This is a genomic window from Mycobacterium sp., assembly GCF_049608025.1.
Taxonomy (GTDB): domain Bacteria; phylum Actinomycetota; class Actinomycetes; order Mycobacteriales; family Mycobacteriaceae; genus Mycobacterium.
Genome location: NZ_JBMYXC010000021.1, coordinates 1 through 53410 on the forward strand (window position 1 = coordinate 1; position 53410 = coordinate 53410).

The 53410-nt window shown below is 65.3% G+C and carries 37 protein-coding genes; 21 read left to right on the forward strand and 16 right to left on the reverse strand.

The genetic code is table 11. The features are described from left to right. A partial coding sequence (locus ACPGXI_RS09350; protein WP_526652097.1) for a hypothetical protein occupies positions 1-1243 on the reverse strand: 1243 nt, incomplete at its 3' end. 544 nt (positions 1244-1787) lie between these two features. Between ACPGXI_RS09350 and ACPGXI_RS09355 the strand changes: the two genes are divergently transcribed. Then, complete coding sequence (locus ACPGXI_RS09355; protein ID WP_526652099.1) at positions 1788-2582, forward strand: PIG-L family deacetylase; 795 nt, start codon at positions 1788-1790, stop codon at positions 2580-2582. A gap of 23 nt (positions 2583-2605) precedes the next feature. On the opposite strand, the gene ACPGXI_RS09360 is transcribed toward ACPGXI_RS09355, so the two are convergent. Beyond that, the gene (locus ACPGXI_RS09360) at positions 2606-2881 is read right to left on the reverse strand and encodes a fibronectin-binding protein (protein ID WP_526652101.1); all 276 of its coding nucleotides are present in this window, start codon (positions 2879-2881) and stop codon (positions 2606-2608) included. A gap of 150 nt (positions 2882-3031) precedes the next feature. On the opposite strand from ACPGXI_RS09360, the gene ACPGXI_RS09365 reads away from it, so the two are divergent. After that, positions 3032-4279, forward strand: coding sequence for a thiolase family protein (locus ACPGXI_RS09365; RefSeq protein WP_526652103.1), 1248 nt, complete (start codon positions 3032-3034; stop codon positions 4277-4279). On the opposite strand, the gene ACPGXI_RS09370 is transcribed toward ACPGXI_RS09365, so the two are convergent. Then, a complete protein-coding gene (locus ACPGXI_RS09370; RefSeq protein ID WP_526652105.1) occupies positions 4276-7092 on the reverse strand; it encodes an FAD-binding and (Fe-S)-binding domain-containing protein in 2817 nt (938 codons plus the stop codon). The genes ACPGXI_RS09365 and ACPGXI_RS09370 overlap by 4 nt on opposite strands. A gap of 149 nt (positions 7093-7241) precedes the next feature. Further along, positions 7242-8819 carry a DUF389 domain-containing protein gene (locus ACPGXI_RS09375; RefSeq protein WP_526652107.1) on the reverse strand — a complete coding sequence of 526 codons (1578 nt, stop codon included), beginning with the start codon at positions 8817-8819 and terminating at the stop codon, positions 7242-7244. A gap of 73 nt (positions 8820-8892) precedes the next feature. Between ACPGXI_RS09375 and ACPGXI_RS09380 the strand changes: the two genes are divergently transcribed. Then, positions 8893-9108 carry a hypothetical protein gene (locus ACPGXI_RS09380; RefSeq protein ID WP_526652109.1) on the forward strand — a complete coding sequence of 72 codons (216 nt, stop codon included), beginning with the start codon at positions 8893-8895 and terminating at the stop codon, positions 9106-9108. On the opposite strand, the gene ACPGXI_RS09385 is transcribed toward ACPGXI_RS09380, so the two are convergent. Further along, positions 9099-10439 carry a hydroxyacid-oxoacid transhydrogenase gene (locus tag ACPGXI_RS09385; RefSeq protein ID WP_526652111.1) on the reverse strand — a complete coding sequence of 447 codons (1341 nt, stop codon included), beginning with the start codon at positions 10437-10439 and terminating at the stop codon, positions 9099-9101. The genes ACPGXI_RS09380 and ACPGXI_RS09385 overlap by 10 nt on opposite strands. Before the next feature lie 104 nt (positions 10440-10543). Here ACPGXI_RS09385 and ACPGXI_RS09390 point away from each other — a divergent pair, with 104 nt between their 5' ends. The 8 genes from ACPGXI_RS09390 to ACPGXI_RS09425 all read left to right on the forward strand — a co-directional run bounded on the left by ACPGXI_RS09390 (position 10544) and on the right by ACPGXI_RS09425 (position 17236). Next, a complete protein-coding gene (locus ACPGXI_RS09390) occupies positions 10544-11068 on the forward strand; it encodes a hypothetical protein (RefSeq protein ID WP_526652112.1) in 525 nt (174 codons plus the stop codon). A 73-nt stretch (positions 11069-11141) separates the two neighbouring features. After that, a complete protein-coding gene (locus ACPGXI_RS09395; protein WP_526652114.1) occupies positions 11142-11834 on the forward strand; it encodes a queuosine precursor transporter in 693 nt (230 codons plus the stop codon). Between the two features lie 33 nt (positions 11835-11867). Continuing rightward, positions 11868-12518, forward strand: a complete 651-nt coding sequence (locus ACPGXI_RS09400; protein ID WP_526652116.1) for a 5-oxoprolinase subunit B family protein — start codon at positions 11868-11870, stop codon at positions 12516-12518. 29 nt (positions 12519-12547) lie between these two features. After that, positions 12548-13453 carry a 5-oxoprolinase subunit C family protein gene (locus tag ACPGXI_RS09405; RefSeq protein WP_526652163.1) on the forward strand — a complete coding sequence of 302 codons (906 nt, stop codon included), beginning with the start codon at positions 12548-12550 and terminating at the stop codon, positions 13451-13453. A gap of 111 nt (positions 13454-13564) precedes the next feature. Beyond that, positions 13565-14077 (forward strand): GNAT family N-acetyltransferase, encoded by a 513-nt coding sequence (locus ACPGXI_RS09410; protein ID WP_526652165.1) that lies wholly within the window; start codon positions 13565-13567, stop codon positions 14075-14077. Between the two features lie 133 nt (positions 14078-14210). Further along, positions 14211-15353: a uroporphyrinogen-III synthase gene (locus ACPGXI_RS09415; protein WP_526652118.1), complete on the forward strand. Its 1143-nt coding sequence runs from the start codon at positions 14211-14213 to the stop codon at positions 15351-15353. Beyond that, entirely contained in the window at positions 15350-16090 is a 741-nt protein-coding gene (locus tag ACPGXI_RS09420) for a sirohydrochlorin chelatase (RefSeq protein ID WP_526652120.1), read from the forward strand. The genes ACPGXI_RS09415 and ACPGXI_RS09420 overlap by 4 nt, the downstream gene beginning before the upstream one ends. Positions 16091-16168: 78 nt before the next feature. Further along, complete coding sequence (locus ACPGXI_RS09425; RefSeq protein ID WP_526652122.1) at positions 16169-17236, forward strand: serine hydrolase domain-containing protein; 1068 nt, start codon at positions 16169-16171, stop codon at positions 17234-17236. A 69-nt stretch (positions 17237-17305) separates the two neighbouring features. Here the strand turns inward: ACPGXI_RS09425 and fdxA are convergent, their stop codons facing one another. The 4 genes from fdxA to ACPGXI_RS09445 form a co-directional block, all read right to left on the reverse strand. Further along, complete coding sequence (gene fdxA / locus ACPGXI_RS09430; RefSeq protein WP_526652124.1) at positions 17306-17659, reverse strand: ferredoxin; 354 nt, start codon at positions 17657-17659, stop codon at positions 17306-17308. Between the two features lie 141 nt (positions 17660-17800). After that, positions 17801-18178 (reverse strand): nitrite reductase small subunit NirD, encoded by a 378-nt coding sequence (gene nirD, locus ACPGXI_RS09435; protein WP_526652126.1) that lies wholly within the window; start codon positions 18176-18178, stop codon positions 17801-17803. Positions 18179-18181: 3 nt separating this feature from the next. Beyond that, the gene (gene nirB, locus ACPGXI_RS09440; protein ID WP_526652128.1) at positions 18182-20737 is read right to left on the reverse strand and encodes a nitrite reductase large subunit NirB; all 2556 of its coding nucleotides are present in this window, start codon (positions 20735-20737) and stop codon (positions 18182-18184) included. 238 nt (positions 20738-20975) lie between these two features. Further along, positions 20976-21638 (reverse strand): peroxiredoxin, encoded by a 663-nt coding sequence (locus ACPGXI_RS09445; RefSeq protein ID WP_526652130.1) that lies wholly within the window; start codon positions 21636-21638, stop codon positions 20976-20978. A 443-nt stretch (positions 21639-22081) separates the two neighbouring features. Between ACPGXI_RS09445 and ACPGXI_RS09450 the strand changes: the two genes are divergently transcribed. The 7 genes from ACPGXI_RS09450 (at position 22082) to ACPGXI_RS09480 (ending at position 28533) form a co-directional block, all read left to right on the forward strand. After that, positions 22082-22378 carry an Rv0250c family protein gene (locus ACPGXI_RS09450; RefSeq protein WP_526652132.1) on the forward strand — a complete coding sequence of 99 codons (297 nt, stop codon included), beginning with the start codon at positions 22082-22084 and terminating at the stop codon, positions 22376-22378. A gap of 66 nt (positions 22379-22444) precedes the next feature. Beyond that, positions 22445-23284, forward strand: coding sequence for a succinate dehydrogenase subunit SdhC (gene sdhC / locus ACPGXI_RS09455; RefSeq protein WP_526652134.1), 840 nt, complete (start codon positions 22445-22447; stop codon positions 23282-23284). A gap of 49 nt (positions 23285-23333) precedes the next feature. Beyond that, positions 23334-25265 carry a fumarate reductase/succinate dehydrogenase flavoprotein subunit gene (locus ACPGXI_RS09460; protein WP_526652136.1) on the forward strand — a complete coding sequence of 644 codons (1932 nt, stop codon included), beginning with the start codon at positions 23334-23336 and terminating at the stop codon, positions 25263-25265. Positions 25266-25267: 2 nt separating this feature from the next. Then, a complete protein-coding gene (locus tag ACPGXI_RS09465; RefSeq protein WP_526652138.1) occupies positions 25268-26035 on the forward strand; it encodes a succinate dehydrogenase/fumarate reductase iron-sulfur subunit in 768 nt (255 codons plus the stop codon). 5 nt (positions 26036-26040) lie between these two features. Next, complete coding sequence (locus tag ACPGXI_RS09470) at positions 26041-26454, forward strand: hypothetical protein (protein ID WP_526652140.1); 414 nt, start codon at positions 26041-26043, stop codon at positions 26452-26454. 89 nt (positions 26455-26543) lie between these two features. Beyond that, a complete protein-coding gene (locus ACPGXI_RS09475) occupies positions 26544-28310 on the forward strand; it encodes an acyl-CoA dehydrogenase family protein (RefSeq protein ID WP_526652142.1) in 1767 nt (588 codons plus the stop codon). 61 nt (positions 28311-28371) lie between these two features. Next, a complete protein-coding gene (locus ACPGXI_RS09480) occupies positions 28372-28533 on the forward strand; it encodes a hypothetical protein (protein WP_526652144.1) in 162 nt (53 codons plus the stop codon). A gap of 22 nt (positions 28534-28555) precedes the next feature. Here the strand turns inward: ACPGXI_RS09480 and ACPGXI_RS09485 are convergent, their stop codons facing one another. Beyond that, a complete protein-coding gene (locus ACPGXI_RS09485; protein WP_526652167.1) occupies positions 28556-29044 on the reverse strand; it encodes a flavin reductase family protein in 489 nt (162 codons plus the stop codon). Between the two features lie 148 nt (positions 29045-29192). On the opposite strand from ACPGXI_RS09485, the gene ACPGXI_RS09490 reads away from it, so the two are divergent. After that, the gene (locus ACPGXI_RS09490) at positions 29193-29858 is read left to right on the forward strand and encodes a GAP family protein (protein WP_526652145.1); all 666 of its coding nucleotides are present in this window, start codon (positions 29193-29195) and stop codon (positions 29856-29858) included. A 36-nt stretch (positions 29859-29894) separates the two neighbouring features. Here ACPGXI_RS09490 and ACPGXI_RS09495 read toward each other — a convergent pair whose 3' ends face one another. Continuing rightward, entirely contained in the window at positions 29895-30866 is a 972-nt protein-coding gene (locus ACPGXI_RS09495; RefSeq protein ID WP_526652147.1) for a diguanylate cyclase domain-containing protein, read from the reverse strand. Positions 30867-31007: 141 nt separating this feature from the next. Between ACPGXI_RS09495 and ACPGXI_RS09500 the strand changes: the two genes are divergently transcribed. After that, complete coding sequence (locus ACPGXI_RS09500; protein ID WP_526652149.1) at positions 31008-32576, forward strand: EAL domain-containing protein; 1569 nt, start codon at positions 31008-31010, stop codon at positions 32574-32576. A gap of 21 nt (positions 32577-32597) precedes the next feature. Here the strand turns inward: ACPGXI_RS09500 and pe (ACPGXI_RS09505) are convergent, their stop codons facing one another. The 5 genes from pe (ACPGXI_RS09505) to ACPGXI_RS09525 form a co-directional block, all read right to left on the reverse strand. Then, positions 32598-33734 (reverse strand): acyltransferase PE, encoded by a 1137-nt coding sequence (pe, locus tag ACPGXI_RS09505; protein ID WP_526652151.1) that lies wholly within the window; start codon positions 33732-33734, stop codon positions 32598-32600. Positions 33735-33861: 127 nt separating this feature from the next. Continuing rightward, complete coding sequence (pe, locus tag ACPGXI_RS09510) at positions 33862-34995, reverse strand: acyltransferase PE (RefSeq protein WP_526652153.1); 1134 nt, start codon at positions 34993-34995, stop codon at positions 33862-33864. A 92-nt stretch (positions 34996-35087) separates the two neighbouring features. Further along, positions 35088-36848, reverse strand: a complete 1761-nt coding sequence (locus tag ACPGXI_RS09515) for a fatty-acid--AMP ligase (protein ID WP_526652155.1) — start codon at positions 36846-36848, stop codon at positions 35088-35090. Between the two features lie 153 nt (positions 36849-37001). Continuing rightward, the gene (locus tag ACPGXI_RS09520; RefSeq protein ID WP_526652157.1) at positions 37002-40058 is read right to left on the reverse strand and encodes an MMPL/RND family transporter; all 3057 of its coding nucleotides are present in this window, start codon (positions 40056-40058) and stop codon (positions 37002-37004) included. 78 nt (positions 40059-40136) lie between these two features. Further along, the gene (locus ACPGXI_RS09525; protein WP_526652159.1) at positions 40137-41558 is read right to left on the reverse strand and encodes a condensation domain-containing protein; all 1422 of its coding nucleotides are present in this window, start codon (positions 41556-41558) and stop codon (positions 40137-40139) included. Between the two features lie 203 nt (positions 41559-41761). On the opposite strand from ACPGXI_RS09525, the gene ACPGXI_RS09530 reads away from it, so the two are divergent. After that, complete coding sequence (locus ACPGXI_RS09530) at positions 41762-53173, forward strand: SDR family NAD(P)-dependent oxidoreductase (RefSeq protein WP_526652161.1); 11412 nt, start codon at positions 41762-41764, stop codon at positions 53171-53173. Positions 53174-53410 lie beyond the last annotated feature (237 nt).

Sequence of the window (53410 nt, forward strand, 5' to 3'; positions counted from 1 at the left end):
CCTCGGCAACGTCGGCGTCGGCATCACCCTCGGCAACGTCGGCGTCGGCATCACCCTCGGCAACGTCGGCGTCGGCATCACCTTCGGCAACGTCGGCGTCGGCATCACCCTCGGCAACGTCGGCGTCGGCATCACCCTCGGCAACGTCGGCGTCGGCATCACCCTCGGCAACGTCGGCGTCGGCATCACCTTCGGCGACATCCCCCTCGGCGACGTCAGCGTCCACGTCGACGGTCACGGCGGTTAATTCGGCATCTAGGGCTCCAGCCGGCACCGTGTCAGCTGCGGCCAAGGCTGCTGGGGCCTCTTCCTCTGCCTCTTCTTCCGCCTCTTCCCCGTCGGTCAGTAGGGCCGCCAGGGGGTTACCCTCGCCGCTCCAGCCGATGGCCTCGGCCGAGGATTGATTGGCCGCGAACCAGGAACCGAGGAGTCCGGCCTTTACGCCGGGCACGGTGATCTTCGGTAAGCCCGTCAGCTTCACGACCGCGTTCAGTGAGTTGAAAATCGAACCGGCGGGGCTGAACAGCCCGCCCATCGCTATGCCGAGCTCTTCGACGTCCGTGCCGGGAGGCACGGGGAGAATCCCCGCCAGGAAGGTGAGGTCGAGTATCCCGTGGCCGTTGAAGAATCCGTCGGTCATCGCCGCAGGAATGTTGATCAGGGCGTTTATCGCATTGCCGAATTCACCGGCACCGAGTTCGGTGGCGAACTCGGAGAGCTGATCGCCGAGCGCCAGCAATGGGCTGACCACCAGGCCCAGCGCGCCAATGACCATTCCGCTGTTGTAGTTGGTCGTGTAATCAATCAGCGGCTTGAGGCTCGCCGGAATCTCGGCTTCCACCACGCTGAATATGAGCTGGTGGAGCGCATCGAGGTTGTCTACTTGTGGTGCAATCTGATTCTCGACCAGCGCATTGGCGTTCTCAACGATGTCCTCGAAGATCGGTCCGATGTCGGGCAACATCTGGACGTAGTTGTACCAATTCGCAACGACCTGCTGCACCACCGGGAACGGGGCTTCGAGGTACTGCTCGGAAAGGGCTGCGAAGTTGACCGAAGTGTTGTTGAAGACCTCCACCCAGGCCAAGAACGGGTCAGCGGTGGTGGTGAGTTGCACCGCGGGCGAGGCCAACCTCAGGGCCCTGTCAGGAAGCGATTCCGATGGAACCGGAGCAACCGCAACTGCGCCAGCCACGGCGAGGGCCGCGCCGGCCGCGGCATACGAACGAATATTTTGGGCCATGAGAACACTCCTATGTTCGCGATGTTTACACCTAGCCCGCCCCCGAGTAGATGCTCACCTCAAACCGTAGCTGATAAAACCCTGATAAATGCCCAAAAAATCAAAAAGAACTCCTGCTCGATTGTCCGGTACAGCTTGACCGTTCCGCACCCTGTTGCCGGCGCCGGGGACCCCCGAATGCGCCGCGCCGATGCGCGCCAATCCCCCAGCCGAGCCGGCCCGGACCAAACTTGTGAGATCTCCATGGCCGCAGCCGAATTCGGGGGCACCGTCAACCGCAGAGCTAATCCCGTCAAGACGAAAGGGAACCAACCCGATGCACCGCGGCAGGCCGTCGAGGCGGTGCGGCAATGGTGCGACGATGGAAGTTCAGATGGCCTCGCCGCTGACGACGATCGCGGGCACACCCACGCGTGTCGGGCTCACCTTCCTAATTCAACTACGGTGTGCTGGTGAGGCTATGGACCTACGACGCCGCTGAACTGCACGTCGTTACTAACTTGAGGGAATCCCGGACGCTGACGGCTAATTCAGAGGCGCTTTGATGGCGACGATCGTGTTCTTTCACGCCCATCCTGACGACGAGTCCATCGCCACGGGCGGGACCATGGCCCGAGCGGCCGCCGAAGGTCACCGCACTGTGCTCGTCTTCGCCACCAGAGGCGAGGTGGGTGAGGTCGACGACGGCGTGCTCGCCGCCGATGAACCACTCGCGTGGCGCCGGGAGCAGGAGTCCCACCGGTCCGCCGAGATCCTGGGTGCGGCCCGGGTCGAGTTCTTGGGCTACCGCGACAGCGGAATGATGGGTGAGGCCTCGAACGACGCTGAAGGTAGCTTCTGGCGAGCCGACCCCGACGTTGCGGCCGGCGCTTTGTCGGCAATCCTGACTGACGTGGGCGCCGACGTGCTGACCATCTACGACAGCCATGGCGGGTACGGCCACCCGGACCATATCCAGGTGCACCGGGTGGGGGTCCTGGCCGCCGAACGGGCGGCGGTGGACCGAGTGTTCGAGGCCACCATGAACCGCGACCATTTCGCACGCCTGACCGAATACGCCGGGGAGTTCGGCATCGACACCGACACCATCCCCGATGTGGGCACGGACCCGGACTTCGGCTCCCCTGAGTCGGCAATCACCACCGCGGTGGACTGTTCGCGTTATTTGGAGCAGAAGCGGATGTCCATGTCAGCGCACGCAAGTCAGATCGGACCGGATCACTTCATGCTGGCCATGCCTCCGGCAGCATTCGCCATGGCGATGGGGACCGAGTGGTTCATCGAGCGGGGCGCGCCTCGCTCAGCGGAGGCGCCGATGCGAGACCGACTGCTGCCTTGACCGGGACGCCTGTTCGAGACTCGTCAGATGCAGCCGTTCGCGCAGACGTCGGCGGGGGGCCCGTAGACGGCGTCCGGCCCGCTGGGCATCTGGGGAACCGGCTGGCCGGCTATGAAGCCCGCGTCCTGCGTGAGGTCTATGTTGCGATCGAGGTCTGGTGCGATCGGCACGAAGTTACACAGGAAGCTGACTGCGAGCGGGCACGGATCCCCCGGGTTGGCGCCTGCCGGCGCAGCTACTCCCAGCGACAGGGCGCCAGCGCCGATAGCGAGGACCACCGCCTTCGTCACCGTAAACATCGCGCCCTCCGATCCGACGTGCTCCCCCTCACAACGCCACAAGAGTAGACCACCGACCGACACACCCAAGGCGATCCGCCCAACAAAGTGACAGCAGGGCGGGCGATGATCAATGGACAGCCTCGATTCGGACGAAGGAGCATGAAACTGATGAGCGGAAACAAAGCGTTCGTGATCGGTGTCGGGATGACGAAGTTCGAGAAACCGGGGCGTAGGAGCGAAGCCGGCGAAGCGACCCCGGCCCCCGACGAGGGCTGGGACTATCCGGCCATGGCCAAGGAGTCGGGGACGAGAGCCCTCGAAGACGCCGGCATACCGTTCGAGTCGATCGAGCAGGCGCACGTGGGCTATGTATACGGCGACTCGACCTGCGGACAGCGAGCAGTCTACGAACTCGGCATGACCGGAATCCCGATCACCAACGTCAACAACAATTGTTCCACCGGATCCACCGCGCTGTTCCTGGCTACGCAGTCGGTGCGCGGTGGACTCGCCGACTGCGCGCTGGCACTCGGCTTCGAGAAGATGCAACCCGGCTCGCTGCAAGGCGGGCTCAGCGACCGTGAGCAGCCGTTGGGACGTCACATCCGGGCCGAGGCGGAGCTGTTCGAGTTCGCCTTTCCTGTTGCGCCTTGGATGTTCGGCGCGGCGGGGGTGGAGCACATGCAGCGTTACGGCACCACCACCGACCAGTTCGCCAAGATCGGCGAGAAGAACCACAGGCATTCGGTCAACAATCCATACGCGCAATTCCAGGTTGAATACACCCTCGACGAGGTCAAGGCCGCGAAGATGATCTATCCGCCGGCCGAACTCACCAGGCTGCAGTGTTCGCCGACGTCCGACGGGTCTGGGGCGGTCATCGTGGCCAGTGAGGCATTCGTCGACAAACACGGTCTGGCCGCCCAGGCTGTGGAGATCGTCGGACAGGCAATGGTTACCGATCTCGAGTCGACGTTTGCCGACAAGAGCGCAATCACCATCGTCGGTGCCGACATGACGCGCCGGGCCGCGCGAAAGGTATACGAACAAGCGGAGATCGGCCCCGACGACATCGACGTGATCGAACTTCACGACTGCTTCTCGGTGAATGAGCTGCTCACCTATGAAGCGCTCGGACTCTGCGCAGAGGGCGACGGCGGCAAGCTCATCGACAACAACGACACCACCTACGGCGGCACCTGGGTCGTCAACCCGTCCGGCGGTCTCATCTCCAAAGGCCACCCCCTCGGCGCGACCGGCCTCGCCCAAGCCAGCGAGCTCACCTGGCAGCTCCGGGGAACCGCCGGCAAGAGGCAGGTGAAGGGCGCCGGCATGAAAGCCGGAGTTGCACTGCAGCACAACATCGGGCTCGGCGGCGCCGTCGTGGTGACCGCCTATCGCCCCGCCGAGCGCTAGCCCGGCGGCTGGGCCAGCAGTTCTGCCAGGTGGACCCCTGAGCGCCCGGTCAGATCGAGAAGCTGGGTGCGGCAGGAGAAGCCGTCGGTCAGCACCGGCGAGTTCCCGTCGTCCTGCCGGACGGCGGGCAACAAATCGTTCTCCGCGACGGCAACGCTGACGTCGTAGTGGCCGCGCTCGGCACCGAAGTTGCCGGCCAGGCCGCAACAGCCTTCCACCACCCGCATCGCGATACCGGCGCGCTGCAGGATGTCGAGGTCGGCGTCGAACCCGAGAACGGCGCGGTGGTGGCAGTGCGGCTGCACGACGGCGCTGGTACCGGACCGGTCCGGCGGTTGCCAGCCCACGGTCTCACCGAGTAGCTCAGCCAGGGTCCGTACCGACCGCGAGACCGCGACGGTGGATTCGCTTTCACCCAGCAGGTCGGCGGCGTCACCGCGGAACACCGCCGTGCAGGAGGGTTCCAGGCCGACCACGGGCATACCGGCGTGCGCCGCCCCGGCGAGGGCGGTGACGCTACGGCGCAACTTCTTCCGCGCCGTATCGAGTTGTCCGGTGGAGATCCACGTCAGCCCGCAACACAACCGGCGTTGCGGGATGCGCACCGAGTAACCGGCCTGCTCGAGCACGCTCACCGCGGCGATGCCGACTTCGGGGGTGAAGTGGTCGGTGAAGGTGTCCACCCAGAGCATCACCGGCTCACCACTGGAGCTCGGATGTTCGGCGAACCAACGGCGGAACGTCCGGGGAGCGAACACAGGCAAGTCACGGCGCAAGTCCACACCGGCAGCCCGCTTGCCGAGCGGGGCCAGCGGTCCCGCCATCAACCGGTTGGCCGTCTGCGGGAACGCCGAAGCCAACCGAGCCCAACGCGGCAGCCAGCCCAGCGAGTAGTGGGTGGCCGGCCTGGGCCGATGGCGATATCGCTGAAACAGCGCCTCGGCCTTGAAGGTTGCCATGTCCACTCCGGTCGGGCACTCCGACGAGCAGGCTTTACACGACAGACACAGGTCGAGTGACTCCAAGATCTCCGGGGAACGCCAACCCCGCACAGTGGATCCGTTGGCGAGTTCCTGGAGCACCCTGGCCCGGCCGCGGGTGGCATCCTTCTCGTCTCTGGTGGCGCGAAATGACGGGCACATGACGCCGGGGCCACTGGTGACCCGGCATTTCCCGACGCCGATGCAACGATGCACGGCGGTGCTGAAATCGCCGCCGTCCTGGTGGTATCCGAACCCAAGATTCGACCGCATCGGCGCAGCAGATGCCTCCCGAAGATCGCCGTCCAGAGGGCGCGGCCGCACGACGACACCCGGGTTCAGGATGTCATCGGGGTCGAAGACGTCCTTCACCGCAGCAAAGGTGTCCATCGCGCCCGGTGAATACATCAGCGGCAGTAGCTCACCCCGAGCACGCCCGTCCCCATGCTCTCCGGACATCGAGCCGCCATATCCGGCAACGAGTTTCGCAGCGTCGGTGAGGAACTCCCGAAATACCCGGCGTCCGCCGGCACGGTTCAGCGGGAAATCGATACGTATGTGAACGCAGCCGTCGCCGAAGTGCCCATAAGGCACTCCCCTCAGTCCGCGCTCTGCCATCAGGTTCTCGAAGTCGCGCAGGTAGCTACCGAGATGTTCGGGCGGGACGGCGGCATCCTCCCAGCCGGACTTGCCGGCCGGGTCGGTTGCCCGTGCCGCGAGTCCGGCGCCGTCTTCGCGGATCTTCCACAACGCGGCCGCCTCGCTCGGATTCCCGACCACCCAGCCCTGCGTGGCGTCCGCTGCGGCGAGTGCGGCGGCGGCGCGGGCGGCTACCTCGGCCGGTTCATCTCCGCACAGCTCGACCAGCAGCCAACCCCGCCCGGCCGGCAACTCGGGCACCGCCGCGGCACCCTTGCGGGTCCGAACCACATTCACGATGCGGGCATCCAGGCCCTCCACCGCGACCGGGTGGAACGGCAGCAGTCCGGGGACGGCGTCAGCGGCAGCGGGCATATCGGGATAGCCCACGATCAGCAGCAGGCGGGAGACTGGTGCGCGAACCAGTTTGACGGTCGCCTCGCGCAACAGGCCCCAGGTGCCCTCGGTCCCGACGAACGCCTTGGCCACGTCGAAGCCACGCTCGGGGAGTAGGTGTTCCAGCGAGTAACCCGACACCTGCCGGTTGAATCGGCCGAATTCGGTGCGAATCACGCCAAGCCTCGACGCGACCAGGTCGTCCAGCTCGGACAGCGTTGCCGACCCGGCGCGGTCAGCACCCTTGGCCACCCGGAGAAGCTCTCCGCCGCCGGTCACCATTTCGACCGCGACGACGTTGTCGGCGGTGCGCCCGTACCCCAGGGCCCGGGAACCGCAGGCGTTGTTGCCGATCATTCCGCCGATCGTGCATCGGCTATGGGTGGACGGGTCGGGTCCGAACCGCAGGCCGTGCGGGGCGGCGGCACCCTGCAGGTCGTCGAGTATCACCCCGGGTTGCACGATCGCGGTCGCCGACCCGGGATCAATACCGAGGATGCGGTCGAGGTGACGAGAGCAGTCGAGGACGACGCCCGGGCCTACCGCGTTGCCGGCGATCGAAGTACCGGCACCGCGCGCAGTGAGCGGTATCTCCAGAGCACGGCCCACCTCGATGATTGCGCCGATCTCATCCGGTTCCCGGGGAAAGGCCACAACATCGGGCATCACGCGGTAGAGCGACGCGTCACTGGAGTATTCGGCGCGGCGCCGGGTCGAAGCATCGACCTCGGCCACTCCCGCCCGCCGCAAGGCGGCGACGACGTCGGCTGAACCGGGGAAGCGAAAGTTATCCGCCACGGCGCGTTCGCGGGCTGGGTGGCTCCGCGGGCAGCCGGACACCCCGGTCAGGGGCGGCCACCGAAACCGTGTGCATCATCAACGCGATTATCTCTCAACTGCATCAGAACGTCGGTGTTCGAGGAACTTCTCGATAGCGGGTGCCGCTATCAGCGTGGCGGTCCCGGGCGGGCACCCGGATCGGGTTCGGGGTTCGATCCGGCAAGCCTGGTATCAGTGTTGGTTTCGGGAGAGTCGCTGATCAGCAGGCCGCCAGATACCCACTGGATGGTGATCGTGGCCTGTGGCAGATTGGTCCGCAGCTCATCCTGCAGTGTGCTGACGTCCGGTTCGCCCGACCCGATCAGTGTGACGGTGATCTCGTTGGCGGTGCCGCCCCCGGAGATGCTCAGCACCTCGGTGTCCGGCTCTGTGGTGGACCACGCTGCGGTGGTCTCGCGGGCAGCGACCAGCGCGGTCTCGATGTCGTCCGGCTCGGTGGCCCCGGGGGTGTAGGTCCAGGCCAGGCTCACCGGGATGTCCTGCTTGAACTTCGCGCTGATGAGACTGTTCAGGTCCTCCGAACTCTTGGGCGGAACAGGCCCGGCCGTGGAAATCACCAAGGTGCCGGACTGATAGCTGAGCCCTTGCAGGGTCAACGATTGCGTCACAAGCCACTTCTCGACGACCGGGCTCAGATCGCTCAGTGGCAGCTGAGGCGTTTCCTTCTGGATGTGCTCGGGGTCCTGCATCGGAATCCACCCCAGTTGCACGGTGACGGGGTAGCCCAGTGCCCGAGTGAGAGCGGCCGCGACATCCCCTACCGGTGGCGGCGCGGTTTCGCCGGTCACGTCCGCGCGGACGGTTCCCCCGGAGATGGTGGTGTGGCTGAGCCTACTGCCGGGGCCCAGCAGACCAGTGATGGTTTGGGTGGCGACCTTGAGATCGTGTGCCCGGCCGCTGAGCTCGATGAACCGCGGCGTCAGGATCAGCGTGACCGCCACCGTGCACATGGCGGTCGTGACCACCGAACCGACGATCCAGCGGCGATGCGTGCGGAATCTGTGCCTGGGGACGAAGCCGGTCAGGAGAAACACCACCGCCGCCATCAGCACGATGCCGATGAGGTTGGTCAGAAAGAGCAGCGTGGCGCCGCGGGCCAACTGCGGTTGCCCGTAGCCCAACAGCACACCGATCGCCGCCAGCGGCGGCACGAGTGCAACAGCGACCGCGACGCCGGGCAGAGCGCCGGAGATCTTCTTGTGAACGGTCGCGTATGCGCCGGCTGCACCGGCTCCGAGCGCGACCAGCAGGTCGCGGATGTCGGGGCTGGAGCGTCCAACAACTTGGGAGGGCACCTCGGTGGCCGCACCGGCCAGCAAGGTGGCGAATAGCCATCCCACGGCCACGGCACCCAGCGCGGACAGTGAGACCAGCAGCAATCCGGTCAGCAGCCGCCGCCCCCATCCCATGATCAAGCAGGCAGCAATTCCCATGATGGGCGCCATCAGTGGGGCGATCATCATCGCGCCGATCACGACCGCCACCGAGTTCTGCACCAGCCCTATCGCCGCGACCATGCTGGACAAGAACATCAGGACCGCGAATCGCCATACAACCGTGGCCGACGGCGCCACCATCAGGTGGTCCATGGCTGAGTGCCGGTCCTCGATCGAGAGTCGCCGCAGCGGCCAGCGAAAGTACCGGCCGCGCGACGGCGTCGCCGTGCCGATACTCGCTTCCCGCATCGAATTCAGTCCTGTCGGTAGGGCGCGAAAAAATAGCGGTGCAGGCCCGCTCGGCGTCCGCTCGGTGGCAATCGTGACCGTACGAATGGATGGCTACCACCTCATCGACGAAGAATCGGGGAGGCTCGCTCAGATTCGGGTGCTGCCGCCCCGAACCGACGCCGCGATCGTCCTCAATGGCCGCGATCGTCCTCAATGGCACAGCCCGCGCGCCGTTCTCGGCCTTGGCTCGCTGTCCCCGATGTCAGGTTGGCCGGACAGCGGGGTCTTGGATCGCGTTCACCAGTAGGCCAGCGCCTGCTCGAAGGCCCGGATCAGCAGGGCTTCGTCGACCTCGACGGGTGCGTTTTTCAGCAACCGCTGTTGAGGCCAGGCCCCGTCGACCAGAGCGGGTGCATCCCTCCGGTCGTATCCCACGCCGGCCAGACCCTCCGGCATGCCGACATTGCGCATGATTCGGATCAGCTGTTCGGCCAGGACGTCGCCTGCCTCACTGCGGGACGCACCCTCCTCAGCCCTTGCGCCGAGCTGCCGTGCAGCGTCGAGGTGCCTGGCTGGATCTGTGTGGGAGGTAAGCCGAAAAACGGACGGCGCGTTGAGAATCACCGCCATGCCATGGGGTACGAGGGGTTCGGTTCCCGGGTACCCGCTGGCGTGAAAGTCGCGCACCTGACCGGCCACCGCGTAGGCCATGGCGTGGGGGATGTGTACCCCGGCGTTGCCGAATGCAATGCCCGCCAACGTCGCCGCCCACATCGTCTGTTCCCGGGCCTCGCGATCGGATGCGTCGCTCACGGCTCGCTCGAGATAGCGGCCGAGCAGTCGCAGGGCTTCCCGGCTACCCAGGTCGCTCCACGGGTTGGCGCCTTGGCTCATGGGGCGCTGGATCGGCCGGTGCGGCACCGCGCGCCGGTCGAAGGGGCGGGCGGTGTAGGACTCCAGAGCGTGCGAAAGCACATCGAGTCCGCTGCACGCGACGACGTTGGCGGGCAGGGTGTCAGTGCTTTCCGGGTCAACAAGCGCTTCGGTGGGGCGCAGTGCCGGAGAGGCGATTCCGGTCTTGGCCGACATCGACAGCAGATCGAAGATCGCGATGCCGGTGACCTCACTACCGGTGCCTGACGTCGTGGGACATGCGATGTGCGGCCGCAGCGGGCCCGGCACGGGCTTTCCCGCGCCGACGGGCGCGTTCACGTAGTCGAGGAATTCGGCGGGATGACTCGCGTAGAGGTTCGCCGCTTTGGCGGTATCGAGAACCGAGCCGCCGCCAACAGAAACGTAGCCGTCCGGCTGGACCTCGGAGGCGAAAGCTGCTGCTTCTCGCAACGATTCATCGGTGGGTTCCACGCGCGCTTCGGTGAAGCACACCACGTCGATACCCGATTCGCGCAACGACCGGGCAACCGTGTCGAAGACGGCGAGGCCGGAGACGACGGCATCGGAGAACAACGCCACCCGGGTGATGCCCAGGGCTCGTGCCCGATCACCGACTTCCCGCAGACATCCCCGACCGAAGGTGACCCGGGAGGCGTCGACGGTGAACGCGGTGTCGAATTCGTCGGCGGCATTCGGGCCGGCAACCTTCTCGCCGGCGACATTGACGTGCTCGCAGCAGCTCATGGAACAATTCTGCAGTTGTCGGGCTCGGATGGGAACAGCGGCCGACAGGGAGCGCCGGCACCGAGAAGTAACGTGTGGGCGCTCAACCCGATAGCCTTCATACTATGGCCCCTTTGCCCCGCATCAAGATCGCCGTCCTCAGCGCGCTCGTGGCCGGAGGCGCTCTGGCCGCCGCCGGCCAGGCCGGTGCGCAGCCGGCGCCGGTCGATCCGGCGCTGCCTCCCGGACCGGGGGACGCCGCACCCGCACCCAACCAGGTCTTCACCTACACACCTATCGGGGAAGACGGCGCCCTCCCGGGCCCTGCCCCCGCACCCCCGCCGACCGGTGCCCCATACATCGCGCCGGTGGAGAACGGCAGCTTCGACAACACGGGTCAAACCAGCTATCTGCGAGAGTTGTGGAACATGCGCAACTCCAACGACTTCTTCGAGGCGCTCTACCCGTCGCAGATGGACCCGGCGATGGCCGATGCGATGGGCGTGCGGCAGATGCCGATGCTGGCCCCGGGCGAACTGCCTCCGGGCGTCGTCCCGAACACGGCCCTCCCTGGTGCGCCGGCTGCGCCGGCTCCCGCTCCCCCGCCGGTGTGGCCGCCGGTGGGCATGGTGCCGCTCCCCACGCCGTAGGACCTGCGGCAAGACGCCGATCCCAGAGCTGCCGCGGATGATCGCCGCGGCGCTGGGCTGATCTAATGTTGCGGTGAGCAGCGAACAGCCCGCCGACCGGGAGAGCCACGCCGCCTTCGCCCGAGTGGGATCGGCCTACTATCCGGTTCTCGTCGCGGTGTTCACGGCACTGGTGATCGTCTCCAACGTCACCGCGACCAAAGGTGTGGCGTTCGGACCGATCATCACCGACGGCGGGTTCATCGTGTTCCCCCTGACCTATGTGATCGGCGATGTGCTGTCGGAGGTGTACGGGTTCAAGGCCGCGCGCCGCGCGATTTTCACCGGGTTCGCGATGAACATTCTTGCTGCAGCCGCGTTCTGGGTGACGGTGTATCTACCTGCTGCCGACTTCTACGAAAACCAGGAGCACTTCCAGAACATCGCCGGTGCCTACACCGGGCTGATCGTGGCCGGGCTGGCGGGTTTCATCGTCGGTCAGACCCTCAACGCCTGGGTGGTGGTCCTGATCAAGGAACGCACCAAGGAGAAATACCTGTGGGCCCGGCTCATCGGGTCGACGTTCGTCGGGCAGTTGGGTGACACGGTGGTGTTCTGCGCCATCGCGGCAAGCGTCATCGGCATCACCAGCTTCGGCGATTTCGTCAACTACACGGCGCTGGGATGGCTCTACAAGACCGCCGTGGAAATACTCCTGCTCCCCATCACCTACCGAGTGATCGGCTTCATCAAGCGCCGCGAGCCGACCTATCTGCCCGTCCCGTGACCCGGCGGTGGCGCAAATGATGCGGTGGCCCAAATGATGAAGGCAATGCATGCGGGCGGCCCTGACAGCGTTCTCGACTACGGCGATCGGGCACTTCTTCTGACATTCGACGGCACCACAGCGGTTCTGACGTGGACCGACGCACTACGGGCGGCCGGTTTGCCGGGCGTCGTGGACATCGTCCCGGCCGCCCGGACGGTTCTACTGAAGCTGGCTGCATCCCGGTATCAGGCCTCCACCCGGCAGCGACTCACGCAGGTGCGGCCAAGGATTGCCGCGGCCGTCGAATCGGTCGAGGGGGCCGACATCGTCATCGACGTCACCTATGACGGCGAGGATCTCGCGGACGTGGCCCGGCTGACCGGTCTGGCGCCCGACGAGATCGTCACAGCGCACACCGGACGATGCTGGCGTGTGGGATTCAGCGGGTTTGCCCCGGGCTTCGCCTATCTGGTGGGCGGCGACGAACGTCTGGCCGTGCCCAGAAGATCGGACCCGCGCACCAAGGTGCCCGTCGGCTCGGTCGGGTTGGCCGGCGAGTTCAGCGGAATCTACCCGCGAGAGTCTCCCGGCGGCTGGCAGCTGATCGGGCGCACCGCGGCCGTGGTGTGGGATCTCGACCGGGACAGCCCGGCGCTGCTGACTCCCGGTATGTGGGTGCAATTTCGTGCGGTGAGTTCATGAGCGAAGCGTGCGGAGCGAACCGACAGCCGATGCGCGGAGCGGCGCTGGAGATCCTGCAACCGGGCCCGCTGGCCCTGGTCGAGGACCTCGGCCGACCGGGGTTGTCCCACTTGGGTGTCACGCGCTCCGGAGCGGCCGACCGGCGGTCACACGCCCTGGCCAACCGGCTGGTCGGCAACCCGGATGACCGGGCGACCGTGGAGGTGACGCTGGGCGGGTTCGCCGCCCTGGTCCGCGGCGCCGGCCACGACGCCATGATGATCGCCGTGACCGGCGCTGACTCCGACCCCACTGTGAACGGAGTCCCTGTCGGTACCAACAGCGTCTATCACGCCCGGGCGGGCGACGTGATCTCGCTGGCGCCGCCGCGAGCGGGCCTGCGCTCGTATCTGGCGGTGCGCGGCGGCTTCGACGTCGCCCCGGCGCTGGGCTCGCGCAGCTACGACGTGCTGTCCGGGATCGGCCCGCCACCGCTGCAGCGGGGCGATGTGCTGCCCATCGGCGAGCCCGGGGCCGCTTTCCCCGAGCTGGACCACGCTCCGGTGGCCGCAGTTGCCGAAGACGTACTTGAGCTGAGGGTCGTGCCGGGCCCGCGCGACGACTGGTTCGTCGACCCCGACATCCTGGTCCGGACCAACTGGCAGGTCACCAGCCGCAGCGACCGGGTGGGCACACGGTTGGTCGGGACGCCGCTGGAGTACCGCCGGCCCGAACGCCAGCTGCCCAGCGAGGGAGCCACCCGGGGTGCTATCCAGGTTCCGCCGAACGGACTTCCGGTGATTCTGGGTCCCGACCACCCGGTGACCGGGGGCTACCCGGTAGTCGGCGTGCTGGTCGACCACGACATCGACCAGGTCGCCCAGGCGCGTCCCGGCCAGCAGGCGCAGTTGCATTGGTCACGGCCCAGGCGGCGCTCGGGCGGTATTGCCAGCTGACCTGCCGGTGCGCGCTGCGGCCGGCCGGTATCTGACACGCGACTCCGCCGCGGTGGTAGAACCGGTGGTGTGCGTGCCCGCCTCGTCCACACCTCCGATCTCGACGACGAGATGCGCGAACATGCCCGCTTGATGGTGATGGAAGCCTTCGGTGCGGCTCCTGGCGGCGCGTTCACCGACGCCGACTGGGAGCACGCTCTCGGCGGGATGCATGCCGTGATCTGCCAGCGCGGCGCGCTGATCGGGCACGCGGCGGTCGTGCAGCGGCGACTTCTCTACGGTGACACCGCGCTGCGGTGCGGATACGTCGAGGGCCTCGCGGTCAGGGAGGACCACCGCGGCCAGGGGCTGGGAAACGCGCTGATGGACGCCGTCGAACAAGTGGTGCGGGGCGGATACCACGTGGGCGCGCTGGGTTCGAGCGACCTGGGCAGGCCGCTGTACACCGCCCGCGGGTGGCTGCCGTGGGCCGGACCGACATTTGTGCTGGCGCCCGATGGACCGACCCGAACCCCCGACGACGACGGCTCGCTGTTCGTCCTGCCCGGCGAACTGCCGCCCGGCGTGATGCTCGACACCACCGCGGCGATCACCTGCGACTGGCGCAACGGCGATGTCTGGTGACATCACAAGACCGGCGACTTCACAGCGGGGGCACCGCGGCGGTGAGCGGAAATTCATCGCCTGAGCGGGGGAGACACCCGCGCGCAACCGCGGGTTAATCACGACGAAACGCCACCTGAATAGACAAGTGGGCATGAAGGAGCCGGACTGGTCACCGCTCACCGGATTCCGGGTGGCAGTGACATCAGCGCGGCGCGCAGACGAACTCGGGGCACTGCTGAAGCGTCGCGGCGCGACGGTGACCAGCGCGGCCGCCATCGAGATGGTGGCGCTACCCGATGACGACGAACTGCGCGCGCGAACGGATTCCTTGATCGACGCCCCACCCGACATCGTCATCGCCACTACCGGAATCGGCTTCCGCGGCTGGATCGCGGCGGCTGATGGCTGGGGCCTGGCCACCGAGCTGACGACCGCCCTGGGCAAGGCTCGCATCGTGTCCCGCGGCCCGAAAGCCACCGGCGCGCTGCGCGCGGCCGGCCTGCCCGAGGAGTGGTCGCCGGAGTCGGAGTCCTCCCGCGAGGTCCTGCACTATTTGGTCGAAGGCGGTATTTCCGGTACCCGTATCGCCGTGCAACTGCACGGCGCCACCGCAGATTGGGATCCGTTTCCAGAATTCCTCGACGAGTTGCGCGCGGCCGGAGCGCAGGTCGTGCCGATCCGGGTGTACCGCTGGCATGCGGCACCGCGAAACGGCGAATTCGATCAACTGGTAGACGGTATCGCCGAGCAGAAGTTCGACGCGGTCAGCTTCACCTCGGCGCCCGCAGTCGCGTCGGTACTGATGCGCGCCGCAGAACTGGGCATCGAGAACGAAGTGCTCTCGGCGCTGCGCAGCAATGTGCACGCGATGTGCGTCGGCCCGGTGACGGCGCGGCCGCTGGTGCGGCTCGGTGTGCCGACCTCAGCGCCCGAGCGGATGCGGTTGGGTGCGCTGGCTCGTCACATCACCGACGAACTTCCCCTGCTGCAATCCCGCACAATCCGCGTCGCGGGCCACCTGCTCGAGATCCGCGGCACGTGTGTGCTGGTCGACGGTGTGGTCAAGGCGCTGTCACCGGCGGCGATGGCGACGATCCGGACGTTGGCGCACCATCCCGGTGCGGTGGTGTCCCGGGCCGACCTGCTGCGGACGCTTCCGGGTAACGGCACCGACACCCACGCCGTCGAAACGGCCGTGCTGCGGCTGAGAACCGCGCTGGGCGACAAGAAGATGGTGTCCACCGTGGTCAAACGTGGCTACCGGTTGGCCGTCGACGAGGAGCCTGAGTCGTGAACTTCCTCCTGGTAGCGCACGGAACCCGCAAGCAGCGAGGTGTGTCGCTGATCGGCGACCTGGCGGCTAAGGTCGCCGACGCGTTGGCTCGACCGGTGGACGTCGCATTCGTCGACGTGCTCGGCCCGACACCTCGCGAGTTGCTGAGCGCGACGTTGGACCAGCCGACAGTGCTGGTGCCGGCTTTCCTGGCCCGTGGTTACCACGTCGGCGGCGATATCCCGGCCCACGTGCAGGCCAGCGGACACAACGACGTGACCATCACCCGCGCCCTCGGCCCCGATCCACAGCTGATCCGGGTGCTGGTCGACCGGCTGATCGAATCCGGTTGGCGACCCGACGATGCGGTACTCCTCGCTGCGGCGGGAACATCGGACCCGGCCGCCATGCGCGATCTGCACACGACAGCGACATGGCTGTCGGCGACGATCGGTTCGCGGGTCGAACTGGCGTTTGCCGCCACCGGCGAGCCCAGGGTGGCCGATGCCGTCGCGGCAATGCGCGGGCATCACCGGGGCAGACGTGTTGTCGTCACGTCATACCTGTTGTCCGAGGGCCTGTTCCAGGATCGGTTGCGTAGCAGCGGGGCCGATCTGGTGACAGACCCGCTGGGCAGGCATCCGGGGGTGGCGCGCTTGATCGCCAGCCGGTTCCTTCGGGCTCGCGCCTCGACAAGAGGGAGTCCACGGCGAGTACCCAGTCAGGCTTCTTCCGGCGTCGTGTCAGCCTTCGCGTAGCAACAAGGACAGTCGTGCCTTGTCCAACAGCATTGGCGCTCAAACTGCTTACAAGCTCAAACTGCTTACAATCAGCGGATGCCGAGGATGCCCGTCCTTCTTGCGGTCGCCCTGTTGGTCGGCGCCTGCAGCGGTCGGGGGCCCGCGGCCTCCACCGTCGGTCCAGAACCCGGGGACCGCACGGCACGGAGCCAAGCTCTGCTGGACGGCGCCATCAACGCTGAAGATCCTGGCTGTTCGGCTGCAGTCGGTGTCGAGGGGACGGTGGTCTGGACAGGGGTCCGCGGCCTTGCGGACTTGGCAACCGGTGCCGCGATCACCGCGGACACTGTGTTCGATATCGCCTCTGTGTCAAAGCAATTCACCGCCACCGCCGTTCTCCTCCTCGTCCAGGAGGGCAAGCTGGCGCTTGACGACCCGCTGTCCGGTCATCTGCCCGGGCTCCCGCGATGGGCGGACTCGGTCACCGTCGCGCAGTTGATACACCAGACCAGTGGCATTCCGGACTACATCGGGCTTCTTGACGATGCGGGGGTCGAGGAGAATGGCCGCGCGACGCAAGCCGACGCTCTGACTGTGCTGGGGGCCGTACCGGAACTGGACTTTGAGCCCGGGGCCCAGTTCGAGTACTCCAACTCCAACTACATCCTGCTGGCCGAGATTGTCAGCGAGGCCTCGGGCCAACCACTGCCGAAGTATCTGAACGTGAACATCTTCCAGCCACTCGACCTTGTGATGGTGTTGGATCCGGCGGGCACGACTAGCAACGAGGCGGTACCGTACGCACAGGACGGCGGGGGATACCTGGTGGCCGACTCCTCCTGGGAGCAGATCGGCGACGGCGCGATCCAGACCACGCCCAGCCAACTCGTCCGTTGGGCAGACAACTACCGAACCGGCCGGGTAGGCGGCCGGGCCTTGCTAGCCGCACAACTGGCCGGAGCGGTGCCCGACGGTGCGGAGCGCTACGGCGCCGGGATCAGCTTGCTGCCCGATGGCTCGATCGGTCACGAAGGCGCTTGGGGCGGATTCGTCTCGGATTTTCGGGTCAGCAGTGACCGGCGAACGTCGCTGGCGATCAGCTGCAACATCGACGACCAGGACACCGGAGTGCTGGTGAGCGCACTAGCGCAACTCTGGATTTAGTTGTCAGCCGCATTCCAGCAGACCCCTCGAGCGCGATCCTGCTGCTGGAACGCTGTTTCGCCGATAGATCTACGGGTGTGGCGTCTCAGAAGGCGGCAGGCTCGCCACCAACGGGGTGTCGGCTCCGACGCGGCCCACGTGCTCCGCACCGCCCGGATCGCCCAGAGGTGCGTCCCGCCCGGCCAACGTCGAGGTGAAGAAGGCGGCGTTGTCCTCGAGGTACTCCGCCTGCTCGCCGGGCAGGTCAGCCTCGTAGTAGATGGCATCCACCCGACATGCGATGCTGCATGCCCCGCAGTCCACGCATTCGTTGGGGTTGATATACATCGCCCGGTCGCCCTCATAGATGCAGTCCGCAGGGCATTCCTGCACACAGGACTTGTCGACGATGTCCACACACGCGCTGCCGATCACGTAGGTCATGGCGGCGAATGTATCGCCTACGCCCGCCCACCGCATGGGGCCAAAAGTCCCTTTTTTCGGTGGAATCTGCCCTGTCTATGTGGCTGTCCAGCGGCAGTAGTTCGCGTGAGTCCCTGCTCAGCCGCAGTTTCGGCGAGTAACTCAGGAGCCGATCTGGACGTCGCCATCGGGGGTGACCCGCGTCACGTATACCGGCAGAACCACGTCGGGATCGTCGAGACAAACGCCGTCGTCGAGGGCGAAGCTCTGCTTCTTCAGCGGAGACTGCACGGTTGCGCGGCCTGCGCGATCACCGACGATGCCCCGCGACATCACCGCGGCGCCGCTGAACGGGTCGATGTTGCCAACCGCGTGCAGCGATCCGTCGTCGAGACGGAACAGCGCGGCCTGGACACCACCGGCCAGCAGCACCCCGACACCCCGGCACGGCAGCAGAAAGTCGTAGGCGCAGGCAGTGGTCCAGGCCTGGATGTCGTTTCCCTGGACGTCACTCACCCCGATGTTGTTCAGCAGGGTCATAGTTCAGCCACTTCCCGGCAGCGTCGGCATGCCGATCAGGGTCGGCACCTTGCGCCCCGAACTCTCGGTGAAGGTCACCGTGGGGTCGGCGAAGCCGGGTGCGTTCACGAACGAAACGAATCTCCTGAGCTTGTCGGGATCCTCGAGCACGCCCTTCCACTCACACGCATAGCCCTCGACGTGGCGGACGATAGCGGCCTCGAACTCGGCGGCGAGACCCAGCGAGTCGTCGCACACCACCTCCCGCAGGTGCTCCACGCCCATCTCCTCCACCCAGGGCGCGGTACGTTGCAGCCTGTCAGCGGTGCGGATGTAGAAGACCAGGAACCGGTCGATATAGCGCACCAGGGTGTCGTCGTCGAGATCACCAGCCAGCAGTTCTGCATGCCGCGGCGTCATGCCGCCGTTGCCCCCGACATAGAGGTTCCAGCCGGTTTCGGTCGCGATGACGCCGACGTCCTTGCCGCGCGCCTCCGCGCACTCGCGGGCGCACCCGGACACGCCCATCTTGATCTTGTGCGGAGCACGCAAACCCCGGTAGCGCAGCTCCAGGTTGATGGCCATCTGCACCGAATCCTGCTGGCCGTAACGACACCAGTCGCTACCGACGCAGCTCTTGACGGTGCGCAGCGCCTTACCGTATGCGTGCCCGGATTCCATGCCACCCTCGACGAGCCGGCGCCAGATCTCGGGGAGCTGGTCCACCCGCGCCCCGAACATGTCGATGCGCTGACCACCGGTGATCTTGGTGTACAGCCCGAAATCCCGGGCGATCTCGCCGATCAGGATCAGGTGTTCGGGGCTGATGTCTCCGCCGGGCACCCGAGGCACCACCGAGTAGCTTCCGTTTTTCTGGATGTTGGCCAGAAAGTGGTCGTTGGAATCCTGCAGCGAGGCCTGCTCACCGTCGAGGATGTGCGCAGAGCTCGTCGAGGCGAGAATCGAGGCCACCACGGGCTTGCAGATGTCGCAACCTCGTCCGGTGCCGAACCGTTCGATCAGCACCGAGAACGTTCGAATCTCGGTGGCCGAGACGATCTCGAACAGCTCAGCTCGTGACTGGGGGAAGTGTTCACACAGCGCCTTGGATTGCTCGACGCCCTCAACTTCGAGCAGCTGCTTGAGCAACGGCACGCACGACCCGCATGACGTGCCCGCCTTGGTGCAACTCTTCAAGGCGGGCACGTCCGCGCATCCGCAGGCGATCGCGTCGATGAGATCACCTTTGGAGACGTTGTTGCAGGAACAAATCTGCGCGCCTGCGGGCAGTGCGCCGACACCGAGCCCCGTACCGCTTTCTGGCCCGGCCGGGGCGATGAGCGCGAGCGGATCACCCGGGAGTCTCTCCCCGACCATCGGGCGCAACAGGCCGTAGGCGGAGGCATCGCCGACCAAGACGCCGCCGAGGAGGGTTTTGGCGTCATCGGACAGCACCAGCTTGGCGTAGGTCTGCTTCACCGGGTCGTTGACCACCACCTGCAGGCAATCTGGCGCGGTACCCATCGCGTCGCCGAAACTGGCCACGTCCATACCGAGGAGCTTGAGTTTGGTGGACATATCGGCCTCGGGGAAGTCCGCGGCACCCCCCAGCAACCGATCGGCCACCACCTCAGCACTGGTGTATCCCGGGCCCACCAGGCCGTAACACCGGCCCTCGATCGCGGCTACTTCACCGACTGCATACACGTTGGTTTCACTTGTCTCACACGATAGGTCCGTGAGGACGCCACCTCGGTCGGCGATTTCCAGCCCCGCATCGCGGGCCAGCTCGTCACGTGGCCGCACACCCGCGGCGAAGACCACCAGACCGGCGTCGATGAATGTCCCGTCGCTCAGCGTCACCCGCACGCAGTCGTCCTCGGCGGACCGCCGGACCGGCCGATTACGTTGAGTCGGCTGGATCGAGCTGGTCCCGACACCGGTGTGCACGGTGATGCCCAACTCGGTGACCATGTTGCCCAGCAGTGCGCCGCCTGCTTCGTCGAGCTGGTGAGCCATCAGCCGGGGCGCCATCTCGACAATGTGGGGTTGCAGCCCGAATCCTCGAATTGCGTTCGCGGCCTCTAGTCCCAGCAGGCCGCCGCCGACCACGACGCCTACCGGCGCTCGACCGCCCTCCCGGGCGCGCAACGCGCCCGCGCGGATCGCGTCGAGGTCGTCAAAGGTTCGGTACACGTGGCAGTGCGGCAGGTCGCGGCCAGGCACCGGCGGCACGAAAGCGTACGACCCGGTCGCCAGCACCAGCGCGTCATAGCCGAGGCGGCGGCCGTCTGCGGCGATGACCGACTTGGCCGCGGGGTCGAGCCCGGCCACGCGGGCCCCCAACCGGACCTCGACCAGCCCGTCGCCGAGGTAATCGTTGCCCGGCAACGCCAGCCTGGCACGGTCCCAGTGCTCGGTGTAACCGGTCAGCCCGACGCGGTCGTAAGCCGCGTCGGCCTCTTCGGCGAAGACGGTCACCTTCCAGTCACCATCGGCATCGCGCGACCGCAGGGCCTCGACGAACCGATGGCCAACCATCCCGTGGCCGACGACCACTACATGCGAAGTTGGCGCCATGACCGCGATGTTAGGAAGCCGTTATTGCCACAGTGTCGCCTTGTGTGAAGCCCCCATCACGGTGTGCTCACCGGCGTCGGAGTCCCACTGTGAGCCGGTTCTGGGAGTGAACGCCATGGCTGGTCGTCGGTGCTGAGCGTCGCGACGATCATGCCGGCTGCCCAACGCACCGCCCACGAACGCCGTCCGTGCGAGGTACCCAGCTCTGCAGGACTTATGGTCGTGCCGACTACCGCGCTCAGACGTCGGGGCTAGGCACGATGCGCAAGTACGGGCGAGGAGCCTTCCAGCCGTCCGGATAGATCTGCTGGGCTTCTTCGTCGCTGACCGAGCCGGCGATGATGACATCATCGCCGGGCTGCCATTGCGCTGGAGTAGCAAGCCGATGAGTAGAAGTCAGCTGCAACGAATCAATCACCCGCAGCACCTCATCGAAGTTCCGGCCAGTGGTCATCGGGTAAACCAACACCAGTTTGATCGCCTTGTCGGGCCCGATCACGAAAACATTGCGCAATGTGGCATTCTCTGCCGGCGTGCGCTGGGTGGGATCACCGGCGGTCTCCGCGGGGAGCATCCCGTAGGCCTTGGCGACGGCGAAGTCGGTGTCGGCGATCATGGGGTAGTTGGGGGCTACCCCTTGAGTTTCCGCGATGTCGCGTGCCCACTCGGCATGGTTGTCAACCGGGTCGACGGATAACCCGATGATCTTGACATTGCGACGGTCGAACTCCGGTTTGATCCTTGCCATGTACCCAAGTTCGGTGGTGCATACCGGCGTGAAGTCCCGGGGGTGTGAGAACAACACCGCCCAACCCTCACCGATCCAGTCGTGGAACCTAATCGGCCCCTCAGTCGTGGCGGCCTCGAAATCCGGGGCAGTGTCACCGATCGTCAATGCCATCAAACTAATCCAATCTGGGAGGCGGCCGGTCCGCTTCCCGGCTTGCTGTTCGCGTGCTTGGAGTGCTTCGCGCGACGACGGAGTAGCCGGCGCAGGTCGACGATACCGCTACCTTTCGTCGTACCGACTGTGCGTAGCCGCCGGCCCACGTTGACGTTGACGTTGAGGCCGGCCTGACCGGGCGGGAACGCAGGCTGGACCAGCCATAGGCCAGGCCCTTGACGAGGCGCACCCGCTCGCCGGCAAGCGGGTGGGACGACCCCGACGGCCAACCGGCCGCGCAACACCGGTAACGGCGCGGCTGCGATGGGCTCGCCTCAGGACCCATCGGGTCCACCGGTTCTGTTCATTGTGACGTGATCTGTTTCACCATTGCTTCGGTGTTGTGATTAGCATCGATTGCGTACTGTATTTCGAGGCACCCTTCAGCCAAAGGCGGTCACATGTCTAGCACTAACGAACTCGCCGAGCTTCACGAATTGGTCGGAAGCCTCCGGCGATGCGTCACGTCGATTGCGTCGCGTTACGGGAACAGCCCGGCTACCCGTCGCATCGTCAACGACGCCGAACGAATCTTCAACGATATCGACCGACTGGATATCGACGCCGAAGAGCTCGAACTGACCCGTGGCGTCAGCAAGCACCAGCAGCCCAGCGAGCGCATTGCGATCCCAGACACCCAGTACGATTGGGATTTCTGGCGCGGCGTGGACGACGACGGTCTCGGCGGGACGCGATAAGCGTCAGCGTGCCGTGAATGATCTGCGGGACGCGAACCGGGCCGACAACCACATAGAAAGGCAACAGTGAGCGCTCCCACCGCCGACCGCAAAGCGACCGGCGTCTTTTCGCCTGGCCGTGCGCAGATTGCGCAACGCACACTGCGCACCGACAACTGGCTGAAGTCGCCGATTCTCATCGACCTGGGTTTCGCCGCGTTCGTCATCTACGCCACGGTGCGGGCGTTCATGCAGAACAACTACTTCGTCGCCGACTACCACTATCTGACACCGTTCTACTCCCCGTGCGTCGTCAAGTGGAACGAGGCCACGCAGTCGGGATGCATCCCCGAGGCGAGCCACTTCGGCCAGTTCCTCCCCGACGTCTGGTGGCTCCCCTACGCGGCGGTGACCCTGCCGTTCCTGCTGCTGTTCAGGCTGACCTGCTACTACTACCGCGGCGCCTACTACCGAACGGTCTGGCAGTCCCCCACCGCGTGCGCAGTCGCCGAACCGCACGCCACCTACACCGGCGAAACCCGGTTGCCGCTGATCATCCAGAACACCCACCGCTACTTCTTCTACATCGCGGCGATCATCTCGGTGATCAACACCTACGACGCGATCAAGGCCTTCCACTCCCCGACCGGCTTCGGGTTCGGGTTGGGCAACGTCATCCTCGTCGGAAACGTCGTGATGCTCTGGGTCTATACGATTTCCTGCCACTCCTGCAGGCACGTCGTGGGCGGCCGACTCAAGCACTTCTCCAAACACCCAGTCCGCTACTGGATGTGGACGCAGATCAGCAGGCTGAACACGCGGCACAAGCTGTACGCCTGGATCACCCTGGGCACGCTGATGCTGACCGATTTCTACATCATGCTGGTTGCCAGCAACACCATCTCTGACCTGAGATTCATCGGCTGACAACGGTTCGGCTTCCGGTGAGTTCGTCAGAGTAGACAAGTGAGGATCGATGGCTGAATTAGAACGGCACGCCTACGACGTCGTCGTGATCGGTGCCGGCGGCGCGGGTCTGCGCGCGGTGATCGAAGCCCGTGAGCGCGGCCTGCGCGTCGCGGTGGTGACCAAATCGCTGTTCGGCAAGGCGCACACCGTGATGGCCGAGGGCGGTTGCGCCGCGGCCATGCGCAACGTCAACACCAAGGATTCCTGGCAGGTTCACTTCGGTGACACCATGCGCGGCGGCAAGTTCCTGAACAACTGGCGGATGGCCGAATTGCACGCGCAGGAAGCCCCGGAACGGGTGTGGGAACTGGAGACCTACGGCGCGCTGTTCGACCGCACCAAGGACGGCAAGATCAGCCAGCGGAACTTCGGCGGTCACACCTATCCCCGGTTGGCGCACGTCGGCGACCGCACCGGCCTGGAGATCATCCGCACCCTGCAGCAGAAGATCGTCTCGCTGCAACAGGAGGACAAGAAGGAATTCGGCGACTACGAGGCCCGGATCAAAGTCTTTCACGAATGCTCGGTGACCGACCTGATCCTGGACGCAGACGCCGCCGGCGGCCAGCGCATTGCCGGCGCCTTCGCCTACTGGCGTGAGACCGGCAACTTCATCGTGTTCGAGGCCCCCGCCGTGGTGCTGGCGACCGGCGGCATCGGCAAGTCGTTCAAAGTGTCGTCGAACTCCTGGGAGTACACCGGCGACGGCCACGCTCTGGCCCTGCGGGCGGGTTCGAACCTGATCAACATGGAGTTCATCCAGTTCCACCCGACCGGCATGGTCTGGCCTCTCTCGGTCAAGGGCATCCTGGTCACCGAGGGCGTCCGCGGCGACGGCGGAGTGCTGAAGAACTCCGAGGGCAAGCGGTTCATGTTCGACTACATCCCCGCGGTGTTCAAGGGCCAGTACGCCGAGACCGCGGAAGAGGCCGACCAGTGGCTCGAGGACAACGACTCCGCCCGCCGCACCCCTGACCTACTGCCCCGCGACGAAGTGGCCCGGGCCATCGTGGCCGAGGTCAAAGCAGGTCGCGGCACCCCGCACGGCGGGGTCTACCTGGACATCGCATCCCGGATGCCTACCGAGGAGATCAAACGTCGGCTGCCCTCGATGTATCACCAGTTCATCGAGCTCGCCGAGGTCGACATCACCAAGGACGAGATGGAGGTCGGCCCGACCTGCCACTACGTGATGGGCGGCATCGAGGTCGACCCCGACACCGGCGGCGCCGCGACTCCGGGCCTCTTCGCGGCAGGCGAGTGTGCCGGCGGAATGCACGGAAGCAACCGCCTCGGCGGCAACTCGCTGTCCGACCTGCTGGTGTTCGGGCGCCGCGCGGGCCTGGGCGCATCGGACTATGTGCGGGCGATGTCCGAGCGGCCGAACGTGTCCGAGGCGGCGCTCGAGGAGGCCGCCAAGATGGCGCTGGCACCGTACGACAGCCACGAGAGTCCGGAGAACCCCTACACGCTGCACGCTGAACTCCAACAGTCGATGAACGACCTGGTGGGCATCATTCGCAAGGAAAGCGAGATCAACGAAGCTTTGGCAAAGCTGGCCGAATTGCGGGGCCGTCTGCAGAACGTCGCGGTCGAGGGCGGTCGGGTCTACAACCCGGGCTGGCACCTGGCGATCGACATGCGCAACATGCTGCTCGTCAGCGAGTGCGTGGCCAAGGCGGCGCTCCAGCGCACCGAGAGCCGTGGCGGACACACCCGCGACGACCACCCGACGATGGATGCCAACTGGCGCAACACGCTGCTGGTCTGCCGAACCACCGAGGCCGCGACCAGCGAAGCAATGGTCCCCGGGGTCACAGTCACCCCGGAGCAGCAACTACCGATGCGACCAGATCTGCTGGAGGTTTTCGAGCTCTCCGAACTCGAGAAGTACTACACCGAAGGCGAACTGACCGAGCACCCCGAACGGAAGGGCTGAACATGGCAGGGTCCACCGGTTCATATCAAGCGAGCCTGCGGGTCTGGCGCGGCGACGACTCCGGCGGCGGCCTGCAGGACTTCACCGTCGAGGTCAACGACGGCGAAGTGGTGCTCGACATCATTCACCGGCTGCAGGCAACCCAGACTCCGGATCTGGCGGTGCGCTGGAACTGCAAGGCGGGCAAGTGCGGATCCTGCTCGGCAGAGATCAACGGCAAGCCCCGGCTGATGTGCATGACGCGCATGTCGACATTCGACGAGGACGAGACCGTCACGGTGACGCCGCTGCGAACGTTCCCCGTGATGCGTGACCTGGTCACCGACGTTTCTTTCAACTACGAGAAGGCTCGGGAGATTCCGTCGTTCACGCCACCGAAGGATCTCCAGCCTGGCGAGTACCGCATGCAGCAGGAAGACGTCAACCGGTCCCAGGAGTTCCGCAAGTGCATCGAGTGCTTCCTCTGCCAGGACGTCTGCCATGTGGTGCGTGACCACGAGGACAACAAGAAAGCCTACGCAGGCCCGCGCTTCCTGATGCGTCAGACCGAACTGGACATGCACCCGCTGGACACCATGGAGCGACGGCCCGAACAGGCGCAGGAGGACAACGGCCTGGGCCTGTGCAACATCACCAAGTGCTGTACCGAGGTGTGCCCTGAGCACATCAAGATCACCGACAACGCGTTGATCCCGATGAAGGAACGCGCCGCCGACCGAAAGTACGACCCGGTCGTGTGGCTGGGCAACAAGCTATTCCGAAGGGGTTAGCGACCATGGGCGAAGAGCAAGAGATGTCCGTGGAGGCGGTGCGCGGTGTCGTGGGTTCTGTCGCGACGGTCGACAGCGCCGGGGTCGCCGGGTCGATCGCCACCGCCGGTAGCGCCGGGGTCGCCGGGTCGATCGCCACCGCCGGCAGCGCCGGGGTAGCCGGGTCAATCGGCACCGCCGGCAGCGCCGGCGTCACCGGATCCATCGCCACCGCCGCAGGCGCCGCCATCGCTGGCAGCGTCCTCACGATTCTGTGCGTGCTCTGCCGGGAATGCGCGGCCTGCCTGGGGTGCATCGGCTCCACGAAGTGCCAGGCGTGTGTGGGCTGCATTGCATGCTCGGACTGTATTGGCTGCGTGGGCTGCGTGAACTGCTCAGGTCTGCGCAACGCCGTAGGCATGCGCAACGTGCATGCCTGAGACCGGCGTCAGACGATGGGCTACCGCGACGCTCGCGCACAGCGTGCCCAGTTGGTCTACCCGCTAGATTCGACCCCAGACCCGTATCGATGAAAGGCCATATCGTGCCAACCACGCCGACCTCAAACGGCCTGTTGCTCAACCCGAACCGATTCGACCCTGAGCGGCTTGACCCGGAATCTCGACGTCAGCTGCGCGCCCTGATCGAGTGGTTCGAGGAGCGTGGCAAGGAAAGGCTGCTTCGCGACGACCTGGAAGCGACCTGGGTGACCGACTTCCTGGACTTCGTCAAGCAGGAGCGACTGTTCGCCACTTTCCTCACCCCGTCGGAATTCGCCGACGGCGACGCCGACAAGCGCTGGGACACCTCGCGCAACGCCGTGCTGAGCGAGATTCTGGGTTTCTATGGCCTCGCGTACTGGTACGCAGAACAGGTCACCATCCTTGGTCTCGGCCCGATCTGGCAGAGCGACAACATCAAGGCCAAGGAGCGGGCGGCGGCCCAGCTCGAGGCGGGCGGCGTCATGGCGTTCGCCCTGTCCGAGCGTGACCACGGGGCCGATATCTACAACACCGACATGCTGCTGACTCCGGCGGCCGAGGACGACGACGACGGCGTCGTGTTTCGTGCTTCCGGCGAGAAGTACTACATCGGAAACGGCAACGTGGCGGGCATGGTGTCGGTGTTTTGCCGCCGCACCGATGTCGAAGGCGCCGACGGCTATATCTGGTTCGTCGCCGACAGCGGCCACCCGAACTACGAGCTGCTCGGCAACGTGGTGCACGGCCAGATGTTCGTGAGCAATTTTGCGCTCAACGACTACCCGGTGCACGAGGAGGACATCCTCTGTACCGGCCCTGACGCGTTCTCTGCGGCCCTCAACACCGTCAACGTCGGCAAATTCAACCTGTGCAGCGGCTCGATCGGCATGTGTGAACACGCGTTCTACGAAGCCATCACACATGCCAACAATCGCATCCTGTACGGAAATCCGGTCACCGATTTTCCGCACGTGCGCGCCAGCTTCGTCGATGCCTACGCCAGGTTGATCGCGATGAAGACGTTCAGTGACCGCGCGATCGACTACTTCCGCAGTGCAAGTCTCGAGGACCGCCGCTACCTGCTCTTCAACCCGGTGACCAAGTCCAAGGTCACCTCCGAAGGCGAGAAGGTGGTCACCCTGTTGTGGGACGTGCTGGCCGCCAAGGGTTTCGAGAAGAACACCTATTTCTGCGAGGTTGCCCGCCTCATCGGAGCGCTGCCGCGGCTCGAGGGCACCGTGCACGTCAACGTCGCGCAGATTCTGAAGTTCATGCCGAACTACATGTTCAATCCGGCCGAATACCCGGAGATCGGCACCCGAAACGACCCGGCCGACGATGTCTTCTTCTGGTCCCAGGGCCCGGCCCGCGGCGCGTCCAAGGTGCAGTTCGCGGACTGGGCTCCGATATACGAGAAGAACTCCGACATTGCCAACGTCGCCCGCTTCTACGAACAGGTGCAGGCGCTGAAGGAGCTGCTGACCACCGCGGCCCCCGACGCCGATCAGCAGAAAGACCTCGACTTCGTTCTGGTCATCGGGCATCTCTTCACGCTGGTGGTGTACGGCCAGTTGATGCTCGAGCAGGCAGAGCTGATCGGCCTCGATCGCGACCTGGTGGACCAGATTTTCGACATCCAGATTCGGGACTTCTCCGCCTACGCCATCGCGCTGCACGGCAAGCCGAGCTCCACACCCGCACAGCAGGCGTGGGCGCTGTCCGCGGTGCGAAAGCCGGTTGCCGACGCAGCACGCTTCGATCGGGTCTGGGAGCAGGTGAAGGGCTACGACGGCGCATACGCGATGCGCCCCTGAGTGACCTTGCCCCGGAGTAGGCTCTCGGGAAGCAGCCAATCACCGGAGAAAGGCAGCCCCCATGTCGCTTCGAGAGCCACAAAGCCTCAACGACCTTCGCACAGCGATCCGCGAACTCAGCACCCGCGCCGCGCTGGCCCGCACCGAGGGCCGCAGCGCCGATGCCGCTGAGCTGGACCAGCGCATCAGCAGTTACCGCGTGGAGCTCGGCAATCGGCCATAGAGTCCGATGACCCGGGCCGGCCTCAGGCGCCGAGCCTGCGGTAGGTGCTTCGGTGGAAAACGATCGGCGGCACGTCCAGATGCACGGCCATGTCGCTGACCCGCAGAATCACGATGGTGTGGTCCCCCGCCGGGATCAACTGTTCGATGGCGCTTTCCAGCCACACGCTGGTCCCGTGGACGAACACCGCGCCGCGTTCACTCGATGCAGTCTCCAGCCCGGCGAAGCGGTCGCCCGTCTTGGCGGCCAGGGTGCGTGCTGCTTCATCATGTGACTCCCCGAGCACGCTGATACCGAGGTAAGGGACGTTCCTGAGTCGGGGCCAGGTGGTCGACGAGTTCTGCACGCAGAAAGACACCAACGGCGGGTCAAGGGAAACCGGGACGAACGTACTGGCCGCCAGTCCGATGCGGATGCCGTCGATCTCCGCTGCTATCGCGATGACGCCTGCGGGGAAATGCCCGAACGCCTCCCGCAGGGCGGACGGGCTGAGTTGGGTACCTGAATTGATCCCTGAACCGCTCATCAACTCCATCATCACACGTATCCCTGCGCGTCGGCCACGTCCGGCAGCCCCGGCAGCCCGAACACCAGCCGACCTCGGACGTCCCGAACGGCCGAGCCGCCGACGCCGGCCTAACGCCTATGCTCGACCCGTTATGTGGATCACTCTCCTCCTCATGGCCCTTGCGGCCAGCCTGGAGCCATTGCGGATCGGCATGACAGTCGTGATGATCAACCGGCCCAGGCCGGGCCCGCAACTACTCGCTTTCCTCGCCGGCGGCTTCTTGATGGGCACCGCGGTGGGCGTGATCGTGTTGTTCGTCCTGCGACCCGCCCTGGGGTCGGCCAACGTCACCCTGCCCAGGGTGCAGATCGTGGTCGGCGCGATAGTGCTGACCAATGCCATCTTGGTGGCCACGGGTGTGTGGGGCAGTCGACGCGGCGACCGGCCCCCGGGTCGACTGTGGGGACCGCTCGCCGCGCGCGCCCGTCAGCTGCTCGATGGCCGTTCGTTGTGGACGGCGGGTGTCGCGGGCGTCGGCGTGGCGCTGCCGTCCGTCGACTACGTCGCGGCACTGGCCCTCATCGTCGCTACCGGCGCCGCGGCCGCCACCCAGTTCAGCGCCCTCATGCTGTTCAACGTTGTGGCGTTCGCCCTGGTAGAGATCCCGTTAATCTGCTATCTGGTGGCCCCCGATGCCACCCGCGGGATGCTGGGGGCACTGTATGAACGGCTGCGCTCGCAGGGTCGACGGGGGGCGTCCATCCTGCTGGCCGGCGTGGGCTGCGTGTTGCTCGGGGTAGGTTTCGCCGGACTGTAGCGGCCGCTACCTATCGCGTTCGTCTGGGTTTGAAGTTCATCGGCGTTCGGTGACGGGAACCCGCGACTTCTTGGCTGCGTACATCGCCGCGTCGGCGCTGCTGACCAAGGTCTCCACGGTGTCCGTGGACTCAAATGTCGCTATCCCGATGGAACTTTCAATCTCATATTCCGGCAGTGCAGGAAGCGCCACCGGGATCATCAACGCAGCGTGGCATCGTTCGGCAACCTGACGCGCCTGAGTTGCTGACGGAGCCCCGTCGAGTACCACCAGAAACTCGTCACCGCCCAGACGGCCTACCTGGTCCGCGTCTCGCACGGTATCGACAAGCCGGTCAGCGGCAATACGAAGAATCGCGTCGCCCGCCGAATGTCCATGCCTGTCGTTCAACGCTTTGAACTCAGCCAGATCAATGAATAGCACCGCGAGGTCGCGGCCGCGGCGCGCGCGCTCCACCGCCCCGGCGAGGCATTCAAGGATGCCCTTTCGATTGAGAAGCCCGGTCAGGCTGTCGCGAATGATCGCGACTTCCAGTTCGGCGTTCCGGGCGGCCAGGGCTTGCTTCGCCTCCATCAACTCCGTGATGTTCTGGTGTGCGCCGAGCAGCCGAGTCGGACGACCCAACTCGTCCCGTATCGCCAAACCGCGACAGCGCACCCACACCGTCGAACCGTCTCGGTGCCGGTATCGCACGACCTGATCGTAGGGATGGTCCGGATTCTCCACATGCTTGGCGAAGTTATCCAGGACCGCCGGAAGATCTTCAGGGAATATGTGGTCCTGCCACCAATCCGAGGTATGGGGAACCTCATCATCGCGATAGCCGAACAACTCCTTGAACCGGGGGCTGAGCCACTCATGCTCCTGATCATCGAGGTCCCAATACCAGATTCCGTCGAGGGATCCAGCCTGAAGGAACTCGAAGATCTCATCGCCCTCTCGGACCCTCTGGTACAGCTCTCGGCGTAGGTAATGCTCGCCCTCGCCCGGCGGAAGGCTTTGGTCCACATGACCAACCTATTCCACCGACTGGCAGCCTGTACCCGCGATGTCAGTGCCGTCGGCGTCGTCACATTCCACACGATCGTTCGGTCGTTTTTTTGCCCTTTCTGGACGAAGATGGGGGGTTCTACGCTTGGAGGTGGCGAGGTGGCGGTTCATGTCAACGGCGCCACCTCACCGAATCTGCGTGAGTCGGTCATCATCATCGATGCCGCAGGCCTGATCCTCAGATTTGATGGGGGCGCGGAACACACCTTCGGCTACCCCGCCGACGAGGTGGTCGGCAGGAACGTTCGATTACTCATGCCGGAGCCCTACCAGGCCGAGCATGACCAGTACCTGGCCGACTACCGCAGCACGGGTGAAGCCCACATCATCGGGACAGGCCGTGAGGTCATGGCGACCCGAAAGAATGGGTCCCGCTTTCCCGCGCAGTTGTCGGTGACCGAGATCGAGGTCGATGGCACACGGGCGTTCGTCGGGATATTGCGAGACATCACCGCTCAGGTTGCCGCGAACGCCGAGAGTCACGCTCGGGAGATAGCGCTCGAAGCGGTGTCCAAGACGGTGTCGGAACTGAGCCGCCAGCGAGAGGAGGCCGAGGAACGAGAATTCCTCAATCAGCAGCGATTTGAGGCGGTCGTGGCGAACACGCCGTCGGCAATTTCGGTGCGCGATCTCCAGCACCGCTACACCATGGTCAACGAGGCCTTCTGTCAGTTGTTCGGAAAAGCAGCGGTTGAGGACGTCATCGGAAAGACCGAGGACGAGATCCTGCCACCTGCTGCGCTGGAATGCTCGCGACGTGCTGCGGTGCGCATTCTGACCGGTAAACATCTGATTGAGGAAGAGTCGATCACCCGTGGCGAAGAAACCATCTCGGTCATGACCCAGCGGTTTTCCCTGCACAACTCCGCCGGGGAAACCACGGAGTTGGTCACGATACGAACCGACATCACCCACCGCAAGAGAATCGAGCACGAAACCAGTGAACGCGCCCTGTGGGAAGAACGCGTCTGGGCAGCCATCGGTAACGGCACGCTGCTGGTCTATTCACAACCCATCGTGGACATCGCCACCCGGAAAAAGGTTGCCGAGGAACTCCTCATTCGTCTGGGATCCATTGGCAGCGAGGCGATCCTGGAGCCGAATGAGTTCCTTCCCCAGTGCGAAAAGTATGGACTGATGCCGGTGATCGACCGGTACATGGTCGGGTGCGCCATCGACTTGGCACGCACCGGCAGGGCGGTTTCGGTCAACATCACCGGGCAGACGATCGGGGACCCCGCGGCAATGACTGAGATCCTGGCGGCGCTCACCGCCGCAGGTCCGGACGCAACGGACAAAATCCATTTCGAGATCACAGAAACAATCGCGATCGCTGCACCAAAGACAGCCAAGGTTTTTTCCCAAGGCATGCGGGAACTGGGGTGCCGGGTCTCCCTGGATGACTTCGGGACCGGGTACGGCGCATTCACCGAGCTACGAAATCTCCACCTCGACATATTGAAAATCGATCAGAGCTTTGTCCAGCACATGCTTGAGGATGCTGCCGACGAGCGTGCCGTGAAGACCATCATCGTCGTCGCCAAAGCGTACGGCTTGACCACTATCGCCGAAGGGGTTGAGTCAGAGGCTGTGCTGGAAAAGCTCGCCGAGTTGGGAGCAGACCGCGCGCAGGGGTATCTGTTCAGCAAGCCGCAACCGATCGTCTGACCGACCGGGCCGGCCGCCAGGTCAGGGCAGCAGTTGCTGGCCCAACATGTCAAGACCGGACAGGATTTGGGAGACCGGATCGGCGGCAAGGCCGAAGTCCGCGGCGGTGGTGGGCGCCGTCACTTCAGCGGGGTCATAGCCGTTGACCGGATCCACCGTGATCGGCGCGGTGGCCGGGTCGTCGTTTCGCGAGTAACCCGCATCTACATAGGGTTTCAGCACCGCGTCAAGCTCTATCAGCGTCTCTTTGGGCACCCCGAGGTACTTGAGGGGCAGGACCAAGGGGAGGTGCTCCTCAGGAATGAAATACGTGGTCGTCTTCGCGCCCCGGGAATTGACCGTCGTCCTGATGTTCTGGGGCGGCACATTGCTCGGTTCGGTGAAGGCGACCGCGGTGTGACCGGTGAACAGGCCCACGATCGCGTTGGCGACGGACATCACGTTGTCCGGCCGGTCAGGCCAGTCGGCGATGCTGTCGTAGGGGGAGATGAACTGGTAGGTGTCGTATTGACTCTCGACCGGCGGTGGCATGCGGTAATCGAGGGAGGGAACGACGCTGCCGACGGGGAAATTCTGGGTCAGGAAACTCTCGCCGAACGGGTGCCGTGCCAACGGATCGCCGTAGGTGGCAAAGCTCAATTGATCCGGCGGTGGAGCGGCCGGGTCATAGGCGAGCTCAGCCTTCGCGCTGTTGAGCACCATCGCGCCCTCAGACAGGCCCATCGCGGTGCCGGGGCCACCCTCGCGGATCGCACCGATGACGTTGGGCGTACCCACGGCGACCGACTCACCGACGCTGGGACCATTGAGGCCCAGGCCCGGGTAGAAAGCATCCAGCTGACCGATGCCTGGAAACAGCCGTTCCAGCGTGCGTCCCTGAACCTGTCCGGCGGGGTAGTCGACGGTCTGTTGGTCCAGCCCCGGGAACCACTTCGTGCCCGTCTGCTCGACGTATTCGTCATACGCGACGCCCAGCACGCGAGCACCACCAAGGACGTAGGACTTGCCAGGGGTCCCCAGCGAAGACTGGCCCTCGGCCCCGGTTTCGGGGCTCCACGGTACGACCGGCGTCTCGTCGGCAGCCGCGATCCCCAGTCCGAAACAGCCTGCAGCGCCGATGGTGGTCAGCGCAGTGCCGACGGCGAGAAGTCGCGTCATACTTTTTCCACACCCTCTGCCTGCGCCATTGCGCCTATGTTGACCAGACCTTACTGCACCGGACCGGACTGGCGCCGATCACAGCGCCACGCACTGTAGCGGCCTGTCCCGGGTGCGCTGACCAGGGCTAAAAGCCCAACCCGGCCTGCAGGAAGGAGAAAACCTGTGATATCGGATCTGCTTCGCCACCGAAGGCCGCCTGGGTAATCGGCGCCGTGACGTCGGCAGGATCATAGCCATTCACCGGATCCACCGTGATCGGGGCGGTCAGCGGGTCGTCGTTTCGTGAGTAGCCCGCATCGACGTAGGGTTGCAGCACCGCATCGAGCTCCCGCAGGGTGTCTTGCGGCACCCCGAGATACTTCAGGGGCAGGACCAGCGGGAGGTGCTCCGCGGGAACCATGTACGTCGTCGTCTTGGCACCCCGGGAGTTGACAGTCGTCCGGACATTCTGGGGCGGCACCATGCTCGGATCGGTGAACGCGACCGCGCTGTGAACAGTCGGCAGGCCCACGATGGCATTGGCGACGGATATCCAATTGTCCGGCCTGTCGGGCCAATCAGCGGCAAGGTCGTAAGCGGAGACGAAGTTGTAGGTGTCGTACTGGCTCTCCACCGGTGGCGGTATGCGGTAGTCCAGCGACGGAACGACACTGCCAACCGGGTACATCTGGGTCAGGAAACCCTCACCGAATCCGTGCCGTCCCACCGGTGGGCCGTACATCGCGAAGCTCAATTGATCTGGCGGCGGACCGGCCGGGTCATAGGCAAGATCTCGCTGCACTTCGTCGAGCACCATCGCACCTTCGGACAGGCCGTGCACCGTGCCCGGGCCACCCGCACGGATCGCACGGATGGTGTCGGGCGCCCCGACGTCGACCGACTCACCGATGCTGGGGCCGTCGAGACCCAGGCCCGGGAACGAGTCATCCAATTGACCGATGCCCGGGAACAGTCGCTCCAGGGTGTGACCCTGGACCTGCCCGGCGGGATAATCGACGATCTGGCGGTCCGACTCCTGGAACCATTTCGCGCCGGTAGCCATGATGAATGCCTCGTACGGGACGTTCGAAACCCGGGCACCGCCCAGCGCGTAGGACTGGCCGGGAGTGCCCAACTGCGACTCGGCATCGGACGATAGCGGGACGGGGGGCCCGAACGGCGTTGCGTCGGTCTCGTCGGCCGCCGCGATGCCGGAGCCGAAACATCCTGCAGCGCCGATGGTCGTCAGTGCGGTGCCCACCGCGAGGAGTCTTTTCATGCCTTTCTCACACACATTCCCTCTGCTCGACTGTGCGTCTCGTTCACCTATGACTCTACTCCGCCGCGCAGCCACCACCGGGGACAGCGAGCTCAGGCGTCCAGCCGAACGAATTGGTCGTCCCGGTAGTTCTCGACGCAGGCCGAGCGCCGGACCTTGCCGCTCGTCGTGATGGGAATCGACCCGGGTGACACCAGGACCAGATCCTCGGCATTCACGCCGTGCACATTGGATATCGCCGAGGTGACATCAGACTTGATCTCGCTGAGCCAGTCCATCGCGTCCCCGCCGCTGTCAGCTCGCTTCTTGAGCTCGATGACGGTGACGAGCTTTTCGGTGCCGTTCACCGGAACCGATACCGCCGCGACCCGGCCGCGGGTGATCTGTTGGACCGTCGCCTCGATGTCCTCTGGATAGTGGTTACGCCCGCGGATGATCAGCAGATCCTTGATCCGGCCCACGATGAACAACTCACCCTCGGAGATGAAGCCGAGGTCGCCGGTTCGCAGCCACGGCCCGTCAGGTGTGCCCGGAGACGGGTCGACCAGTGTCGCGCCGAAGCATTGCTGCTCCTGCGGCGATTTGCGCCAGTAGCCGCTGGCGACGTTCTCGCCATGCACCCAGATTTCTCCGACGACGTCCGACGGACATTCCCGGGTGGTGTCGACGTCAACAATCCGCAACACGGGCGAGCTCGGCACCCGGTATGCCACCAGAGCTGTTCCGGCTCCAGCCGCACACCGCCGAACACGGCCCGCGCCCAGCTCTGCGACATCAAAGCGAGCTGGTGGCGCTGCTTCCTGCCAGGTGCCGGCCGCCACGAAGACCGTCGCCTCTGCCAAGCCATATGAAGGCCGCATCATCCGGTCCTGGAAATTGAAATGCGCGAACCGATCGACAAAACGTCGCAGGGTTGCCGGTTCGACCCGCTCGGCACCGCTGATGATGCCGAGCACCTCACCCAGATCGAGCCCGGCAAGATCGTTGTCGGTGGTTTTCCGGGCGGCCATATCAAAAGCGAAATTGGGCGCCGACGACCACGCGTGCGGATTCTCGGCCAGTGCCCGCATCCACCGGGCCGGTCTTTCCAGGAAAGCCACCGGACTGGTCAACTCGGCGCGGAAGCCGCCCAGGATCGGCGCGCAGACGCCCAGTACCAACCCCATGTCGTGGTAAAAGGGCAGCCAGGACACCATCGTGGTGTCCGCGGGCACTGTGATGCCGGATTCCACGAAATAGCTGCGCATCAATTGCTCGAAGTTCACCTGCAGGTTGCGATGCGACAGCATCACTCCGGTCGGCGTCCGGGTCGATCCGGAGCTGTACTGCAAGTAGGCGACTTCAGGCAGATCAGCCGTCTCGATGCTTGGTCCGTCGGCGATTCCCTCATCGGCGGAAAGGTTCAGCGAATCGATTTCGACGATCTTGGGGGCCATGTCCATGCGCGCTTGGTCAACGTGGTCGCCGACATCCACCGCGACAGCGGAGGTGGTGAGGACGACCGCAGGCGACGTATCGACAAAGACCGCACCAAGCCGCCCGTCGCTCGAGCCCCGGTGCGGCATCGGCAGCGGAACCGCGATCATCCCGGCCTGCATGGATCCCAGGAAACCAAGAATGTAGTCGAGGCCCTGCGGGGCCAGTATCACTGCCCGGTCACCGACCGATCCCTGACTGCGCAGCTCGCGTGCCACATTCATCGTTCGGCGCGATAGCTGCGACCAGGTGAGACTCTCAGCGACACCCGCCGGATCGTCGGCGTAGTCGGTGAAGTTGTATGCCACGTCGTCTGGACGCAGGCTGGCACGGCCATGCAGCATCGAGAGGATGGAAGACTGGGGCGAAGGCGTCACATCACGTCCGTAGTAAGTCTGCTCCGTAGCCAATTTGAGCGGAGCTTCTTCATCTCTATTTGAGCGCAGCTTGCGAAATCTCTACCGCTGAATGCTCCGTTATCTTTTCGTATCTTCACACAGATCACCTGCGCGCGCGAATTCCATCCCCGGCTAAACGACTTCGGCCGGCGCCCGGGACTCCGGCGACGCAGGCCCCCCGCCGCCCACCCTCGACCCGCGGCCAACCCGTGACGGCCACCAGTTCGCCTGACCGACCAGCGCAGCGATCGCGGGCACGGTGATGGTGCGGACCACGAAGGTGTCCAGCAGGATGCCCACGCCGATCACGAAGCCGCCCTGGATCACGATGCCGATGCTGGAGAACAGGAGACCGGCCATCGAGGCGGCGAAGATCAAACCCGCTGCGGTGATCACACCGCCCGTCGATCCCAGGGCACGAATGACGCCGTAGCGGATGCTGTGGGGAGACTCGTCGCGCATTCGGGACACGAACAGCATGTTGTAATCGGCGCCCACCCCTACCAGGACCACGAAGGCCAACGGGGGCACGCTCCAATGCAATTGCTGGCCGAGGATGACCTGGAACGTCAGTACGCCGATGCCGATTGCCGCGAAATAGGAAAGCACCACCGAAGCGACGAGATAGACCGGCGCGACGATCGACCGCAGCAGCATGGTCAAAATCAACAGGACGACGATCAGGGTCGCGATGATGATGAACCGGATGTCGTGCTCGTAGTAGTCGCGGGTGTCCCGTAGCGAGGCCGGGAAACCGCCCATCGAGATCGAGGCCTCGGCGAGTGTGGTGTTGGGCTGGGCGCCGCGGGCGATGTCGCTGATCACATCGACCTGATCCATCGCCTCGGGACTGAACGGGTTGAGGTCGGTTTGCACGAGGTAGCGCACCGAATGGCCGTCCGGTGAGATGTACGCCTCGGCGGCCTGCTGGAACTCCACTGCGTTCAGCACTTCGGCCGGAATGTTGAATCCTGCCATCGTCGAGCTTGCGGCGTCGCGTCGCATCGTCAACAGGAACACCGCTGCCTCGTCGAGTCCGTCGGCAATCACTTGGACCTGTTCGACCAATTCGTCGACGCCGTCGGCTACCTGCCGGCTTCCGTCGGCGGCGCGGTCGGCTTCATTCTGTAGCTCGTTCAGACCCGCCCGCGCACCGCCGGGCGTGTCCAGCCCCATGGCAGACGCCATGTTCTGCAACTTGGCGAGTGCGGCGTTGAGCTTGTTCACCATCGCGGTGAGGCTCTGCCGGTCGTCGACCCCCTGTAGTTGTCCGGCCAGTTCATTGATCTCATCCACACGCCCGTCCTGCTGGGCGACGACCAGCTTTTCGAACTGGAGCCGGGTGTCGACGCAGGAGGGATTTGAATCGCACACCCGGTTGCCCTCCAGCGCCGTCAGCACGGGGCCTATCCAGGCGAACATGTCCCGCGCGGTGCGAAAATTGATGCCCATGGAAACGCCGAGCTTGTTGACGCTGTCGACGAGCTTGGCCGTGGTGGCGACGTCCCGCACGAGTTTCTCGCCGCCGTATTCTGCTCTAACCGCCGAGAATGTGTCGATCAGGCTCCTGAGGGTCGGCGCGATTTCGTTGACCTGTGCGCGCACGTCGCCCAGTCCGTCAGCCAGTTCGTTGGCGCCCGCTGACAGTTCGTTCAAGTCGTCGTCGCGGTCCCCGATCTGAACGGAACCATCGGCAAGCTTGGCGCCCACGATGCCCGCCTGGAATGTGGCCCGGAACTCCGGCGGCACCTCGCCCAGAGGCCTGGTGATGCCGCTGATCAGGGAGATGTCCGGCAGCTGGGCAATGCGCGAAGCCATCTGTTCCAAGTCCGCGAGGGCCTGCGGTGAGCGCAGGTCCCGCGACGATTGGACCAGGATGTATTGGGGGATGGACTGGCTGATGGGAAAATGGCGTTCCAGCGCGGCGTATCCGACCGAACTCGGCGCCGAGGCCGCAACCGCCTTGCGATCGTCGTAGTTGTACTGAGCAAAACCTGCGTAGGCGCCCAGGAGGACCAACACGAGCACGCTGGCCACCAGATGTGGCACCGGTCGGCGCACGATGCGGATGCCCGACCGTCTCCAGAACCTGGCAGTCAGTTCGCGCCGCGGCTTGACCCAGCCGCGCGGCCCGACCAGCACCATGATTGCCGGCAGCAGAGTCACCCCGGCCAGGTATGCGACGCCGATGCCGATCGCGCAGGTCACTCCGATCGTCTGGAACACTCCCATCTTGGCGAAGCTCATCACCACAAAGGTGAGGCCCACGGTGGCCGCAGATGCGGTGATGACCTTCCCGATCGAGATCATCGCCGCCCGGACCGCCTGATCGAATTCAGCGCCTGTCCGCAGATAGTCGTGATATCGGCTGATGAAGAAGACGGCGTAATCCGTTCCGGCTCCGGCGAGGATCGCACTCAGGAAGACGATGGACTGGTTCGAGACGCCCGAATCGGTCAGGTGGGAATAGCCGGCCACCAACCCCTGCGCGATGAGCACCGACGATCCGATCGTCACCAGCGGCAGCAGCATGGTCACGACGTTGCGGTACACCACCAACAGCACCATCAGGACAAGTACGGCGATGGCGATCTCGATGGGCAGGCGATCCTGCTGGCCTGCGACGGTCAGGTCCGCGACGGTGGCCGCCGGACCGGTCAGGTAGACAATGAGCCCGTCATCACCGGGGCCGCCGGAGGTGGGCGCGCCGTACGTTGGAACAGTATGTTTGACCAGGTCGGCGACTCGGTTGAAGGACTCATAGGCTCTCGGCGTGCCCAACTCACCTTCAAGGCTGACCGGCAACACCCAGGTCGTCTTGTCCTCACTGGTCAGGAACTGCCGCAACTGCGGAGTGCTGACGAAATCCTGAACCGATACGACGTTGATGACATCGTCACGCAGCGCGTCCACGAGCTCGCGATAGGCAGACTCGTCGGCCCGCGTGAGTCCACTTTCATTGATCAAGGCAACGACCAGGAGGTTGTCCGACCCGGTTTCTTCGAATGCCTCGGCCATCCTGGTGGCGGTGACCATCGAGGGCGCATCGCTGGGCAAGATGACGAGCGGGTTCCTCTCGGCCATCTCGCCCAGCGATGGGAACGACAGGGGCAGGGCGACCGCCATCGCGATCCACACCCCGATCACCACCAGGGGCCACCGAACCACCAGATCGGCTAGCCGTCGCATATCGCCCTCAGCCCTGCCCGCAAGTTCTGCAGTAGCGGCGCCGCCCCGGAATGTTCATCGCCTGCGGTGTGCTCCACGCTACGCGACGCGTCCCCAACGTCCGAGGTCAGCAACCGGCGCGCACACCGACTTCATCGCCTGCATATAACGCCAGACGGACTTCTTGGCGATCGGATTGTCGGGATGCATGATCGCCATCACCGTGCCCTCGCCATATCGGAATATGTAGATGGTCAGCTGATAAGAAAACCGCCCGTCGGGGTAGATACCGATGTTGTTCGCCAGGCCCATTTCGCTGGCGGCCAGGATGGCGTTGAGCGGAGCCGCGCCGCCGTGTAGGAAGTTGGTCACCGGGAAATTCGGTTTCGGCCATTTCAACCACGGCGCGATCTCCAACACGCGGTAGTACGGCACCTTGGCCATATTCAGCCCTGAATCGAAAGAAGCCTGCGCCGCCCCCGCGGCTTCTCCGAACGAGGCCGCGCCAATCGGGACGGTGATCGGTATCAGCCCGGTGAACCAGCCCTGCGTCATGAAGTTGTCCTTACCGCTGCGTGAATCCCGCGGGGTGAGGCCGTAGTAGGTCAGCGCACCGGTCAATTCATGCTCGACCTGGGCTAGGCCTGCGAACAATCCGCCGACGAAGCGCGCGCCCGCCGCCGAGCAGGCCGATTCGAAGCGCTCGGTCTGTGCCGGGTCCAACAGGACTTCAGAGCTCATGGTGCTCCGGGCGGACTCCGCCGAATTACCCAGCGGAAGGGGGAACTCAGGCAGGCCGCCGTTGTTTTCTTCGGCAAAGTCGATCCACGCCTGCACACCCGGCGAATCCACCGTCAACGTATGCGCGTGCTCGCGTTCCCGGACACAGAAATCGTCGAAGCTACCGGGATCGGGCAGGACAAGGGCATCACCGCCTCCGCTCAGCGCCGAATACATGCCGTTGGCTTCCATCATCGTGGTACCGATCAACGTCGCGTCGCCGTGGACGTGATCCATTGCCGCGAAGAACACGAAGTGGCCTTCGTTCTGAATTATCCCGAAGGTGAAGCAGCCCCACTCCAACGGACTCGGTATGGCCACGACGTGATCGTGTATTTCGTCGACCGACATGTGGCCGTGGTTGATCGGGGCGAATTCGATATCCGCAGGATCTGCGATGGCACGGCGGATGAACTCGCCGTCATCGTTTTGTTCGAACCAACTGCGGAATGTGTCGTGCCGACGCAGGTAGGTGTTGACGGCGTGATCCATAGCCGCGATGTCGCACTGCCCGGGCACCTCGCAACTAGCGATGATCTGCCGGGAGAAGTTCAGGCCCTCGGCTGCGCGGTCGCTGTAGTTACGAAGGTGCTGGCCCTGCATGTAGCTGATGGGAACCGAACTGACCGGCGCTCGTCCAGCCTTTTCCTGAGCCGCAGCCGTGGGATGCCAGGACGTGACCTGACCTGGATTCAGCGACCATTCTTCAAGCGCGCCAACCGTAATTTTCCCGATGCGCAATGCTTGGTCCTTCCCAATCCTGCCCGAGCTGCCGGACCCGTTCCGGCATCATCCACCGGCGGGCAATAACATACCTTCGAATCGGCGGTCGTCGCCTCGGCCCAGTGTCCATGCCCAGCGACTCCGCAGCGCACGCGCAAAGTCAAACGTGCAATAGTGGCCGTCGACGCTTGATCCTAGCGCCGGGGGGGAGTACAGCAAACATGGAATCCATCAAAGGTCCGAGCGAACCGGCCCCTCGTTTCGCCATCATCGGCTACGCAGCGCGTTTTCCAGGCGCCCCGGACGCCGAAGAGTTCTGGAACCTCCTGCGCGAGGGTCGCGATGCGATCTCCGAGGTGCCCGCGGACCGCTGGGATGTCGAGGAATTCTTCGACCCCGAGCCAGGTGCGCCCGGCAAGGTCGTGACCCGGCGTGCGGGTTTCGTCGAGGACGTGACCGGGTTCGACGCACCGTTCTTCGGCATGTCGACCCGCGAGGTCAGGTTGATGGATCCCCAGCATCGGCTGCTGCTGGAGACTGCGTGGCGCGCGGTGGAGCATTCGGGCACCGCGCCGTCGGCTTTGGCCGGCACCAATACCGGTGTTTTCGTGGGATTGGCCACCCACGACTACCTGGGCATGGCCTCCGGTGAGCTGACCTACCCGGAGATCGAGGCCTACATGGCCATCGGGACGTCCAATGCCGCGGCGGCCGGGCGGATCAGCTACCGGCTGGGGCTGCAAGGCCCCGCGGTCGCCGTCGATACAGCGTGCAGCTCGTCGCTGGTGGCAATCCACCAAGCCTGCCAGGCCCTGCAGCTGGGTGAATGCGACCTTGCGCTGGCCGGGGGTGCGAACGTCCTACTCACGCCGGCGACGATGATCACCTTCTCCAGCGCGCAGATGCTCGCGCCCGATGGCCGGTGCAAGACATTCGATGCGGCCGCGGACGGCTACGTGCGTGGGGAGGGTTGCGGCGTCATCGTCGTCAAGCGGCTTGAGGACGCGCTGCGCGACGGCGACCGGATTCGGGCCGTGATCCGCGGCAGCGCGATCAACCAGGATGGCGCGTCGGGCGGCTTGACGGTACCCAACGGCGTCGCCCAGCAACGGGTTATCGCCGATGCGCTCAACCGTGCCCATCTCGAGCCCAGCGATGTCGGTTATTTGGAGGCACACGGCACCGGCACATCCCTGGGCGATCCGATCGAGGCCCAGGCGGCGGGTGCGGCGTTCGGCGAAGGCCGCGAAGTCAGTCAGCCACTGTTGATCGGCTCGGCGAAGACGAACATCGGCCACCTGGAAGCAGCCGCTGGGATCGCCGGTGTCATCAAGGTCATTCTCTCGCTGGAACACGAGACCCTGCCCAAGCATCTGCACTTCGAAACCCCATCACCCCACATTCCCTGGGATCGGCTTGCAGTCGAGGTGGTGCAGGAAACCATCCCCTGGGAGCGCGGCGCACGGCCCCGCATCGCCGGAGTCAGCTCGTTTGGGTTCGCCGGGACCAATGCGCACGTCATTCTTGAAGAGGCGCCAGTGGCGCCCGAGCAAGCGGCGCAGCGCACCGCCGCATCGCTTCCCGCCGGGGCGGCTCAGCAGCCCGATGTCGCCGCCGGGGCGGCTCAGCGCTTCAGCGTTCTTCCGCTGTCGGCGCGGACCCCCGCCGCCCTGGTCCAACTCGCCGATCAATACCGCACTTGGTTGAGCGCGCACCCGGAAGCCTCCCTGGCGGATGCGTGCTTCACCGCCGGGACGGGCCGAGCACACCTGGAGCACCGGGCAGCGCTGGTCGTCAACTCACGAGAATCGGCCATCGAACTGCTGGGTGCGCTCGCGGACGACCGGCCGGTGCCAGGGCTGGTTCGCGGGGAGTCCTACGCACCGCCGAAGACGGCCTGGCTGTTCACCGGTCAAGGCAGCCAGTACCCCGGCATGGCCCGGGAGTTGTTCGACACCGAGCCGGTATTCGCCGAGACCGTGAACCGTTGCGCGGCTGCGGTCGCGGACATTCTCGAAAAGCCCTTGCTCGAAGTAATTTTCGATACGGATAGCCCGGACGGCTCGGAAGCTCTGCAGCAGACCTCCTACGCGCAGCCCGCGCTGTTCGCGGTGGAGATGGGCCTGGCTCGCCTCTGGCAGTCGTGGGGCCTGGAGCCCGACGTGGTGCTCGGCCACAGCGTCGGCCAGTACACAGCGGCCTGCGTCGCCGGGGTGTTCAGCCTTGAAGACGGCGCGCTGCTGATGGCCGAACGCGGTCGGCTCTTCGGCAGTCTGCCTGCCGGCGGCCGCATGGTCGCCGTGTTCACGGCCGCAGATCGTGTCGAGAGCCTCACCGATCAGTTCCCGAGTCTGTCGGTCGCTGCCTACAACGGCGCCAACACCGTATTGTCCGGCCCCGCAAAGGATCTAGAGGCGGCCGTGGCGATATTCGCCGCCGATGGTGTGCGCTGCGACTGGCTGAACACCAGCCACGCGTTCCATTCGGCGCTTCTCGACCCGATCCTTGACGAATTCGAGTCATACGCAGATCGATTCGACTTCAGCACGCCGCAGCGGATTTTGATCGACAACCGCACCGGCGCCGCGCTGGGCAGGAGCGCGAAACTCGATGGCGCGTATTGGCGCCGCCACGCGCGCCAGCCGGTGGAATTCGCCAAGAGCGTGCGCACCCTTGCCGAGCTGAAATGCGCTTTGCTGCTTGAGATCGGCCCGCGACCGGTACTCACCGCAGCCGCCCTGGGGGCCTGGCCCGACCGGGGCACCGCGCCGCGGGTCATCGCTTCCCTGCGCCGAACCTCCGCCGACCACCGGCAGATCACCGAAGCCGTTGCCGACGCATATGTCTTGGGCCATCTGCCCGAGTTCGCCACCTTCCGTCAGCCGCACGCGCAGAAGCTCGATCTGCCCACTTATCCGTTCGAGCACCGCCAGTACTCGTTTCGGGACAACCAAGATCCTGATCGCCAGAAAGCACCGCAGCACCTTGCCGCGCGCACCAAGGCCGTCCGTCTTCTAGAGGACGGCCGGATCGAGGAACTCGCGGCCCTGCTCGACGGCGCAGAGACCGATCGTCAGACCCTTGATGTGCTGACAAAGCTTGCCGAACAACACAACCAGCAACGGTCAACCCAGTCCATCGCAGAAGACCGGTATGACATCCACTGGGAGAAAACCACTGCTCCGCTCGCCGGCCCGAAGGTCGGCGAGGGATTCACCTGGATTCTCATCGCAGATGACACCGATGCAATACAGCCGCTGGTCGACGTGCTCAACGCAGGCGGCCAACGGCACCGGACCTTGGGTCTGCCGGTGTCCGACGCAGACGAGGAACAGCTCGCAGATGCGTTGCGGACGGCGGCAGCAGACGACTCAGGTCCTGACAACGGGCTGGGCAACAACTTACGGATCGTCCACGTGGCAGCCCTCGAATCCGACGGTGGGCCGTCGATGCGGTCGCTGCTGCGGATGCAGCATCGAATCTTGAGCGGTACCCGCCGACTCTTCCGCGCTGCGGTTGCCGCCGGACTGCGCAGTCCTATCTGGGTGGTGACTCGTGGCGCGCAGCGAGTCACCGATGCGGACACCGTTTCACCGGATCAGAGTTGCCTGTGGGGGTTCGGTCGCGCCGCTGCGCTGGAGCTTCCGCACGTGTGGGGCGGCCTGGCCGATTTGCCGGCGGGCGGGAACGTCACCGGGGCGAGCGAAGCGACGGGAAATGTCACCGGGGCGAGCGAATGGTCTCGACTCGTCGACGTGATCGCCACCCCGCGCGACAAGGCCAGTGGGGAGGACCAGTTCGCGCTGCGCGATCAGGCCGCCTATGTCCCCCGGCTCGTTCGGCGGGTGGACGAGCCGAGCGGCGAGCCGCTGCAACTGCGCTCGACCGCAACGTATTTGGTTACCGGCGGGCTGGGATCGATAGGTTTGGAAATCGCCGGGTATCTGGCCGCGCACGGTGCCGGTCATCTGGTGCTGACCAGTCGCCGCGCTCCCAGCGATGCTGCGCAACAGCGCATCGATGCACTGCGCGCACAGCACGGCTGCGAAGTCCGGGTTGTCACTGCCGACGTCGCCGATGCGCACGACGTCGCACGCCTGTTGGCAGGAATTCGGGCCGAGTTGCCGCCATTGGCCGGCATCGTCCATGCGGCGGGCGAGATCGGCACCACACCCCTCAGCGATCTGGATGACGCGGAAGTAGACCGCGTGTTTGCTGGAAAGGTCTGGGGCGCTTGGCATTTGAGCGATGCAGCCGCTGACCTTGATCTGGATTTCTTCCTCAACACCTCGTCCATCGCGTCGGTGTGGGGCGGGTTCGGTCAAACCGCCTACAGCGCAGCGAACGCATTCCTCGACGGTCTGGCCTGGCGTCTACGCGAGCAGGGAATCTCGGGGCTCAGCGTTAATTTCGGCCCCTGGTCGACGGGTATGGCCGACGCGGAATCGCGTGCACGCCTGGATCGGCGCGGGATCCGCACGTTGTCTCCTGCCGACGCACTGGCCGGTCTCGCCGATGTCGTTGCCGCCTCGAGTGCACAGGGTCCGGCACAGGGCGTTGTCGCCCGGGTCGATTGGGCCCGATTCCTACCGCTATACCAGCAAGCGGGTACGCGGGCATTCCTGGCCGAGTTGGCGGCAGAGGTGCCCGCCCAGTCGATGGCATCGGCACCACCTGCGACTCTTTCCGGTAAGACCGAACTGGTCGAGCGACTCACCAACGCTCCAGTGCAGCAACGTAAGAAGCTTCTGACCGACTACCTGCGCAACGCGGTGGCGGAAGTGACGCGCGTGGATGCTGCGGAGATCCGGGAAGACGCAGGATTCTTCGACCTCGGCATGGACTCACTGATGGCTGTCGAACTGCGTCAACGCATCGAACAGGGGGTAGCCAAGGAGATTCCCGCCACCCTGGCGATGGATCACCCCCGACTGTCAGACGTGGCCGACTACCTGTTGGGTGAGGTGCTCGGGCTCAGCGAGGCACCCGCCGCGTCAGGGTCCAGGACGGCGCCGGTGGTGGCGGCACGCACCGACGAGCCGATCGCGATCGTCGCGGTGTCGTGCCGTTTCCCCGGCGCACCCGATCCGGAAGCGTTCTGGGAGGTGCTGGCCGACGGTGTCGACGCGATCCGGGAAGTCCCCGAGGACCGGTTCGACATCGACGAATTCTACGATCCAGATCCAGAGGCTGCGGGCAAGACTTACACCCGCTTCGGCGGTTTCCTCGAAGAAATCGATGGCTTCGATCCCGAGTTCTTCGGCATCTCGCCTCGCGAGGCTGTCTGGATCGAGCCACAGCAGCGGCTGATGCTCGAGACTGTGTGGGAGGGGCTCGAAAGGGCTGGATACGCACCCTCGGCCTTACGCGGCAGCCGAACCGGCATCTTCGTAGGAGTCGCGGCCAACGAGTACGCCCATCTGCTGTCCTCCGAGTCGATCGACAAGATCGAGCCCTACTTCATCACCGGCAATGCGCTCAACGCCATTTCCGGTCGGGTCGCCTTCGCCCTGGGACTCGAAGGACCGGCAGTGGCGGTGGACACCGCCTGCAGTTCGGCTTTGGTGGCTGTCCATCAGGCCTGTCAGGCATTGCACTCCGGTGACTGTGACGTGGCGTTGGCCGGCGGAGTGAACGTCCTGCTGAGCCCGGTGACCGTGGTCGCCGCCTCACGCGCCAGGATGCTCTCCCCCGTGGGCCGGTGCAAGACCTTCGATGCCTCCGCCGACGGATACGTGCGCAGCGAGGGCTGCGGGATTCTCGTGCTCAAGAGGCTGAGCGACGCCGAACGCGACGGCGATCGGGTCTGTGCCGTCATTTCGGGCAGTGCGGTGAACCAGGACGGCGCGTCCAGCGGTTTGACCGTCCCCAATGGCGGCGCGCAGCAACGACTTATCGGGGCGGCGCTGGCTCGCGCCGGCGTGGCGGGCGGGGATGTCGACTACCTCGAGGCGCATGGGACAGGCACCCCCCTGGGGGATCCGATCGAGGTCCAGGCGGCCGCAGCCGCTTACGGCGGGTCGCGGGACGCCGACCGGCCACTGCTGATGGGTTCGGTGAAGACCAACATCGGTCACACCGAGTCGGCTTCCGGGGCAGCCGGGCTGATCAAAGTCGTGTTGTCGCTACAGAACGGGCTACTGCCACAGAGCCTGCATTTCGAGAATCCCTCGCCCCACATCCCGTGGGACTCGCTGCCGGTGCGGGTTGTGGACAGCGCGATTCCGTGGCAGGCCGGCGACCGGCCCCGCCGCGCCGGGGTGAGTTCCTTCGGGTTTACCGGCACGAACGCCCATGTGCTGATCGAGGAGGCACCGCCGCAGACGCCGGTGAGCGCTCCCGCGGAGGGCATCGCACCGGTGAGCGCTCCTGCGGAGAGCATCGAAGGCGTTGCCGCCGAAGCCCCCTCGGGCTCGGAGGGCGGCGCCACTACAGAGTCCGTGCAGCCCGACACCCGGGAACTACCAGTTGAGGTGCTGGCGCTATCTGCGCGATCACCCGAGGCGCTGGTGGCGTTGGCGAAACGTTATGAGGCCTGGTTCGGCGCGCACCCGGACGCCAACCTCGCCGAGGTATGCCTCACCGCCGGTGCGGGCCGCTCGCATTTCGAATATCGGGCCGCGCTCGTCGTGGATTCGGTCGCGGATGCGCGCGAGGGCCTGGCCGGACTGGCCGAAAACCGCCTACGCCCCGGTGTCGTACGCGGCGAGCACACACACCGCCCGTCGACGGCGTGGTTGTTCACCGGGCAGGGCAGCCAGTACCCCGGGATGGCCGCTGAGTTGTTCGACACCGAGCCGGTTTTCGCCGAGACCGTGACGCGTTGTGCGGACGCGGTCGGCACCATCCTGGCGCGTCCGTTGCTGGAGGTGCTGTTCGCCGGCGCTCGCCAATCCGGTCGTGAGGCCGGACAGATGTTGCAGCACACGTCGTTTGCGCAGCCGGCGCTCTTCGCCGTTGAGATGGGCCTGGCCCGGCTGTGGCAGTCGTGGGGCATCGAGCCCGACGTGGTGCTGGGGCACAGCGTGGGCCAGTACGCGGCGGCATGTGTTGCGGGAGTGTTCAGCCTCGAGGACGGCGCTCAACTGATGGCCCAGCGCGGCCGGATGTTCGGCAGCCTGCCTGAAGGCGGCCGGATGGTGGCGGTATTCACTGACCCCAAGCAGGTTGAACAAGTTGCCGGCGACTTCCCTCGCGTGTCGGTCGCCGCCTACAACGGACCCAACACCGTGCTCTCAGGTCCTGGCGAGGATCTGGAGCCGATCGTCGAACGGTTCGGCGAGGACGGGATCCGATGCACCTGGCTGAAGACCAGCCACGCCTTCCACTCCGAACTGCTGGATCCGGTGCTCGATGAATTCGAGTCGTACGCCGCGCAGTTGCAGTTCGCCGCCCCGACATTGCCCTTGGTGTGCAACCGCACCGGCGCCGTGCTGACCGCGCAAACACCCATCGACGCGCCATACTGGCGGCGACACTCACGCCAACCGGTGCAATTCGCCGAGAGTATTCGCACCGTCGCGGCGCTGGGATGCTCGGTGTTGATGGAGATCGGTCCGCAACCCGTGCTGACCGGTGCTGCCGTGCAGGTCTGGCCGGAGCACTTGGCAGCACCGCGGGCGATCGTATCGCTGCGGAAAGGCGTTGAGGACCGCCGCCAGATCGCCGACGCGCTGGCAGCGGCCTACGTCGGCGGCCTTCAGCCGGATTTCGCTGCGCTGCCAGGCCGGCCCCCACACAGGGTCGAATTACCCACCTATCCGTTCCAGCACCGCCGGTTCTGGCCCAAGACTTCCAGCGTCGCCGGCTCCGAGATAAACAGCACCGGAGTATCCGGAATCCTCGGCAGTGCAAAGGATCTCGCTTCCGGCGATTCCGTCTTCACCAGCAGGTTGTCCGTCAAAACGCAGCCGTGGCTTTCTGATCACGTGATCTACGGCACTGTGGTTGTTCCCGGCGCAACCTATGCGGCGATGGCACTGGCCGCAGTGGGTCCGCCGGCGCACGTGAAAGACGTCTTCTTCTACGAGCCGATCATCCTGCCCGAGAAAAGCTCTCGCGAGGTGCAGCTGACATTGCATCCGTCAGAGGGTTCCGGCGAAAAGGACGGCCAGTGGAGTTTCCAGGTGCACAGCCGGCCATACGGTGACCGCGCCGCTGAATGGTCGTTGAACGCCGACGGCACCGTCGTGAGCGGCACCGGCGGCACCTCCGATGATCCGGCATCCGACACTGCGGGTCCGGTCGACGAAGCGATCGAGCGGTGTAACCGCATGCGTCCGCAGGAGTTGTTCGAGGTCTTCGCCGATATGGAGTTGGCGTGGGGGCCGACCTGGTCTGGCTCTCTGAAATCGTTGTGGCTCGGCGAAGGCGAGGCGGTCGGCGACATCCTCGTGGGCGAAGAACTCGCCGAACATCTCGGCAGCGAGCCGATGCATCCGGTTCTGATGGACCTGTGCACCGGAGTCGCCTTCCCGGCGTTCCCTGCGGTCCTCGCGGCCGAGCAGGGCGTCAACGATCTGTTCCTTCCACTGCGGTACGGACAGGTCACGGTTCGCGAGCGGATGCCTCGCCGCTTTTATTGCCGCGCGAGGTGGCACCAGAGCGAGCTCAACAGCGAAACTCAGGCCTTCGACCTCGATTTCATCGATCTGGACGGCCGCCCACTCGGGGGGATTCGTGAGTTCACGGTCAAACGGGCGCCCCGCGAGGCGTTGCTGCGCGGCCTCGGCGGCGATGCCACGCGGCTGCTCTACACCCTCGGCTGGCACGAGGTGCCACCGCCGGCGCCGAGCGGCGATGCCGGCGACGCCGCCTCAACGAACGGTACCTGGCTGATCGCCGGATTCGACGAACTGGCCGCCCAGGTGCCGGGCTGCATCCCATTCGACCGGCACACCGATCCAGAGCTTCTGGGACAGCTGTTGACGCAGTCTCAGGAGCGCGGCCTGCCAATCTCCGGTGTCGTCTGGCGCGCTACCGGCCCGAGTCCCGAGGAGTCGAGCGGCGAAGACTCGCGCGGCGGCCCGTCGGGGGCCGTTTCCGCCCGGATCGAGAGCGAGATCGACAACCTGCTCAGCGCGGTGCACACGGTGCAAAGCGGCGAACTGAAACTGCCTAACGGACTGTGGATCGTCACCGAGCGGGCGGTAGCGTGCGAGTCCGGCGAGCCGGTCGACCCGGCGCAGGCCGCGCTGTGGGGATTCGGTCGCACCACTATCAATGAGGAACCCGCGCTGCGGTGCAAGCTGGTCGACAGCGACGGATCTCCGGAGGCTCTGCACCTGCTGGTCGGCCTGTTGAGCACACCGACCGAGGAACCTGAGTTGGCTTTGCGGCAAGGAAGGCTGCTGGCCTCCCGATTGCTGCCGTGGGCGCGCAGCGGCCATCTCACGGTGCCGCGCGGAGGCGACTACGTCTTGGCGCCGACCGAACGCGGCGCGATCGACAACCTGCGTCTGACCGAGGCCGACGTGCCGCCACCGGACGAGGACTACGTGCAGGTCCGAGTGGAGGCCGCCGGCCTCAACTTCCGGGATGTGCTCAACGTCCTCGACCTCTACCCGGGCGACCCCGGCCCGATCGGCGGTGACTTCGCCGGCGTCGTCACACAGTTGGGTGCCGGCGTCACCGGACTCGAGATAGGCCAGCGTGTCTACGGCATGATGCAGGGCGCATTCTCCAGCCGGTTCAACGTGCCGGAACAATTGTTGGCACCGATCCCCGACGGAGTCAGCGCCGTCGAGGCAACCACGATCCCGGCTGCGGCCCTGACCGTCCGGCTCGCGTTCGACTGGGCACAGCTCAAACCCGGTGAGCGGGTCCTCATTCACGCCGCCAGTGGCGGTGTCGGCCTGGCAGCGATCCAGATGGCCCTCCAGTGCGGCGCCACGGTATTCGCCACCGCCAGCACCTACAAACGTGCGACTCTGCGCAAGATGGGCGTGCAGCACGTCTACGACTCGCGCACAACCGATTTTGCCGACCAAATCCTTGCCGATACCGGCGGCTCGGGTGTCGATGTGGTGCTCAACAGCCTGACCAATGAAGGCTTCCTGGAAGCGACTGTGCGGGCCACCGCCCAGAATGGCCGCTTCGCCGAGATCGCCAAACGCGACATCTGGACGCATGCGCAGATGGCGGAGGTTCGCCCCGACATCGCCTACGAGATCGTGGCGCTGGACGTGGTGACCCAGGCGGAACCCGAACGCATACGTCAGTTGCTGACCGAGGTATCGGAGGGACTGGCCGAGGGCGACTGGACCCCGCTGCCCGCCGAGGTCTATCCGATCACCGAGGCGAGGGCCGCTTTCCGCCGCATGCAGCAAGCCCGGCACATCGGCAAGGTCGTGGTGCAGCTGCCGAATCCGCTGCAGCCGCAGGCTGATCGGAGCTACCTGATCACCGGCGGTCTCGGTGCGATCGGCCTGCACGCCGCGTCGTATCTGGCCCAACTCGGCGCCGGTGACATCGTATTGACCAGCCGGCGCGCCCCCGAGGCCGGCGCACAACGGGTCATCGACGACATCACCGAGAACTACAAGTGCCGCATTCACGTCTTCACGGCCGATGTCGGCGACGAGTCCGAGGTCGCCGAGCTTCTCGATCGAATCCGCGCGGAGTTGCCGCCGCTGGCCGGGGTGATGCATTTGGCGGGCATACTCGACGACGCGCTGCTTGCCCAGCAGAGCCTGGAACGATTCCGAACGGTATTGGCGCCCAAGGCGTACGGCGCTTGCCACCTGGATCGTCTGACCAAGGACGACGATCTCGACTTCTTCATCGTGTCCTCCTCGGTGTCCAGCTTGTTCGGTTCACCCGGGCAGGCCAACTACGCGACTGCCAACGCTCTGCTCGACGGACTGGTCGCGCAGAGAAGGGCACACGGCCTGCCGGCCACCGGCGTCAACTTCGGCCCCTGGGCCCAGGGCGGCATGGCCTCCTCGGAGGCGGCGACTGCCAACATCAGTGCCCAAGGGCTGGTTCCGCTGGAACCTGCGGCTGCGCTGGGCGCCCTCGCCGAGGTGGTGGCCAACGGCACCGGTCAGGCAACCGTGATCAAGGCCAACTGGCAGCGCGCTGCCAAGGTGCTGGGCACGTCGCGCCCGCCGATCCTCGACCTCGTGTTGCCGAGCGCCGCCGGGGATGCCACCGGTGACAGTGAGTTGCTCAAGCAACTGCAGGAGATACCGGTGCCGCAGCGCGCCGGATTCGTGACGGAATTCCTGCAGCAAGAGGTGCAGAACTTCCTGCGACTTGCGCAACCTCCCGCGGCAACCAGTCGGTTCCTGGACCTGGGTACGGATTCTCTGATGGCAATTGAGCTTCGCAATCGCTTGCACAGTCAGTTCGGCGGCGCATTCACGATCAACGCGACCGCGGTATTCGACTATCCGACGATCGGGGGGCTGGCCGAGTACCTCGTGGATCAGCTACCCGATTCAGATGGCGCATCGCCGGATGCGGCATCGCCCGATGGCCCGTCCCCGGACGTGGCATCGCCCGATAGCCCGTCCCCGGACGTGGCATCGCCCGATGCCGTACAGCCCGATGCCGCATCCCCGGCTACCGCATCGCGTGATGCGCAGCCGGACGAGGCCGGACCCCTCACCTCACCCAAATCCGGGGACTGAACCGCCTACTTTTCAGATACGCGCGGCTCGCAGTGACCATCATCACAATTCGATAAACACCCAGTTCAGAGGCGTGAAAGTCGGCAATTTCACCCATCTCCCAACTACTGGGTTGGTCGAACGACGGAAATTGCGCGCAGTCGTCTTGTGTTGGCGTTTCCAGGCGGTATAGTTATTGACAGTTACTGGTGGGTAACTTGACAGTCAGTACCCAACCGCATGCTGCGTTCTCAACGA

Bases quoted from the DNA above. Each gene is read 5' to 3' on its own strand.
- ACPGXI_RS09355 (WP_526652099.1), top strand. From the start codon at position 1,788: ATGGCGACGATCGTGTTCTTTCACGCCCATCCTGACGACGAGTCCATC.
- ACPGXI_RS09360 (WP_526652101.1), bottom strand. From the start codon at position 2,881: ATGTTTACGGTGACGAAGGCGGTGGTCCTCGCTATCGGCGCTGGCGCC.
- ACPGXI_RS09365 (WP_526652103.1), top strand. From the start codon at position 3,032: ATGAGCGGAAACAAAGCGTTCGTGATCGGTGTCGGGATGACGAAGTTC.
- ACPGXI_RS09375 (WP_526652107.1), bottom strand. From the start codon at position 8,819: ATGCGGGAAGCGAGTATCGGCACGGCGACGCCGTCGCGCGGCCGGTAC.
- ACPGXI_RS09385 (WP_526652111.1), bottom strand. From the start codon at position 10,439: ATGAGCTGCTGCGAGCACGTCAATGTCGCCGGCGAGAAGGTTGCCGGC.
- ACPGXI_RS09390 (WP_526652112.1), top strand. From the start codon at position 10,544: ATGGCCCCTTTGCCCCGCATCAAGATCGCCGTCCTCAGCGCGCTCGTG.
- ACPGXI_RS09400 (WP_526652116.1), top strand. From the start codon at position 11,868: ATGATGAAGGCAATGCATGCGGGCGGCCCTGACAGCGTTCTCGACTAC.
- ACPGXI_RS09405 (WP_526652163.1), top strand. From the start codon at position 12,548: ATGCGCGGAGCGGCGCTGGAGATCCTGCAACCGGGCCCGCTGGCCCTG.
- ACPGXI_RS09410 (WP_526652165.1), top strand. From the start codon at position 13,565: ATGCGCGAACATGCCCGCTTGATGGTGATGGAAGCCTTCGGTGCGGCT.
- ACPGXI_RS09415 (WP_526652118.1), top strand. From the start codon at position 14,211: ATGAAGGAGCCGGACTGGTCACCGCTCACCGGATTCCGGGTGGCAGTG.
- ACPGXI_RS09425 (WP_526652122.1), top strand. From the start codon at position 16,169: ATGCCGAGGATGCCCGTCCTTCTTGCGGTCGCCCTGTTGGTCGGCGCC.
- fdxA (WP_526652124.1), bottom strand. From the start codon at position 17,659: ATGACCTACGTGATCGGCAGCGCGTGTGTGGACATCGTCGACAAGTCC.
- nirD (WP_526652126.1), bottom strand. From the start codon at position 18,178: ATGACCCTGCTGAACAACATCGGGGTGAGTGACGTCCAGGGAAACGAC.
- nirB (WP_526652128.1), bottom strand. From the start codon at position 20,737: ATGGCGCCAACTTCGCATGTAGTGGTCGTCGGCCACGGGATGGTTGGC.
- ACPGXI_RS09445 (WP_526652130.1), bottom strand. From the start codon at position 21,638: ATGGCATTGACGATCGGTGACACTGCCCCGGATTTCGAGGCCGCCACG.
- ACPGXI_RS09450 (WP_526652132.1), top strand. From the start codon at position 22,082: ATGTCTAGCACTAACGAACTCGCCGAGCTTCACGAATTGGTCGGAAGC.
- ACPGXI_RS09460 (WP_526652136.1), top strand. From the start codon at position 23,334: ATGGCTGAATTAGAACGGCACGCCTACGACGTCGTCGTGATCGGTGCC.
- ACPGXI_RS09465 (WP_526652138.1), top strand. From the start codon at position 25,268: ATGGCAGGGTCCACCGGTTCATATCAAGCGAGCCTGCGGGTCTGGCGC.
- ACPGXI_RS09470 (WP_526652140.1), top strand. From the start codon at position 26,041: ATGGGCGAAGAGCAAGAGATGTCCGTGGAGGCGGTGCGCGGTGTCGTG.
- ACPGXI_RS09475 (WP_526652142.1), top strand. From the start codon at position 26,544: ATGAAAGGCCATATCGTGCCAACCACGCCGACCTCAAACGGCCTGTTG.
- ACPGXI_RS09480 (WP_526652144.1), top strand. From the start codon at position 28,372: ATGTCGCTTCGAGAGCCACAAAGCCTCAACGACCTTCGCACAGCGATC.
- ACPGXI_RS09490 (WP_526652145.1), top strand. From the start codon at position 29,193: ATGTGGATCACTCTCCTCCTCATGGCCCTTGCGGCCAGCCTGGAGCCA.
- pe (WP_526652151.1), bottom strand. From the start codon at position 33,734: ATGACGCGACTTCTCGCCGTCGGCACTGCGCTGACCACCATCGGCGCT.
- pe (WP_526652153.1), bottom strand. From the start codon at position 34,995: ATGAAAAGACTCCTCGCGGTGGGCACCGCACTGACGACCATCGGCGCT.
- ACPGXI_RS09520 (WP_526652157.1), bottom strand. From the start codon at position 40,058: ATGCGACGGCTAGCCGATCTGGTGGTTCGGTGGCCCCTGGTGGTGATC.
- ACPGXI_RS09530 (WP_526652161.1), top strand. From the start codon at position 41,762: ATGGAATCCATCAAAGGTCCGAGCGAACCGGCCCCTCGTTTCGCCATC.